The following is a 54,641-nucleotide window of genomic DNA, read 5'->3' as shown; positions in this document are numbered from 1 at the left end:
TAAGTAGAGACCTCGGAGAGGTCTCCCTCTGACAAAATAGGTGGAAAAACAGTGAAAAAGTCAAAAGGGGTTCGGAAAGTAAACATTCCGAACCCCTTTTGTCGACAATCTGAGATATCCCGTTAAAGGGATATCTTTTTTTGTGCATTTTCCAAGAGTATAATGACGAGTTTAAATGTGAATTATTTTCCGTGTTGAGCTATGGCGTGGGGAAATTAGAGATAATTTCCTACTTTTCAATGGTTAGGACAAAGGTTGTCAGCTCAAATTCCCCTTGAATAGGAAAAAGGAGAAGAATGATCATATGGCAACTTTTAGAGTTACAAATCCTGCAGACAGCGGATCAGGCACTCTTCGTGAGGCTATTGAAATTCTGGCAATCTCAGTGACACGATTGTCTTGGCTGTGTCACCCCCGATTACCTTAACAAGTCCAATAGCTATTAATAAAGACTAAACGATAAACGGCCAAGGCAGGACAATCAGCGGCAGCAATACTACGCGTATTTTTACAATTAGTAATACATCCCCCTCTGAAACTACCACATTAACATCAGCAACGTAACCTTAAAAAATGGTTTTAATACTTCCAGTACTGGCGGCGGGGCCATTCAAAATAATGGCGCCACATTGATTGTGTTAAGGTCTACTTTTTTGAACAACAGTTTTAGTATGGCACCGCAATTGCGAATAATATATCGGGTACAGTTACTATTTCAAATAGTACATTTACTGGCAACTCCGCTAACTTTAGCGGAGCGATCGCGAATTTTGGTACAATCACTACCATGAATAACACGTTCTCTAACAATAGTGAACCATAGACTATTGGTGTGTAAGGCAGCTCAGTATTAATCCAAAATTTAAAAGAAAGATTAATCAACTCCTCCTAGTAAAATATATTTTACGAGATCCTTTGGATTTTATTAAGATAAAACACTACCCAAAGTGATGAATCTTCACTTGGGTAGTGTTTTAAGTCTTATTCTTGATTTTAATGAAAAAGGTGAAATGGACCATTAGACTTTATACGAGTCTGATGGTCTATTTCATTGATTGTTCATATGTGATTGGAAACTTACTAACTTTGTACCTTCACAAATGGAGCTGTAGAGTTTCTTATGACTAAATTTGGCTCATATACAATGGATGGAGGACGATCCCCTTTTTTCTCAACAGCAGAAACAATCCATTTAGCTGCTTCAATGCCCATTTCCATTTTAGGATGGGCAATAGATGTTAGTTTCACGTCTGTTGCCACTGCCAAAGATGAATCATCAAAGCTCACGATTGATATATCCTTAGGAACACGAAGTCCAAGCCGTCTTACCAGATTTAAAACATTTAATGCAAGCTGATCGTTGTAACAAACGATTGCGGTAGGCATAGAGTTTGTTCTAAAGAAATTCTCTAATCGTTCCAACAAGTTGTTATTTTGATCTTCTGTTGTAAAGGAAATGACCATTTCTGGGAAAAATGGAAGGCGGTGTTCTCTAAAAGCACGGATAAAGCCTTGCATTCGGTTTACACCTTGAAGGTCATCGTTTTTAAAAAGTCCAATGATTTTTTCGTGTCCAAGCTTAATTAAATGTTCAGTTGCAATAAAACCGCCATGTTCATCATTCATAATCATGTGTGGAGGCATCAACTGAGAATAGAATTGGTTAATCATTAAATAAGGAATGTTGTTTTGCTCCAATTCCAGATAGTAATGTATATTCGGGTTGTACTGGTTGCTTTTTGTAGGTTCTACGATAAGTCCATCAATATTTCGGCTTACCATTGTCTGTAGACATTGTTTTTCCTTTTCCACATCGTTATCCGTACAAGCAAGGGTTAAAGTATATCCCTGAGCAGTTAAATGGGATTCAATTCCTTTTATAATGGATGGGAAAATATAATCAGAGATGTATGTCGTTATCACACCAATATTTTTCCCGTTTGTATTGGATGTATGGATGAAGGATGGAGTTTGCTCCATTGTTTGATCTTTTTTTAAGGAGCAAAAGGTTCCTGCGCCTTGTTCTCTATATAGCAAACCTTCGTGAACCAGATCCCCCACGGCTTGTCGAATGGTATGTCTGCTTACCCCGAACATTTTAACTAGCTCATTTTCAGAATAAATCTTTTCACCGGGTTTCACCTTTCCGCTCGTAATCCATTCTGTTATTTTTTCCTTGACTATAATGTATTTGGTTTTTGAAGCCACTATATCACCACTTTCAACTTTAAAGCACTATTTATAACATATACGTACAACATTTTTAATAATCATATCCTAACAAATAAATAACGAGTTGACTATGATAAATTTTTTTCTTTTAGAAAAGATCAAAGATTTATAGTTAATTAGTAAATTTAAGATAAAAATGCATTGTAAAAAATATAAAAGATGGTAAAATCTAAATTAAAGTTATACGTACAAGTTTAGGGGTTTTAATAAGTTGTAAGGATAACTTGAGTGAATTAGAGTAATAGGAGGAGCCAAAATGTTAGAACGATTGAAAAAGGATGTTTTGGAAGCGAATCTTCATCTGCCAAAACATGGTTTGGTCACTTTTACATGGGGAAATGTAAGCGGTATTGACCGTCAAACAGGCCTCGTGGTTATTAAACCAAGTGGTGTACCGTATGATGAGTTACATATAGATGATCTAGTTGTATTAGATTTGGACGGCAAAATTGTTGAAGGGACCTTAAGACCCTCTTCCGATACACCAACACACCTTGCCTTATATCGTGCCTTTCCACAAATAGGAGGAATAGTACATACTCACTCCCCATGGGCAACAAGCTGGGCTCAAGCAGGGCGGCGGATACCTGCCCTTGGTACTACGCATGCGGATTATTTTTATGGAGAAATTCCTTGTACACGTACCTTGACTGAAGAGGAAATTGAACGTGGATATGAGCTTGAGACAGGAAATGTCATCATTGAAACCTTTGAAAAGGAAGGCCTTGACCCTGTTGCAATGCCAGGAATTTTATTATCTGGTCATGCTCCATTTAGCTGGGGAAAAAATGCCAAACAAGCAGTACACAATGCTGTTGTTTTAGAAGAAGTGGCCAAAATGGCATTAAACACTTTTATGCTAAACCCGCAAATAAAGGAGATCGACCAATTCTTGCTTGATAAACATTATCTTCGAAAGCATGGTGTTAATGCCTATTACGGACAAAAGTAGTCTATGAGGAACATATTCGCCTTAAACTAAGGTAACTTGTACGTACGAATGCTTAATGAAGGCGAATTAATAATTTGATAGATAAATATCTTTTATATAGGAGGAATTACATTGTTAACAACAAAAGCCTATGAATTCTGGTTTGTAACAGGGAGTCAATTATTATACGGAGAAGATGTACTTCGTCAAGTGGAAGCAAACTCAAGAACCATTGTTAATGGTTTGGATGATGATTCTCGAGTCACCTATAAATTAATTTTTAAATCAGTAGTAAAGGATTCAGATTCAATTCGCAAATTGATGCTAGAAGCAAATGCGGACCAAAATTGTGCGGGTATCATTACATGGATGCACACATTCTCGCCTTCAAAAATGTGGATTGCAGGCCTTTCTTCGCTTCAAAAACCTTATCTTCATTTAGCTACACAATTTAACCGTGATATCCCTTGGGATTCAATCGATATGGATTTCATGAACTTGAATCAAGCAGCACACGGTGACCGTGAACATGGTTTCATTGCAGCACGTATGAATGTTAAGCGTAAAGTTGTAGTAGGGCATTGGGAAAACCCAGAAGTAAGAGAGCGTGTGGGCAGCTGGATGAGTACAGCTGTAGCGTTTGAGGAAAGCAAAAACCTTAAGATTGCGAGATTTGGTGATAATATGCGCCAAGTTGCTGTAACTGAAGGTGACAAAGTAGAAGCACAAATTAAGTTTGGCTGGACAGTTAATGGTTACGGAGTTGGTGACCTGGTTCAACGCATAAATGATGTGACTGAACAAGAAGTGGATCAGTTAATGGCTGAATATGAACAGCAATATGATATTACTCCTGAAGGACTTACTGATGGTCCGGTTCGCGATTCCATCCGTTATCAAGCGAGAATTGAGCTTGGCATGAAGGCATTCTTGACGGAAGGCGGCTACACAGCATTCACTACTACTTTCGAGGATTTGCATGGCATCCGTCAGCTTCCTGGTTTAGCGGTACAGCGTTTAATGGAACAAGGCTATGGTTTTGCTGGTGAAGGTGACTGGAAAACGGCTGCTCTTGTAAGATTGATGAAAATTATTGCAGGCAACGAAGGAACTTCCTTCATGGAAGATTATACGTATCATTTTGAGCCAGGGAATGAAATGGTTCTTGGTTCTCACATGCTTGAAGTATGCCCATCCATCTCTGCCACTCGACCTAAAATCGAGGTTCATCCACTTGGAATCGGCGGTAAAGAAGATCCTGCCCGAATTGTATTTGATGGAAGGGGCGGCTGCTCAGCATTGAATGCGACCATCGTAGACCTTGGACATCGTTTCCGTCTTCTTGTTAATGAAGTGGAAGCTGTACAGCCAGAAAAAGACATGCCAAATCTCCCTGTTGCCCGGGTATTATGGAAAACCCAACCATCCTTAAGTCAAGCCGTTGAAAATTGGATTCAGGCTGGAGGAGCCCACCATACTGGCTACTCTTACAAAGTAACAACTGAACAGTTGAGAGACTTTGCTGAATTGACTGGAATTGAGATGGTCGTAATTAACAACGATACTAAAACCGAATCTTTCAATAACGAATTACGTTGGAATGAAGTCATTTACCGTAAATAGTAAAAAAGTTAAGATGATTTAAATAAAAATAATGAACAAAACAAGGGGCTATTAGAGATAGTAGCCCTAATTTTCAGCTTTAAGGTTTGGGAGGGAAATAACATGAAGCTTGATATAAAACACACCATTCAAAGTGGAAAAACAGTTCTTGGTATTGAACTTGGTTCAACTCGAATTAAAGCAGTTCTCATTGGAGAAGATAATGTGCCGATCGCATCGGGCAGCCATGTCTGGGAAAATAGCTATGTGAATAATATATGGACCTATAATGTAGAGGATATTTGGAAGGGTGTACAAGACAGCTATCAAAAGATGGCCAACGAGGTGAAACTGCAATATGGCGTCACCTTACAATCAGTTGGAGCAATAGGTTTTAGTGCGATGATGCATGGCTATATGACATTCAACAAAGAAGGAGAGCTTCTGGTACCTTTTCGCACCTGGCGTAACAATATTACCGAACAGGCTTCAAAAGTACTAACAGAACTATTTAATTACCACATTCCTCAAAGATGGAGTATTGCCCATTTGTATCAGGCCATCTTGAATCAGGAAGAACATATTTCTGACATTAGCTTCCAAACAACTCTAGCTGGTTATATCCATTGGAAACTGACCGGACAGAAGGTTTTGGGTGTTGGTGAAGCCTCCGGTGTATTTCCAATTGACTTGAATACGAAGAACTATAATCAGAAAATGATTGATCAATTCAATGAATTGATTGCATCTAATTATCTGCCATGGAAACTTGAAGATATTCTGCCAAAGGTTTTGGTCGCGGGTGAAAACGCCGGAGTCCTTACAGTAGAAGGAGCAAAACTTTTGGATGTTACCGGAGAGCTGAGGGCTGGTATTCCACTTTGCCCGCCTGAAGGTGACGCAGGAACAGGTATGGTCGCAACAAACAGCGTAGCGAAGCGTACTGGTAATGTTTCTGCCGGAACTTCTGTTTTTGCAATGGTTGTACTGGAAAAGGAACTGTCCAACGTCTATTCCGAGATCGACCTTGTTACCACACCAACTGGTAACTTGGTAGCTATGGCTCATTCTAACAACTGTTCTTCAGACTTGAATGCATGGATTGGATTGTTTGACGAATTTTCAAAAGCAATGGGTATGGAAGTTGACATGAATAAGTTGTATGGAACTCTCTATCATTTGGCTCTTCATGGAGATTCGGATTGCGGCGGCCTGCTCGCTTATGGCTATCTTTCAGGCGAACACATTACCCACTTCGAAGAAGGTCGTCCATTGTTTGTTCGTTCAGCAGATAGCAATTTCAACCTGGCTAATTTCATGCGTGTACATTTATTTACAGCTTTGGGTGCACTGAAAATTGGTATGGATATTCTTCTCAAACAAGAAGAAGTAAAACTGGATGAAATCCTAGGTCATGGCGGCTTGTTTAAAACCAAAGGTGTTGGACAGAGTATCATGGCCGCTGCTCTCAATGTTCCAGTTTCCGTTATGGAAACGGCAGGAGAAGGTGGAGCATGGGGGATCGCCCTGCTTGCCTCTTATATGATTAACAAAGCGGATAATGAAAAGTTGGAAGAGTATTTAAGCCATAAAGTATTTGCAGAAAAAGCTGGTTTGACGATGTCTCCTGATCCTAAGGATGTAGAAGGCTTTGAGCATTTTATGAAACGTTATACTAAGGGACTGGCCATCCAAAGAGCAGCTATAAACGCTTCTTAAATGGAGATCATATATTTTGTTTAAACAACAAGAAATCTATTAAATTCTATAAATATGGAGGGTCCGCTGCAGCGGATTTTTAATAAAACTCCCTATAGAAATGATCGTGGATGAAATAAAATCTTATAATAATCCTCAAAAAGCAATGTTTTACGGCATTGCTTTTTGGTATTATACTTATAATACAAAAGTCTATATATCGACATAAAATGCGTATAACTAGTATGATAACCTAAAAATTTTATTGATAACATCTTTTTTGAAAGGGTATTCATCTTTAAAAATTAATTTTTTACTTCATAAAGAATTAACAGGAGGGATAGATCATTTATTGGTTTTTTAGAAACAAATCTTTATATTTTAAGCTTATTTGTATATTTATTACAATTATCTTACTATCTATAACCATTTCAACAGCATTGCCGGCTCATCAATATTCAAATCAGATTGAACAACAAGCGAATGATCATACGAGGAAAGATATTGAGCAGGTGAAAAAAAATATTGAGTCACATATTAAGGAATTAGAAAATATTACAGAGTATTTAAGCAGGACCGAAAATGTAAGCGATTTTTTGCTCGTACAAAAGTCCTCTGCGGGTCTGCAATCTAAAATAAAAACGCAAATGAAAATGTATACGGACACACACCCAGAGATTGCTGGGGTTTTAATAGTTAATAAGTCCGACGTGTTAATTAGTAATGAAATGTCCAGAACGACAAGGGATCCCCTAACCAATGAGAGTTGGTATAAGCAAGCAGCTAATGCTCCTTCTGTGATTCATTTGGAAAGCAGGCCAATCGGCAGGAACCTCACCACAAGTCCAAAATACAGCGCGGATGAAGTCCTTTCAGTCACCAAAGCGGTCATAAATGAAAAAACAGGTGAAGTTTTGGGAGTTATTCTGATAGATTGGAAGCTTGATACAATTAATAATGAAATCCGGAATATGGGCTTTGGTGCGCATGGATTTGTGTATGTTATAGATGAACAGTCTCGTATAGTGTATACCCCAGTTAATAAAATCGTGTATCGTATAAAGGATTCTTGGTTCAATAATAGAAAATCAGGAAGCTTTATTAAAAACATTCAAGATACTGATTTCCAGGTGATGTATGACTACTCTGAATATACCAAATGGAAGATTGTTGGAGTTTTCTCAATTAACGAAACGCTTGCTTTTATAAAGGATATGAGATGGACTGCAGGAATAATAGCAATGGTTGTGTTAATTCTGGCCATTATTGCAGCCGCTTTTTTCACATCGTCGATTACCAGGCCTCTCGGCCAACTTAGCTCGCTAATGAAAAAAGCAGCACAAGGAGATTTGGACAATAAATTTGAGAGTAAAAATGAAGACGAAATTAAACAGCTTGGAGTCAGTTTTAATAGCATGATTGAATCGATTAAAAACCTTCTCAACCTGATTAATTTGATAGAGAAACGAAAGCGTGAGGCAGAGTTAAAAGTTCTGCAAGAGCAAATTAAGCCTCATTTTCTTTACAATACATTTGATACCATTAAGTGGATGGCCATGGAATATCAAGCAAAGGACATTATGGACGTGATTGATGCGTTGACAAAACTTTTTAGGATTGGCTTGAGTAAGGGAAAAGAAAGTATAAAGGTATTAGAAGAGATCGCGCACATAGAAAGTTATCTGATTATTCAGATGACTAGATATGAAGATAAGTTTGATTATGTTATCGACGTGCAGGAGGAAGCGAGAGAACTTTTTGTTCTCAAACTCATTTTACAACCTCTCGTAGAAAACTCGATCTATCATGCAATTAAAACCAAGAGAGGTCGAGGAAAAATACTAATTCAAGTAAAGATTATTGATAACAAGCTTTTTCTAAGTGTAACGGATGATGGAAGTGGAATGAATCCAGAAATGATAACAAAATTAAATCAACGACTGCAAAAAACAGGGATGATAGGCGGTGAAGATTCGAGCGGATATGGAATGTTGAATGTAAATGAAAGAATAAAGCTCTCTTTTGGAAATGACTACGGGTTAAATGTTCATAGCATAGAAAATCAAGGTACAACAGTAGAGATTTGGCACCCAATTGTACGAGATGTGTCAAGTTGATAAGTTTTTCTTTCATTTAATAGGGGGGATGAAAGTGTTGAAATTACTTATTGCTGATGATGAACCTAAAATTATTAGGGGTCTGAAAAAATCGCTGAATTGGGATGAATGGAATATACAAATTGCAGGTGAGGCTCAAGATGGGGAGACTGCATATGAGTTGGCGCTGGAGGTCAAGCCTGATATTCTTTTTTTGGATATTAATATGCCTTTCCTTAATGGATTGCAATTGATTGGAAAACTAAAAAATGAACTGCCTTCATCCATTATTATCATAATTAGTGGACATGATGAATTTTCTTACGCACAGGAGGCCCTGCGATTAAATGTTTTTGAATACTTACTAAAACCGGTTAATCCTGATGACTTGAAAAGAACTGTTACCAAAGCGGTCAACCATCTAAATGAATCTAGAAGAAGTAATCAAAGGGTCCAATGGATGAATGAGCAATTGGAAGAGAATGTCGATTTGGTTAGAAACAGCTTTCTATGCAAGTGGGTTAAAGGGCAGTTAAATGAAGAAGAAATACATAAGCAGCTCCACTATTTTCGACTAGATTGGGGAAAAGTTGGGATCTTTGTAATGAAGCCTATCAGGCTAGCTGCTGAAGGAAATATCGGAGATGCTTGGGAAATGGACCTATTGTTTTTTAGCATGCAAAACATTATCGATGAATTACTCGAGGCTTTCGAGCCGCGTGTTGTCTTCCGGGATGAAAGCAATCATATCGTAGCAATGATTCCTTTGGAAGAGTTAGAACCAATGGATCTATTATGTGACCAATTTGAAGAGGTTATCGAAAAGTTGACAAGTAAAAAAATAATGATAGCCAAAAAAGTTATAGAAAAGCCACCAACCGAAATCCCAGATGTTTATAGTCATTTCATCAAAGAGCTTAACGAACAATCTATGATTCTGCCTGTAGTTATATTGGCTAAAAGATATATTGAGAGACACTATTACAAACAAGATTTAACCCTCCAGGAGGTAGCTCAAGAAGTTAATGTTAGTCCAAGTTATTTAAGCCGGCTTTTAAAGGAAGAATTAGGTTCTTCCTTTATCGATTACTTAACCCAAGTCAGGATTCAATATGCGATTAAATTTATGGAAAACCCATCATACAAAATTTATGAAATTGCGGATAAAGTCGGTTATAACACTCAGCATTATTTTAGTACAGCTTTTAAAAAGGTAATGGGTGTATCTCCTTCTAATTATGTTAAGGAGGCAGGGCATTAGTGAAAGCTGGGTTTCGGATTAAGAAAAGATATTGGATGACAATTTTAGTCTTAATAATCCTTGGATGGTGTGGCTATAAAGCAGCGCATGCTTCTCACCAGTCGAATGAAGGGACAAAATTTGTTATAGGTGTGTCCCAGGCAAATTTAACTGAGCCTTGGCGAGTAGCAATGAATAATGAAATTAAAAGTGAATCAGATCGATATAAAGATTTGCACGTGATTTATACTGATGCTGCTCATAGTATTGATAAACAAAAGCAAGATATTAATAAATTACTAGATTTTGGGATTGACTTATTGATTATCTCCACTAATGATTCCAAAAGTCTAACACCTATAATCGCTAAGGTACATAAAAAAATACCTGTTATCGTCTTAGGTCGAGCAATCGATGGGTATGATTATAGCTTATTTATTGGACCAGCCAATGAGGTAATTGGTAGAAACGCAGGGCAATTGATAGCGGATCTAGCTGGAGATAAGAAAGTAAATTTAGTAGAAATACAAGGGCTCTCCCAATCATCTCCAGTGATTGAAAGAAGTAAGGGCTTCAATGAAATAATCGAAAATCATCCGAATATTCACCAGGTGGATACGATAGTTGCAGATTGGAATAGAGATAAAGCCGAAGATGAAGTAATAGTGAGGCTAAAAAAGAACCGCAAAATCAATTTCGTCTTCGCACATAGTGATGCAATGGCTCTTGGGGTACATAGGGCATTAGAAAAAAAAGGGATTCAAGGAGTTAATATCATTGGCGTGGATGGACTAGAAGGTGATGATGGAGGACTTGATTTGGTTAGACGTAACATTTTGAAGGGGACCTTCGCCTATAGAACGGGTGGCAAAGAATCTATTCAGTATGCAATGGATCTATTGCAAGGCAAATCGGGTATTCCCAAAAAAATTCTTTTACGTGTGAATAAAATTACGAAAGATAATGTGGACCAATTTGTACAAACAAAGCAAAATACATTAAATATTTCTAAACAACAAAAAAATAAGATTGAACTAGGATTTGTACAAGTTGGTGAAGAAAGTAGCTGGCGAGCAGCCAATTCCAGCTCTATCAAAAAAGCCGCCCAAGACTTTGGAATTGAGCTTAAATTTAAAAATGCCAACCAAAGTATAAATAATCAAATAAAAGCTATTCGGAACTTTATTCAGGAAAGGGTAGATATTATTGCGTTTTCTCCGGTTGTGCTAACGGGGTATGAAGATGTTTTGAAAGAGGCAAAAATGGCTGGAATCCCTGTGATTCTGACGGACCGGGAATTGAGCCTAAAAGATGATACCCTTTGGCTGACCTCTCTTGGCTCTGATTTTCAGGAAGAGGGAAGGAGAGCTGCCAGATGGCTTTTAGAACAAACCAAAGGAGTAAAAAAGGACATCAATATTGTTGAATTGCAGGGGACACCGGGTGCTTCACCGACTGTTTATCGGAAAAAGGGATTTGAGGAGCTGCTAAGAAACCATTCGAACTATCAGATCATCGCTTCTCAATCAGGGGATTTTACGAAAGAGGCAGGCAAGAGTGTCATGAAAGATTACCTGGAAAAGTATGGAGAGGAAATTCAGGTAGTTTACGCCCATAATGATGACATGGCGCTGGGAGCGATTGAGGCCATCGAAGAGTATGGGAAAAGGCCTGGTAAAGACATTTTGATCATTTCAGTAGATGCTACAAAAGAAGCCTTTAATGCCCTGTTTGCAGGTAAATTGAATCTGACAGTGGAGTGTAATCCTTTGTTAGGGCCCGAATTAATGAAAGTGATAATGGACTATAAGGAAGGAAAAGAGATTCCGGTCAAAATCGTCACAGAGGAAGGGATTTTTAGTCAGGAGAACGCCAAACGGGATTTCATTAATCGCGCTTATTAATACTAGAACTACTAGGAACAGGGATAGAAGAATTGATCATGGTTATTGCTTATATGAACAATAATAAGCTTCATTTAAACATCTAGTGAATAGACCTTGAAACCACGGTAAAAGTGGTTTTAAGGTCTATATTTCTTTTTTGGATACTTAATTAAACTAGTAAGTAAAGTTTCTATTGATAAAATGTTGCTATAAAAATAATGTGTTGTATTTTATAAAATATCGTAGATTTTTATAAAGATTGTCAACAACTGATTTGATATACTCTCACATATGAAAGCGTTTAAATATGATCATTTAAGGAGGTATTACACAACCGTATGAGAAAAGTAGTATCGAAAATTATGTTATCAACACTACTATTATCATCCTTTTCAACTGCAGCCTATGCGGATAACCCTATCATTAAGGATAAGTTCACCGGAGACCCGGCTGCGCTCGTTCAGGGTGACAAGGTTTATCTCTATGCAGGACACGATGAGGCAAATGCAGGTGGAAACTTCTATTACATGCCAGAATGGGTTATTTATTCTACCACTGATATGGTGAACTGGAAACAAGAGGGGTCACTAAGCGTCAAGGATACCTTCTCATGGGCAAGGGAAGATGCCGCATGGGCGAGTCAAGTAATCGAGAGAGACGGTACCTATTATTGGTATGTTGCCACTAATAATAAGGACGGTAGTGGATATTGTATTGGTGTAGCTACCTCCAAAAGTCCAACGGAAGGGTTTAAGGACGCACTTGGAAAGCCATTGATTACCAATCAAATGACGACTTCAAATATTTCTTGGGATGATATTGATCCTACAGTAATGATAGATGATGGACAGGGTTACCTATACTGGGGAAATTCGTATCCATACTATGCAAAGCTCAAACCGAACATGATCGAGCTGGACGGGGAAATTCAAAAGGTTACCATCAATAACTTGAAAGGTGGTTTCACAGAAGCTCCGTGGATTCATAAGCGAAATGGCAAATATTATTTATCATTTGCTCATAATTGGCCAGAAGGTCTAGCTTACGCAATGAGTGAAAGCCCTACCGGTCCATGGGAATATAAGGGAATGCTTATGGATCCGTTCACCTCAGACCCTAATGATAAAAACAATAGTAATACTAGTCATCAATCCATTATTGATTTCAAAGGAAAGTCGTACATTATTTATCATACCGCTGCTTTACCAACTGGAAGTTCATACAGACGCTCAGTCTCAATCGATCGATTATACTACAATCCCGACGGCACAATAAAAAAAGTGGTCCCAACTTCCACTGGCTTGGATGGTGAAGGACAAAAGCTGCAGTCGTACAGTTTCCTAGATCGCTATATTAGGCACTATAACAATGATGCACGGATTGATCCTTTAGATGCATTAAATGTTTCAAATTTTGATTCCAGATGGCAGATAGTCCCTGGACTAGCGAATTCAGGAGAGGAGTATGTTTCCATTCAGTCTGTGAATAAGCCGGGATATTATTTAAGACATAGTAATAATGTTCTCGCTCTTGTAAAAAATGATGGTACAAATCTATTCAAAGCTGATGCCACATTTAAAAAGGTTCCAGGTTTATCGGATTCGAACTGGACTTCCTTTCAGTCATATAACTTCCCGAATTTATATATTAAGCAAAAAGATTACTTATTGAAGTTAGAGCAAGTGAATACCGAAGGGGATAAAGAGAATTCAACATTTAAAATGTCAGAAGCAGATGTAAAGGATGTCCAACTGGATATTGATAGCCTTACACTGCAAGAAAATGATGAAAGCAGTATGTCTGCTGTTGTATTACCAAATAGTGTACTTAATCAAAAAGTGACTTTTATTTCCAGCGACCCTAATGTGGTATCCATTTCTAAACCAACATATAATCCTGAAGATGGTAAGACAACCGTTACAATTACTGCAAAATCTCCTGGTAAGGCTGATATCATTGCCACAACTGACGAAGGACAATTTACTGATTCGGCTACAATTACTGTAGAAAAACAGTTGCCTACAACTATAAAGGATTTAAAAATATCTGTGAATAATAGAAAAGTAATAATTGAGGGCTATCTGACCCAGAAAAAAGGGACGGATGTGGCTGTTAGAGTTACAGCACCTAATGGCAAATTGGATTATCTTGATCAAATTACCACTGAAGATGATGGTAAATTCAGTTATAACTTTACACTTTCGAATCATGCAGCTGGCAAATATGATGTCAGTCTCGGTGCGACAGGCTTAAATGAAATTGTGAATACCAGCTTCCAATATAAGCCCGGACCACAAAATCAATAAATATCTTGGAATACTTAACTAGGTATCTAAGCACTAGTTTAGGAGAGACAATCTAGTAAACTAAAAGTCAATCTTATATAAGAATCATAAGGAGGGATTAAATTTGAAGTTGAAAAAAACAATTCATTGTGCACTGGCAGTCACACTTTTGTCGGTTCCAACAACGGTTGTTCCTTCTTGGGCTGCAACATTAACTCCAGAAACAACTAGTGCTGTTCAACAGTCAACTGGAAGTGTTTCAGTAACAGAGGAAGGCCTCACATCTTGGTATAAATTCGATAAGTTAAGCGGGACATCCATAACTGATGCCTCTGGTCATGGCAAGGATGCCACCGTTATGAACGGGGCTTCCCTAACGACGGTGGACGGTAGGACCGGTATTGATCTTGATCATACGAAAAGCCAATATGTGCAGCTACCAACAGGTATTATGAGTACTCTGGATGATTTCACCATCTCCACATGGGTATATTTGGATTCAAAAACAGGTGATTGGACTCGAATTTTTGATTTCGGAACAGGAGCTAATGCAGGTAAAATCTTCCTTACTGAAAACTTGTATTTGGATGTAGTAGGACGAGTTGCAGATGCAACTCCGAGTGCTCCGAAGGTCGGTGAATGGACACATATCTCTATCAGCAAAACCGGAACAGCTTACACAATCTATGTTAATGGCAAGGTTGGTGCCACGGGAACTTCAACCAAGAAACCGTCGGATTTCGGGGAAACTGCCTACAACTATATCGGAAAATCGAATTGGCCCGATCCTTATTTAGACGGTAAAGTGAGTGATTTCCGCATCTATAACAGAGGATTGAGTGCGGATGAAATCCAGCAGGTTGTCTCAGAATCTATGACTGACCAAGAAGCCGTTGGAAGGATTGCAGGAACACTGACTCTTGGTGATACTTCAAAAGTCATACAAGATTTAAAATTACCTGTGACTGCTGACGGTGGGGTATCGATTTCTTGGAAATCTGACTCTCCTTCAGTAATTTCCAATACAGGTGAAGTGACAAGACCTGAAAAAGACCAACAGAATGCAAATGTATCCTTAACAGCAACAATTAACCGGAATGGATACTCAGAAACGAAAAACTTTGCGGTCACTGTGCTGGCTGACAGCATCGTATCTATTGAACCGGTAGATCTAAGAACAATGGTAGATTTCCCGCCAAAGTTTCCTAAGAAGGTAACTGTACACCATTTCGATGGTCATACTGAGCAACTTGATGTAGAATGGGACCCTATTTCAAATGATGATTTCTCACAAGTTGGGAAGCTTGAAGTAAAGGGATCGGTTTATGGTGCCAAAATCCAGCCTGTTGCCAATATAAGTGTTACTAAGATTGCTAAAGTTGACGAGGTGAACGTTAAGGCAAAACAGGGCACCGCTCCACAGCTTCCATCTACTGTAGATGTACATTATAGTGACGGATCTACTGGAACACTCAATGTGGATTGGGCAGAAGTGAACAAACAAGATTATTCCAAAACCGGAACCTTTACTGTAAAAGGCGAGGCGACAACCTATGAATATACTGACCCCTTGATTGAGCAAAGAGCAGATCCTCACATTTTTAAACATACAGATGGCTATTATTATTTCACAGCATCGGTTCCTGAATATAACCGTATTGTGTTGCGGAGAGCAAAAACTCTTCAGGGCCTTGCCACTGCAGAGGAAAAAGTAATTTGGACCAAACACGCTACAGGGGATATGGGAGCGCATATTTGGGCCCCTGAAATCCATTTTATCGATGGAAAATGGTACATTTACTTTGCAGCGGGAGCAGCGGAAGATATTTGGAAAATCCGTCCATATGTTCTCGAGTGCGGAGATGCGAACCCACTCACAGGAACATGGACAGAAAAAGGCATGATGCAAAAACCAGCAGGCAGTACGGCCTTCGCCAATTTTTCTTTAGATTCCACCACATTTGAGAACAATGGCAAACGTTATTTCGCCTGGGCACAGAAGGATGGCGGAAATTCAAATCTTTATATCGCGGAAATGAGTAATCCATGGACGATTGCAGGGAAACCGGTTATGATCTCCACTCCGGATTACGCTTGGGAAAGACAGGGATTTTGGGTTAATGAGGCACCGAGTGTTTTAAAACGGAATGGGAAAATATTCATGACTTTTTCTGCAAGCGCCACCGATGCTAACTATAGTTTGGGGTTATTGACCGCTTCGGAAACTAGTGATTTATTAGATCCTAAATCATGGAAGAAATCGCCAGAACCCGTGTTGAAAAGCGATGAAACAACCGGCCTGTACGGACCGGGACATAATGCCTTTACTGTTGCGGAAGATGGGAAAACGGATATCCTTGTTTATCATGCCCGCTCCTACAAGGATATTCAAGGAGATCCCCTGTATGATCCAAACAGGCATACAAGAGTGAAGAGAATAACTTGGAATGCAGATGGTACACCGAATTTCTCAAGTATTCCAGTAAACGGAAAAGTACCAGGACCTACTATTCCGGTAGAGGCAAAAGTAACTGTTGATGACAATGCGGATTTTTCGGTCGTCACTGATTTTAGTTCATCAAAACTACAACCGAAAGAAAAGTTAAGTGCTAAAGTTCAGCTTATTAGCAATAAAAGTATTACCCAATCTATTTTAGTGACAATGGTTCTATATGACGGTGAAAATAGACTAATAGAATCCCAATCTCAGACCCAAAGCATAGCAGCAAGTTCTAAGTCATCTTTTTCTGTGAGTATGAAGCTTCCTTCCAAATTGGATGGTCACAAAGTGAAGGTATTTGTGTGGGAAGGTGAGGATATTGAATCCTCATCACTAAAGCCTGTATCGGCCCCGAAAGTCTTGGAATAGAACTAGTATATGAAAAAGGTAGTATCAAAAATATATGGGTAAAAATAGAAATACCAAATCAGCCAAGTGCTTTTTAAAAAAGCCTTGGCTTCTTCTCAATTATCCTCTCCCCAGTTCAATCATAGATGATAATACTAATCCGATTTACCTTTTAACGCTAGCTTAATCAAAAAATAGCAGATTATTATAAATAATTCTTGATTTTTATAAATACATTTATTGTTTTTTTCTTTAGAATCATTCAAAGAGAAAAGAGTGATATAGTCCTCTAAAAAAGAGATGAGGACAGTTCGAATGGTATGTACAGTGAACTTTTATTGTAATCGCTTTCTCTATGAGCTTTGGAAGGGGGTTCATAAGTGAAAAAACTATTACTAATTTATGTCTTTCTGTTAATCTCCTACTTTCTTTATATGTATGATTATCATTTTAATGAGTCACACTTATCCCATTTAGAGAAAATTCAAAGAGAAAGCCAAGAGGGAATTAGTGAGAAGTACGTAATGGTTACTTTCCAGTCAGGAATTGACTATTGGAAAGGCTCCTTAAAAGGGTTTGAGGATGCATCTCAGAAGTTGAATGTATCAGTTGAGTACCGTGGAGCAACACAGCATGATATACATGAACAAATTACGGTAATGGAGCAGGTAATAGCCAAAAAGCCAGCAGGTATTGCGATTTCAGCTATTGACCCTGACGCTTTATCTATCACTTTTGAAAAAGCAAAGGATGCGGGTATTCCTATCGTTTTATTTGACTCAGGTGCTCCCTCGGACAATGTGTCTTCTTTTTTAGGTACGGATAATTATAAAGCTGGCATAACGGCAGCGCAAAAGTTAGCTGAATTAATGGGTGCTAAAGGAAAAGTCGCTGTTATAACATCACCAAATCAATTAAATCATCAGGAAAGAACAAAGGGATTTCTAGACACAATTAAGAAAACAGCAGGAATAGAGGTGATAGCGGTAAAAGATGGAAAGGGAGATCAGATTGTTTCAAGTAAGGTCGCCATGGACCTTTTAAAGAAGCATCCAGATTTGAAAGGGATTTTTGCTACAGAAGCCAATGGAGGGGTTGGGGTCGGTGAAGCTGTTGGTATTCTAAAGAGAAATCAAAAAGTGAAAATTGTAAGTTTTGATACAGATAAACCAACTCTGGATTTGATAAAAGACGGTACTATATCTGCAACCTTGGCTCAAGGTACTTGGAGGATGGGGTTTTGGTCTTTACTGTACTTATTTGATCTCCAACATAAAAATTCTCCAATAATAAAACGTGAATTTTCAGATCAACCTCAAATGACATCATATGTAGATACAGGGATTTCTATTGTTACTAAAGAAAATGTAGAAAATTACTATGCAAAGTGAGCCACCAAGAATATGAGAGATTTAAAGAAATTGGACAAAAATAAACTTTTTATAATAAACAATCTTCCAATACGATTTAAGTTAATTATTCTATTGATGCTAATCAGTATTCTGCCTTCCATTGGTCTTGGGTTGCTGACGGGATGGACTGTAAACCACATTATCGAGAGACAAGTGAATCAAAATACACTTCAGCTAATTGGTCAGGTCAATAAAACTCTGGATTTCTACGCCGGTAACATGCAAAACATGAGTTATTTGATAGCTTTTAACCCGGAAATTAAGCAATTTTTGTACGAGAAAAAAAGTCAGCAAGGCAAACGGCTAAATGATGATTATCAGATACAAACATTTCTGCAAGGACTTACAACATTGTATCCCGAAGCAGCAGGCATTCTTGTGGTAAACAGCAATGGTCAGTACATCAGTAACGACATGTATTCCCGCTCAAAGAAAAGCCTTACGGAAGAATCATGGTACCAAGCTGCTGTAGAAAGTGAAGGGATATTCAAAATATTAGGGCACCCCTCTAACAGAAACATAACTAGCCATGTACATTACAAGGATGACGAGGTTGTGTCAGTGGTACGAGCTATTTTAGACCCTGATACCCAGCAAGTAAAGGGTGTTATATTAATTGATATGAAATTGAGAGTGATTTCGGAAGCAACAAAAGATGTTCGCTTAGGGAAAACCGGTTATTTAATGGTGATTGACGATAAAGGCGAGAATATCTACTCGCCATCCGAGCCCTTTCTAAACAAGATTCCGATTGATTGGTTCCATTCAAGTGAAGACGGCAATTTCTCTAAACAAGTCAAAGGCAATAAGCTTCAATTCATTTACAGAAAGTCTCCCTTTACCGGTTGGACAACTGTCGGTGTATTTTCTACAAAAGAATCAGTATTCGAGGTAAGGGAAATTCATTTTTATGTGATTAGTTTCGTTTTCTTCGTCTGTTTGTTTGGCCTTGGGGCCTCCTATTATTTATCCTATTCTATGTCAAGACCCATCAGGCAACTCATGTCGTTTATGCGAAAAGCGGAGTTAGGAGATTTTTCTGTCCGTTACAAAGGAGAACGAATGGATGAAATAGGGTTACTTGGACGCAGCTTTAATACGATGCTTGTTCAAATTAACAAACTGATTACACTAAATGAGCAGCAAGAGCGCCAAAAACGTGAAGCTGAACTACGGAGTCTACAGGCTCATATTAAGCCTCATTTCCTTTACAATACATTGGACACTATTCATTGGTTGGCCCGTAAAAAAGGTGCAGAAGAAGTTGCTGAATTGGTAGAGTCATTATCAAGGCTTTTCCGTATTGGGTTAAGTAAAGGTAACGATATTATTCCTCTAAAAGAAGAAATGGAGCATATTAGCAGTTATCTAAAGATCCAAAAAGCTAGATATCAAGAAAAATTACATTACACATTAGATATTGCTTCAAATGTCGAAAAGATCAATGTATTAAAACTTGTATTACAGCCAATTGTAGAAAACGCTATATATCATGGAATCAAAGAGAGGCGGGGACCTGGTCATATTATTGTAAAAGCAGAAGAACATGAAGGAAAAATAGTTTTTCATGTTAAAGATGATGGGAAGGGAATTCCCAATGAAAAGCTGGAAGCTCTAAGAAGTAAATTGGGAACGTTAATCACTCAACCTCAACACTATAAAGGAAGTGAGAATTTCGGGTACGGAATGATTAATGTCCAAGCCAGAATTAAACTGACTTTTGGTGATAAATACGGTATATCAATTGAAAGTGAAATAGGTAAGGGTACATCAGTGAAGGTTGTACTTCCTGCCATTAAAGAAAAATGAAGCGATGATAGAATTCGAAAGGGGAGAAAATTGCGTGCCAAATCATTGGAAGGTATTGATTGCTGATGATGAACCGATTATTCGGGAAGGTATTCGTGAATCGGTCAATTGGCAAGAACTTCATATGAAAGTTGTCGCAGAAGCGGAAGATGGAGAAGAAGCATTCGAACTTGCCATCGAATATTCTGTAGACATCTTGCTGGTAGATTTGAATATGCCAATTATGGATGGTTTGACCTTAATTAAACATGTACGAGCAAGTTTGCCTAACTGTAAAATTATCATTATTTCAGGTCATGACGAATTTACTTATGCCCAAGAAGCATTACGCTTAAATGTTAATGATTATATTCTCAAACCTGCAAATCCCGTTCAATTGAAAAACGTCCTTCAGAGTATTAGAAGTCAGCTGGAGGAAAGAGAGCAGCAAAGTGAGTACTTAGCACTAGCGGAAGACCAAATCATTAAAAATATCCCTCTCTTACAGAAAAACTTTTGTCAGGAGTGGTTGAAAGGGAATTTGACTGACTCTGATATTATTAAGCAACTAAAATTCTTACAATTGCCGATACAATGCCCGAATCAGATTGGTCTCATCCAATGTCATGAAATTTATATCAATAAACCTTTATTGAAAGAAAATAATGAGCAATTATTTAATTTTACTGAAGATATTGTAGCTGATGTACTTGAATCTTTCCAAAAAGTTGTTTTTCGTGATCCTTCAGGGTTCATTATAGTTTGTATTTGGGGATGTGAACAAGAAGATTTCGTATTATTGTTATCAAAGAAATTAAAAAATTTTATGAACACGATACCGAATATGCACTTTGAGAAAGTTACAGGAGAAACATTTGTGATTTCTGAAACTTATAGGCATTGCGAAACGATGATTTCTGAAAATTTAAAAATATCACCGATTGTCCGGCGAGCGAGATCCTATCTTAGCGAACATTTTTCAGAAACAGATTTAACATTGGAATCAATGGCACAGTATCTGCACGTATCTTCTGTTTATTTAAGCAGAATCATGAAAAAGGAATTAGGGACCTCTTTTGTTAGTTTGATTACAAATATGCGAATCAGCAAGGCGATTATGCTGCTAAATTCTACAGAACTTTCAATTCTTGAAATCGCCGAAAAAGTTGGTTATGAAACGCAGCATTATTTTAGTACTGCTTTTAAAAAAGTAATGGGTGTATCTCCCAATCAGTATCGAAAAAGTGCCGGTTTTTCAGTTTCGATTTCTAGTTCAGAATTGTTGTAATATAGTTTTTCTTAATCAGATTTAAATTATGGGACAGTCCAATCGAAGTAATTTGGACTGTCCTTTTTTGTATTCAGGCAATTATTGAAAGCGCTTAAAAGTAAGTTAAATTTTTATAAAAATAGTTGTTTTATTGAAAAGACCTAAAAATGAGAGGGTGATATATTCATAGCAAGGAAAAAATAAAACCTAAAAAACAAAGGGGCGATTCAGATGAAAAAGTTGTTGTCGGTATTTATGTTAATAACATTGTTATTTTCGTTGGCAGCATGTGGAAGTAAAAGTACAAGTGGTGATAGCGGGTTTGTAGGTATTGCAATGCCTACAAAGTCATCGGAAAGATGGGTAAGTGACGGACAAAATATGAAAAAAGAATTTGAAAAGTTAGGGTATAAAGTGGACTTGCAATATGCAGAAGACGTAGTAGAGAATCAGGTATCTCAAATCGAGAATATGATTACAAAAGGTGTAAACGTTTTAGTCATTGCGTCAATTGATGGTGAAGCCTTAACAGATGTTCTTGACAAAGCAAACAAGCAAGAAATTAAAGTCATTGCATATGATCGTTTAATTAAAAATAGTAAATATGTCAGCTACTATGCAACATTTGATAACTTTAAGGTAGGTGTTCAACAAGGCTCTTACATTGAAGAAAAATTAGGTTTAAAAGTAGGAAAGGGCCCATTTAATATCGAGTTATTTGCAGGCTCACCAGATGATAATAATGCTTATTTCTTCTTTGATGGCGCAATGTCAGTATTAAAGCCATACATTGAATCAGGGAAATTAGTCGTAAAAAGCGGTCAAAATTCATTTGATCAAGGTGCCACATTAAGATGGGACGGTGCAGTTGCACAAGCAAGAATGGATAATCTATTAAGTGCTCACTATACTTCTGACAAGGTGGATGCCGTTTTATCTCCATATGATGGTATTAGTATCGGTATCATTTCATCTTTAAAAGGTGTTGGGTATGGATCAGCTGCTAAACCACTTCCTATTATCACTGGACAAGATGCTGAACTAGCTTCTATTAAATCAATAATAAATGGTGAACAGACACAAACAGTATTTAAAGACACTAGGGAATTGGCCAAAAAAGCCGTTTCTATGGCTGATGCAGTGTTAAAGGGCAAAAAAGCTGAAGTGAATGATACCAAAACATACGACAATGGAAAAAAAGTCGTTCCTTCCTATCTATTAGAACCTGTTTCTGTTGATAAAACTAACTATGAGTCTGTACTAGTTGACTCGGGATATTACAAAAAGGAAGAACTGAGTAAATAATGAGTGATGGAAATGAGTTAGTGACTCTGGATTAACTGTCACTAACTCATTTTATCAAAATGTGAGGGTGTGGTGAAATATGTCAAAGATTATTTTAGAAATGAGAAATATTACAAAAGAGTTCCCAGGTGTCAAAGCTCTTCAAAATGTAAATTTAAAAATAAAAGAGGGAGAAATTCACGCTTTATGTGGAGAAAATGGGGCTGGGAAATCCACATTAATGAAGGTATTGAGTGGTGTCTACCCACATGGTTCGTACACGGGGGACATACTGTTTAATGGAAACGTTTGTAAATTCAAAGACATCAAACAAAGTGAAGAATTAGGTATTGTTATTATTCACCAAGAACTCGCATTGATTCCACACCTATCGATTGCTGAAAATATCTTCCTTGGTAACGAACAGGCGAAAAATGGAATTATCAATTGGAATAAAACTGTGTTAAGAACCAGAGAACTGCTGAAAAAGGTAGGATTAAACGAATCACCAAATACAAAAACGGCAAACTTGGGCGTTGGAAAACAACAATTAACTGAAATAGCGAAGGCACTTTCTAAAAATGTAAAATTATTAATATTGGATGAACCTACTGCTGCTTTAAATGAACACGACAGTGAAAATCTATTAAATCTGTTATTAGAATTAAAAAAACAAGGCATGTCAGCCATTATTATATCGCATAAATTGAATGAAATTTCCAAAGTGGCGGATTCAATCACCATTCTGCGTGACGGTCAAACTGTAGAAACACTAGATATGAAAAAAGATAAAATTTCAGAGGATAGAATTATCAAGGGAATGGTTGGAAGAGAATTAACGAATCGCTATCCAAAAAGGGAAGCGAAAATAGGTAATACTATTTTTGAAGTGAAAAACTGGAATGTCTTTCACCCATTGCATACGAATCAAAAATCTATTGATGATGTGAATTTTCATATTCGTAAAGGTGAGATTGTTGGTATAGCCGGCTTGATGGGTGCCGGAAGAACAGAGCTGGCAATGAGTATCTTTGGAAAATCGTACGGAAAGAAAATAACAGGACAAATATTTAAGGATAATAAAGAAATCCATTTGAATAATGTTAGTCAGGCAATTGAATATGGAATCGCTTATGTTTCTGAAGATCGAAAGGGAAACGGGCTCATTTTAATGGATGACATTAAACAAAACATTACATTAGCAAGTCTAAATAAGATTACAAATAAATTTGTTATTAATAAGAATCAAGAAATTATTGAATCTGAACAATTCCGTGAAAAATTAAAGATCAAAACTCCAAGTATTCATCAGAAAACTGGAAATCTTAGTGGTGGAAATCAACAAAAAGTTGTATTAAGTAAATGGATTTTTTCAGAGCCTGACATTTTGATTTTAGATGAACCTACCCGCGGCATAGATGTAGGCGCAAAGTATGAAATATATTCGATTATTAATCAGTTGGCTTCAGATGGAAAAGGTATTTTAGTTATTTCTTCAGAACTACCAGAAATTCTTGGAATTTGTGACCGAGTGTATGTAATGAATGAAGGCAGAATAACTGGTGAAGTTTCCAAAGAAGAAGCAACTCAGGAACGTATTATGAAATATATGACTAAAAGTAGAGTTTAGGGGGTAGGAAAACATGCAAACAATAACGCATAAAACAACGGAAAACGAGAAAGCTGCAGATTTTGAACCGAAAGGAAATTTGCTTTCTCAATTGTTCAAAAATAATATGAGACAATACAGCATGATTCTGGCACTAGTTTCAATTATGATTCTTTTCCAGGTTCTAACTGATGGAATTTTGTTAAGGCCGTTAAATATAACAAACTTAATCTTGCAAAATAGCTATATATTAGTGTTGGCAATAGGTATGATTTTAGTAATAATTACCGGCCATATTGACCTTTCGGTAGGTTCAATAGCTGCATTTATCGGGGCGATATCAGCAATTTTAATGGTAAATCATGAAGTCCCAACATCAGTTGCAATTATTATCTCGTTATTAATTGGTGCGCTTATTGGTGCCTGGCAAGGATTTTGGGTGGCCTATGTAAAAATTCCTGCCTTTATTGTTACTCTAGCAGGTATGCTTTTGTTTAGAGGATTAACTATGGTAGTGTTAGAGGGCAAATCAATCTCTCCTTTTCCTGAAACATTTCAAAAAATCAGCTCTGGTTTCATTCCGGATGTGTTTAACGGAGCCAACCTTCATATTTTAACTCTTGTAATTGGAGCGCTGCTATCAGTAATTCTGATTTTCAATGAAATGAAAACTAGAAAAACTGAAATAAAATACAATTTCGATGTTTCACCTGCAGGAATTTTCATTTTGAAGATTATTGCATTAGTTGCGTTAATCAATGTATTTGTTTATGTTCTTGCTACATACGAAGGAATTCCAAATATTTTGGTTATCTTGGCTTTATTAATCTTGGCTTATCAATTTATTACCACAAAAACAATAGCAGGGCGTCACATTTATGCGATCGGTGGAAATGAAAAAGCAGCTCAGTTATCTGGGGTAAAAACTAAGCGTGTAACATTTTGGGTCTTTGTAAATATGGGAGTGTTATCTGCACTCTCTGGGCTGCTGTTTGCAGCACGATTAAACGCTGCAACGCCTAGAGCAGGAAATCTTTTTGAGCTTGATGCAATTGCGGCATGTTTTATTGGCGGGGCTTCAGCATATGGTGGAATCGGTACAGTGCCAGGTGCTATTATTGGCGGTCTGGTTATGGGTGTCATGAATAACGGAATGTCCATCCTAGGTTTAGGTATAGATTGGCAGCAAGGTATCAAAGGGCTTGTTTTATTAGCTGCTGTAGCTTTTGATATTTATAATAAAAATAAATCTTCATAATATTAAACTATTAAATGAATGGACCCTAAAACCACTATATATTTGGTTTTAGGGTCTATTTTTCTTTATTAACAAATTTAATTAGGGCAATTACTCCTACCAGTTTATTATCCTTGCTCCGTGTTTTAGTAATACAATCCCTTTATGCTTCACAAAAAAATAGCCAATTATTATAAACAATTCATTTTTTTTATAAATACAGCTTTTGTTATTAATTTTAAAATTATCTAAAAGAGAAAGGAGTATAGCTTACTTTAAAAAGATTGTAGAAAAAATAAAGGAGGAAAGAAATGAAAGGTAGGCAGTGTTTTTCATTATTTTTATCTGTATTAATGGTATTTTCACTGATCCCAAAACCGGTAATTCAAGCGGAGGAGATTGGCAGTACAGAAAATCGCTTAATCGCTCACTATGATATGTCGAGAGCAGATGGTAAGTTGACCGATGTTACGAACAATGGATTTGACGCAGAATATGTTGGGCTTCAAGATGGAGATTTCATAGAAGAACAAGGTGATACAATTCTGAACTTCACAGGAGATAAGTCTAAATATGTAAAATTACCAAAAGGACTTATTGATGATGAAACATTTACAATTGAAACAAAATTTAGCACAACAACAAGTGCTGGACATTGGCTTTACACGCTTGGGACAAAGGAAGGTTCTTGGCCGAATGTTAACAATTATATCTTTTTAAATCCAAAACAAGGAAATGGAACGACTCGTTTTGGGATTAAAAATTCTAGCACGGAACTTCTTTTCCAAAATGCAACAATTAAGTCAGGTGAATATAATACATTCACAGCAACATTTAAAGAAGGAGAAATTTTCCTTTATTTAAATGGTCAACAAGTTGGAAGACTACCACATACGTATAAGGTAATGGATATTCTTGCAGCTGGGACAGACCCTGCAGCTAATTTTATCGGATATATTGGTAAATCCTTGTACACAGCTGATGCAGCATTTACTGGAAAATTAGCTGATTTTAAGGTATATAACTATACATTATCAGCAGAAGAGGTAAAACTGAATGCTGATTTATCAGATGAGGAAATTGTTGCATTAGCAAAAGCCAACTTAAAAATTCCGAATGCAGATGACATTCGTGGAAACATTTCATTACCTACAAGTACGGATAAAGGTGCAACAATTACTTGGGAAACGGACAATGCAGCTGTTGTCAATGTAAATGAAGGAATCAATGAAAATTACGATAAGACCCCTGCAGGTGTTGTAACAAGACAGGAATCTGATACAAAAGTAACATTAACAGCAACAATCAACTATAAGGGAATCAGCGATACAAAGCAAATACCACTTACGGTTAAGGCTAAACCGGAAAAAAAGGATTTCACATCCTATATATTTGCTCACTTTACAGGTGAAAGTGCAAATGGAGAACAGATGTATTTTGCTAGCAGTAAAGATGGATTGCACTGGAAAGATTTAAATGAGGGTGATCCAGTATTAACGTCTGATGTAGGTGAAAAGGGTGTACGTGACCCGTCTATCATACGCTCAGCCGAGGGTGATAAATTCTACATTATTGCAACAGATTTAAGAATTGCCAGCGGAAAAGGCTGGGGTGCCGCACAAACGGATGGAAGCAAATCACTGATTATATGGGAGTCTACTGATATAGTAAATTGGTCTAAACCAAGAATGGTAGAGGTAGCTCCACCGAATGCGGGCGATGCATGGGCACCGGAAGCATTTTATGATAAAAAGACAGGGGAATACGTAGTATTCTGGGCTTCAACTGTGAAGAATGATCAAGGGGTATTCGAATCACATAACATCTATTATGCAAAGACAAGAGATTTTTATACGTTCACAGAACCAAAGATGTTCATTGATCGTCCTGGTAGTCAGCATATTATTGATACAACCATTATTGAAGATGGGAATATGTATTACCGTTATTCAGGGGATGGTCAAATTACAATTGAAAAAAGTGATCAAATTCTTGGTGAATGGTCTAAAATTGGCACCATTCAATCTTCAACAGGATTAACAGGATCCGATGTTGAAGGGCCATTAATTTATAAATTCAATGATAGAAATGTATGGAATTTAATGGTCGATCAGTATGCGGCTGGAAAAGGTTATCTTCCATTAATTACATCTGATTTGGCAAGCGGCCAGTTCACTAAATTAACAGCTGCAGACTATTCTTTGGGTTCTAACCGTAAGAGACATGGATCAGTGATCAATCTTACACAAGAAGAGTACGATGCTGTAATGGCCAAATGGGATAAAGTGGTCAAAGTGCCTGATGAAGAAGAACAAGAACAGCCAATTCTTGAGTATAACTTTGATGCAGTCACTACAGACAGGACGATCCAGGATAATTCGGGAAATAACCATACAGGTACATTGAATGGAAATGCAACTTATGTGACAGATACCGAAAAGGATTCAAAGGCATTATATCTAGATGGAACTACTAATACATTTGCCGCCTTTCCGACAGGTTTCTTTGATGGAAGAAATACTGTGACTATCTCTATGGATATTAAACCGGAAACGGTATCAGGAAACTTCTTTACCTTTGCCATAGGAAAGAATGACCAAAAATATATGTTCCTAAGAACACGCGATACGGAAATAAGAAATGCGATGACGACTACTAGCTGGTCATCGGAACAGGAGGTAAAAACAAATACCACTTCTATTAAGAGCAAGTGGTTCAATATCAAACTTGTCATTACACCTACAAGTATGGCCATGTATAAGGATGGGATACTTGTAGCTGAAAATAACAATGTAACAGTGTCAATGACAGACTTAGGTGCACAATTATCAGCATTTTTAGGTAAATCCTTTTACTCAGGAGACCAATACTTCAAAGGTTATTTCGACAACGTAAAAGTGTATAATCGTGCACTTTCAGAAGCAGAAATTCTAGAAATGTCTATTCAATCAACTGGAATTGGCAATTTTGTAGTACCTGGTCAAAAAGGTCAAGCTGAAATAGATTCTAAAACACATAGAATTACAGTTCCTGTTAAAGAAGGACAAGGTTTGGATATAACTAATTTGGCTCCAACTATAACTATTAAACCCGGATCTACTGTAAGCCCAGCGTCAGGCGAAGGACAGGATTTTACTAACCCAATTACCTATACAGTGACGGACAAGGATGGAAATAAGGAGGAATGGACTGTGAGTTTAAAAGTATACCCATCAGGTACTTTGCCAGGACTTTATGCAGATCCACAGATCGCTGTTTTTGGTGATACTTATTATATTTATCCTACAACAGATGGCTTTACCGGTTGGTCAGGTTCTCAATTTAAAGCATTCTCCTCAAAAGATTTAATAAATTGGAAAGACGAGGGTGTAATCTTAGATTTAGCAACTGATGATGTTACATGGGCAGATAAGCGCGCTTGGGCACCGGCAATCGCAGAAAAGAATGGTAAATATTATTACTATTTCTGTGCAGACGCGAACATTGGTGTAGCAACAGCACCAACACCAACAGGACCATTTAGAGATGCTTTAGTCAAACCATTGGTGCCAAGTGGAAAATATTCCGGCCAAGCCATTGATCCATACGTATTTACAGATGATGATGGCCAATCATACTTTTATTGGGGTAATGGTGATCTCTATGGTGCAAAGCTAAATGATGATATGGTTTCTTTTGCAAATACTCCAGTCAAGATGACCCCGCCTAATTTTAGAGAGGGATCGGTTGTATTTAAAAGAAACGGTATTTATTACTTAATGTGGTCAGAAGATGATACAGGTAGCGAGAATTATCAGGTTGCTTATGCAACAGGCTCATCTCCAATGGGACCTTGGACAAAGAAAGGTGTCATTCTAAGTAAAGATTTAAGCCTTGGAATCAAAGGGCCAGGTCATAACTCTATCTTAAACATCCCAGGCACGGATGAATATTATATTGTTTATGCACGGCATGCAATGCCTGATGGCAACGGTTTTAACCGTGAGGTTGTCATTGATAAGATGGAGTTTAACGCTGACGGTACCATAAAACCAGTAAAGCCTACTTTAAAAGGTATCACTGAACCAGTGTATGTTGATACAAGAGGCCCTGAAGGTCACTTTACAATAAACAATGGTACAGAGTACACAAAGGATTCAACCGTTACCTTATCCCTCGAAGCCAGGGATAATAATAGCGGTGTCTATCAAACGCGATATTCAACCGACAAAAATGAATGGACAGAGTGGGAACCGTATGTGACCACTAAAGAATGGACTTTGCCGTCTGTAGATGGGGAAAAGACAGTATTCGTTGAATTTAAAGACCATGCGGGAAATGTAAGTGAAACCTATCAACAAAAGATAACCCTTGATACGACTCTTCCTGTGATTCAACTTATTGGACTACAGGATACTTATTCTGTTGATTCATTGATTAAAATTACTTGCAGTGCAAGCGATGATTTGTCCGGTATTGCTTCAAAAGAATGCCCAAGTGTCGAAGGACCTGCCTATAGCTTCGAGTTAGGGGTTAACAAAATCATTGCATCAGCCACAGATAAAGCTGGTAATACGGCGAAAGTCGAAGCACAGTTTAAGGTGACGGTAGATTTTGATAGTTTAGGCAAGTTGACTCAGTCTTTTCTAAGTAATGATGGGGTGTCACATTCACTAGTGGCGAAACTTCAATCAGCTAAAGAAGCAGCTGCCAAGGAAAATAAACAGGCCGTAGATGGTAAACTGAAGGCATTTCAAAATGAGTTATCTGCTCAAATGGGGAAAACAATCACTGATAAACAGGCAAATATTTTGATTTCGTTGTCTGGGAAGCTCTATTTAGATTAAATCCACAGATCGATAGATAAAACCAAAAACAATAACTGTTTTTTTCAACAGTTATTGTTTTTTTATGCAAGCATTGTTCCTAGTAATCTTTTATTCGTTAATTTATAAAATGAAGCAAAAAGAATGCGGAATATTATAAAAAATTGCATTTCATTGAAAATACAATACTAGAAAATATTTCTATAATTAACATAGATTCAAATATTAAAGGGGGAAGTCAAATGAAAAAATTTAAAAAATTGTTTACTGCGTTAATTTCAACAGCAGCTGCAATCTCATTATTGACAGGATGCGCTGCTGGAAACAACCAACAGGCTAGTAGTGGATCTGGCGGTGGGAAAGATGGCAAGATTGTCGTTGGTTTTTCACAAGTAGGAGCTGAAAGCGAGTGGAGAACAGCAAATACTAAGTCAGTCAAAGAAAGTGCAGAAAAAGATCCACAAATCGAGTTAAAGTTCTCAGATGCCCAGCAAAAACAAGAAAACCAAATAAAAGCAATCCGTTCTTTTATTGCTCAGAAGGTGGATGTAATCGCTTTCTCTCCTGTTGTTCAAACAGGTTTTGATACAGTTCTTCAAGAAGCGAAAACAGCAGGTATTCCTGTTATATTAACTGACCGTGCTGTAGATGCCGATCCATCCCTTTATAAAACGATGATTGGTTCAGATTTCGTTGAGGAAGGCAAGAAAGCGGCACAATGGATGTTGGACAATGTAAAGACGGATAAGCCGGTAAATATCGTTGAGCTCCAAGGAACGGTAGGTTCTGCACCAGCCATTGACCGAAAAGCTGGTTTTGAAGAAGTAATCAAAGCTCATACGAATTATAAAATTATAAAATCTCAAACAGGTGACTTTACCCGTACTAAAGGTAAAGAAGTAATGGAAGTATTCTTAAAGTCTGATGGAAAAAATATCAATGTCGTATACTCTCACAATGACGATATGGCAATTGGTGCAATTCAAGCGATTGAAGAATATGGCTTAATTCCAGGGAAAGATATCAAAATCATTTCCATGGATGGTGTAAAAGGAGCTTTTGAAGCAATGATGGCTGGTAAATTAAATGCTTCTATCGAGTGTAACCCATTATTAGGAGACCAATTAATGCAAGCAATTAAAGATGTTGTAGCAGGAAAAGAGTTACCAAAATGGATTAAGACAGAAGAAGGCATCTTTGATACTACTAATGCAGCGAAGGAATTCCCTAATCGACAATACTAAAAGCTATTTTCGATATAGGAGTTCTCTTAATAGGGAACTCCTATATTACTCATAAAATAAACAAAAGGAGCATTATACCAATGTTCATACAAGAGAAACCAATTCTATACATGGAAGGTGTTACAAAGTCCTTTCCTGGAGTAAAGGCATTGTCTGACGTTAACTTTACTCTTCGTAAAGGAGAAGTTCATGCTCTCATGGGTGAAAACGGTGCAGGTAAATCGACGTTAATTAAAGTGCTAACCGGGGTCCACCATTTAGATGGAGGAACCATCCTTTTCGACGAAAAGAACATTGAGCCGAAATCTCCGTTAGATGCCCAAAATATTGGAATCAGCACAGTTTATCAAGAAGTGAATTTATGCCCTAATTTGACAGTAGCAGAAAATATTTTTATTGGCAGACCACCAAAAAAAGGCGGTAGAATTGATTGGAAGTTAATGAATCAAAAATCACAAGAAATTCTGCAGCGAGTAAATCTCGATATTGATCCAACTAAATTACTCTCTTCATACTCTGTTGCCATTCAACAAATGATTGCGATTGCTCGCGCAGTTGATATTTCAGCAGGGGTATTAATCTTGGATGAACCGACCGCGAGTTTGGATGAAAACGAAGTAAAACAGTTGTTTAAAATCATGCGTAAGTTGCGTGATGAAGGAATGGGAATCATATTTGTCACACATTTCTTAGATCAAGTCTATGAAATAACGGATCGTATCACCGTCCTTCGGAACGGTAAACTTATTGGCGAGTACAAAACGAGTGAATTATCTAGAATAGAATTAGTAACTAAAATGGTTGGTAGAGAAATCGATGAAAAAGAACACAGCAAACAAAACAAAAGCATAGTTTCTTCTTTAAAGAAAAAGGAAGAACATTTCTTAACAGCTGTCAGTCTTGGAAAAAAAGGCACGATAGAGCCATTTGATCTGGAAATGAAAAAAGGAGAAGTACTTGGTCTTGCTGGTTTACTTGGTTCCGGCAGGTCTGAAATTGCTAGACTGATATTTGGAATTGATAAAGCGGACGATGGTGTCATTTATATAGATGAAAAGAAGATTTCGGCCATGTATCCTAAAAAAGCTATACAACAAGGGATGGGATTTTGTCCCGAAGATCGTAAAAAAGAGGGCATTATTGGAGAATTAACTATCAGGGAAAACATGATTCTTGCTCTTCAGGCTAAAAGAGGCATATTCAATTATATCTCTAGAAAAGAACAAGAAGAAATCTCTAATAAATATATTAATATGCTGCGAATAGCTACACCATCAATGGAACAACAAATTCGGAACCTTAGTGGAGGTAATCAACAAAAAGTAATTCTAGGGAGATGGCTAGCAACCAATCCAAAGTTGCTTATATTGGATGAACCGACACGTGGAATTGACGTAGGTACTCGGACGGAAATTCAAAAATTAATCAGAACACTTGCTAATGATGGTATGACGGTGTTGCTTATTTCCTCCGAATTGGAAGAATTAGTTGCTTGTTGCGATCGGGTAATTGTTATGCGTGACCGTTCTCCGATTGGACAGCTTCGCGGAGAGAATATTTCAGAAAGTATTATTATGAAAACTATAGCAGGAGCTGGCGCAAATGTTTCTTAATCAATGGAACAAACTGAGGCATTCAAAGGTATTTTGGCCTTTAATGGCCGTAATAGCATTACTTATATTTAATTATTTTTATATTCCAGGTTTTTTTACCATTGAAATCAAGAATGGTCATTTATTTGGAACCCTGATTGACATATTAAATCGGGCGGCACCGCTTATTATTGTATCTATCGGTATGACCTTAGTTATTGCCACAGCTGGCGTGGATATCTCGGTTGGAGCTGTTGTAGCAATATCAGGTGCCATGGCAGCTTACCTGATCGGAGGAACTTTGGTTGTTAACAATGGAGTTCAAGAGTATGTAAGTGATACACCTATGGCGCTAGCCATCCTTGCTGCCCTTGGTGCTTCCGTCCTTTGCGGAATGTGGAATGGCGCATTGGTATCTAAAATAGGTGTTCAGCCAATGGTAGCCACCCTTATCCTTATGACAGTTGGACGGGGAATTGCACAGCTGTTCAGTGAAGGACAAATTATCACTGTCTACTTTAAACCGTTTAGCTTTTTTGGTGGTGGATACTTTTTAGGAATACCGTTTGCTATTTTTGTTGCCGCGGTAGTGGGGTTACTAGTTTACTTGCTTATGAGAAAAACCGCAATGGGATTGTTTTTAGAATCGGTAGGAGGAAACATGGAATCCAGCCGATTTACTGGGATTAATTCAAAGAAGATCATCTTCTGGGCTTATGTAATCTGTGGTTTGTGCGCTGGAATCGCAGGAATCTTGATAAGTTCGAATGTGAAAAGTGCAGATGGAAATAATGCTGGATTATGGATGGAGTTAGATGCAATTTTAGCTGTCGTCATTGGCGGCACTTCAATGAATGGTGGTAGGTTTTACCTATCAGGTACCATAATAGGTGCTCTTTTCCTTCAAATGTTAAAAACAACTATTTATTCCACTGGAGTTCCTCCAGAAAGTATACTCGTGGTGGAAGCAATTGTAGTCATTATCGTATCGCTTGTTCAATCGGAAAAATTCAGAAGCTTATTTATCTTAAAAATGGGCAACAAGCGTAAGAAGGGAGTAATTCAATCTAATGAGAAACATGCTGCGAGTTAGTCAATTAAATATCACGTTAATTTCGACCATAATTCTATTCCTTTCCTTATTTAGTGTAGGTTCTTTTCGATATACTGGCTTCTTTTCACTACAGGTCTTTCTGAATTTATTTATCGACAATGCTTTTTTAATCATCATTGCTACAGGATTAGTATTTGTCATATTATCAGGTGGAATCGATTTGTCAGTAGGATCGGTTGTTGCGTTAACCACTATGTTGTCCGCAAGTATGCTTCAGAAAGGTGCAAACCCGATAATTGTTATGGTTGTAGTTCTTTTAATGGGAATCATATTTGGATTTGCACAAGGATACATCATTCAGCGTTTTCAATTGCATCCATGGATTGTTACATTAGCAGGTTTGTTTTTGGCCAGAGGACTTTGTTATTTTATTAGCATCGAATCTATTACTATTACTGATCCATTGTTTACCAATCTTTCTCTCTATAAGATTATGCTGGGTGGCCAATATTTTATTTCCATAAGTGTACTGATTAGTATCGTGTTTGTATTGGCTGCCATGTATGTGGCTAAATATACAGAGTTTGGCCGGACTGTTTACGCCATTGGAGGAAACGAACAATCGGCTATGCTTATGGGACTGCCTGTTGTAAGAACGAAAATTCTTATTTACGCTATCAGTGGCTTTAGTTCTGCCCTTGGAGGATTGGTCTTCACCTTTTACATGTTGTCTGGATATGGGCTTCACGCGTTAGGTCTGGAAATGGATGCTATAGCAGCATGTGTCATAGGTGGAATCCTTTTAACCGGAGGGTATGGATATGTTGTAGGTCCAATGTTTGGCGTGCTGAGTATGGGAGTAATTCAAACTATTATCATGTTTGAAGGGACACTCAGTTCATGGTGGACAAGAATTGTTATTGGAGTCTTGCTGTTTATCTTTATCGTTTTGCAACGAGTAATTGTTATTCAAAGTGAAAGAAACAAAACGATTATTAAAAGAAAAGAAAGGAAAGCACTCGCAACTTGAAATCACAAGGAAAATCCTATATTCAGGAGGGGAAATATGAAGAAGAAAAAACTGTTTTCAAATTTTTTATTAACCATGATGCTCTTCAACACAGTGTCAGGAATGGCTCCTCAAGCAACATTTGCTGATGAACCACAAGAAGTTAAGTTAATTCTTGATTATGATATGAACAATATTGAAGGTACAACAGTGAAAGATAGCATCGGGAATTTTGATGGAAAGCTGGTGAATTCCCAAAACGCCGACCTTATTAAGGGAACAGATGCAGGAGTTGTAAGCTTTAAGGGCGGTTCAACTAGTTCATATATTGAAATGCCTAAAGGTATATTAAATAATTTGGATAGTATCACCGTTTCTTCTTTGGTAAATTGGAAGGGTGCTAATGAAGCAGAATGGTTATATGCGTTAGGTCAGGACAGTAATAAATATTTGTTTACGACGCCGAAGCGTAACTCGGGTGACCGCTCTTCAAGAGCAGGTATCGGGATAACAAGCTGGATGAATGAAGCGGGTGCAAATGCGACAACTGGGCCGTTAAAGTCGAGTGAATGGAAGTTAATAACTACTGTTATGTCAGGTGTAGATAAAACGATAAAGCTGTACATTGATGGGGTTGAAGTGGGGACTGGTTCTACGAACGGTTATACTCTAGCACAAATCAACAATGTTAATGGAACAAGTGGTTTTATCGGGCGTTCCTTTTATTCTGCTGACCCATATTTTGGAGGCATGATTGCAGATTTTAAAGTGTTTAATGGAGCTTTGACAGCAACAGAAGTAAGTAAACTTAAAGTAGAGGCTGATAAAAAAATTGCTGCCATGGATGGACTGCTGCTAAATCATGCGGTAGAAAAATTAGATTACTCCATTTTTATCAATCAAAATCAAAACAAAGACGAAATTAATTCGGATTTATCATTCCCTAGAAACGGGGCATTTGGAACAACCATTACTTGGGAATCACAAAATCAAAATATTATTACAAATGATGGGAAAGTTAGTAGACCTTCTTTTGAAAATGGTGACCAATCGGTAGGAATTACAGCTAATATTACGGATGGTACAAAGACTTTAACAAAAGAATTTATTGTTACAGTATTAAAGAAACCTCAAGATTCAGTGACCGTTCGTATGGATGCAGAAGATTTGAAAGTTCATAACATTAATGATGTTCGCGGCAATCTAACTTTACCGAAAACGGGAGCTAATGGTTCTACGATCACATGGAAATCAAATGACCCATCTATCATTACACCAACTGGAGAAGTGAAACGTCCTGGAAATGGTGAAGGTGATAAAACGGTTAAATTGACGGCAACTCTCACATTACACAAGGAGTCAATCACAAAAGCGTTTTTAGCTAAAGTGAAAGAAATGCCAAAAAAGGAGAACTATGAAGGATACGTTTTCAGTTATTTTACAGGAGAAGGTTATTCGAACGGTGAACAAATTTATTTTGCCTTAAGTGCAGGAAACAATCCGCTTAAATGGCAGGAGTTAAACAATGGGGCTCCAGCAATCACTTCTAATTTGGGTGAAAAAGGACTTAGAGATCCATTTATCATTCGTTCCCCTGAAGGTGATAAGTTCTATTTAATTTCCACAGATTTAAAAATTAATGGAGATTGGAATTGGGACAGATCCCAAAGGACTGGCAGCCGCTCTATAATGGTATGGGAATCTACTGATTTAATTAATTGGTCAGAGCAAAGAATGGTAGAAGTATCTCCAAAAGAGGCTGGAAATACATGGGCTCCTGAAGTTACGTATGATGACACGACTGGTGAATATATTGTGTACTGGGCTTCCAAATTGTATGACAATGAAGCGCATAGCGGCTCTACCTACAACAAAATGATGTATAGCAAAACAAGAGATTTCTATACGTTTACGGAACCAAAAGTTTATATGGATTATGGATATTCTGTTATTGATACAACAATGATTAAACATGATGGAAAAGTGTATCGTTTTACAAAAGATGAAAGAAACAACTCAACATCTTCACCAAACGGTAAATTTGTTTTCCAAGAAGTTGGAGATTCGGTTTTTGATTCTACTTTTAATCTTATTAAAGAGGGGATTGGAAAAGGGTCAATCAGTGCTGGTGAAGGACCTACCATCTTTAAATCCAATACGGAGGATAAGTGGTACATGTTTATTGATGAATTTGGCGGCAAAGGGTATGTACCTTTTGAAACAACCGATTTACAGTCAGGTGAGTGGAAGATGTCTACAAACTATAGTTTACCTGCACGCCCTCGCCATGGGACAGTATTGCCGGTTACAAAACGAGAACATGAGGCTTTACTTGCAAATGTTCCCAAAGTTAAAAACGAAGATCTTATTCAAAAAGTAACAGGCGTTACGGTAGATAAGGAAAAATTGGAACTAGTACAAGGACAAAAAGAACGGGTGTCTGCAATTGTAACACCTAATGAGGCAGTTAATAAAGAGGTCCTGTGGTCTAGCAATAATGAAGAAGTAGCTGCTGTAGATGAAAATGGGAATGTTACCGCATTTAAGGAAGGTATAGCAAAGATCACTGCAACGACAGTTGATGGAGGCTATATGGCCATTAGTGAGGTTCATGTCAAGAAAGATATTACTCCTCCTGTGATTCAATTTATCGGTAATGATGATACCTATCCAATTGATGCCAAGATAGCGATTACCTGCAGTGCAGCTGATGATTTGTCAGGGGTTGCTTCCGTGAATTGTCCAAGCACTGAAGGATATGCTTATTATTTCGGGGTTGGTGTTCATAAACTCTTGGCCACGGCTACTGACAAAGCCGGAAATACAGCGGTAGTTGAAACCGAATTTACAGTAACTGTTGATTTTGATAGTTTAAGCCGATTGACTCAATCTTTTGTAAGTAAGGATGGGGTGTCGCAATCACTAGTTGCAAAACTTCAGTCAGCAAAAGAAGCGGCCGCTAATGGTAACAAACAGGCTGTAGAGGGTAAGCTGAAGGCGTATGTAAATGAACTCACCGCCCAAAGTGGAAAGGTGCTTACTGATCAACAGGCTAAACTTTTGATATCCTTGGCTAATAATCTTTAGTTTAAAAGACACATAATACTAGAAGTGTGAAGTTTATCCTTCTTATTATCTGGAAATCTGATCGTAATTCATCAGATTTCCTTTTTTTATAGATTTATATATATCAATTTCTTGTTATTGGTTTATAAAACAAAAAATTATAAACATTATCTGTTTTCTATAAATACAGGTAATATTTCATTTCATTATTTATAATTAAATTAATTGACTTACTGGAATACTGCAAATTCATATAGTTCCTTATTAGTCAGGCCAAAACGAACCAAATGGAGTATGGTGGCTATACGAGTGGTTTGCTGTTTTGCAAGAGGATATGGCTAAAAGTAAGTGTTGTTAAGGGGAATGCAGAGGGGGATTCTTTTGGTCCTGGACTTTATGGACTCTCTACAGTTGATGAGAGCAAGAAACAAGCCAACAAATTATTTGGTGGTACTACAGGTGAAAGTAACATTGTGTTTAAAAAATTACTGGTAACCAAAATAGTCCTAGCTTTCTAGCAAATGCTAAAAGGTGCATGAAACGGTATGGCGTGCTGGTAATACAGGACTAACTGGATTTTTAGCGGAGCCAACCCAAATAGTAGATGGTAATTTTGATGTTGAAAATGGAAATGTTACATTGCCAGTCCAAACTGACAATTTGGAAAGTTATTATGCCGTCGGAGCGTGAGGGATCGCCCTACTGGCATCTTATATGCTAAACAAAACAGATAATGAAACGTTATACTAAGGGACTTGAAATTGAAAGAGCGGCAATTGAAAATCTTAAATAACAAATTAGGAATTAAAAACACGACAGGCGATTAACCTGTCGTGATTTATCTTAAACTTAGTTTTTAAGAGTATTTTCCCAATCTGCAGCAAATTTTTCGATCCCTTGATTAGTAAGTGGATGTTTTGAAATTTGCTCAATTACTGAAAACGGAATCGTTGCAATATGTGCACCTGCCATTGCTACACGAGTAACATGATCTGGGTGACGAACAGATGCTGCAATAATTTGTGAGTCGAAATTATGAATGCGGAACAGTTCAGCTATTTTTGATACTAATTGTACGCCGTCTTCGGAAATATCGTCTAAGCGTCCTAAAAATGGAGATACATAAGTTGCACCTGCACGAGCTGCTAATAGTGCTTGGTTTACTGTGAAAATAAGTGTGACATTTGTTTTAACGCCTTTATCAGCAAGATAACGGCAAGCCTCTAAACCGTCTAAAGTCATAGGAAGCTTGATTGTAATTTTCTCATCTCCGCCGTTAATTTTAATGAGCTCCTCAGCTTGAGCAATCATTTCGTCAGCTGTAACGGCATCTGGAGTTACTTCAGCGGAAACAGATTCTACCCGTGGAACTGCTTGGCAGATTTCTTCAATGCGGTCTTCGAATTTTACGCCTTCCTTCGCAACTAGGGAAGGATTAGTTGTAACACCTGATATAACACCAATTTTATATGCCTTTTTAATATCAACAAGATTAGCAGTATCAATAAATAATTTCATCGTATATTTCCTCCATTTTAAGATTATAGTAGACTTTTTGCAGTTCGAACAACATTTTCTGTCGTAAATCCAAATAGCTCCATGACTGCAGCGCCCGTTCCAGAAGCACCGAATGTATCAATAGATAATACTTTCCCTTCTAATCCTACATAGCGTTCCCATCCAAGAGAGATACCCATTTCAAGTGCCACACGCTTTTTAATAGAAGCAGGGAGGACAAGCTCTTTATACTCTTTCGGTTGACGATCGAATAGTTCCCAGCTTGGCATAGCGACAATACGAACCGATACATTTTCTTTTTCAAGTTCAGCTTTCGCGTTAATGGCTAATGACACTTCCGAACCAGTTGCGATCAAGATAACCTCTGGCTGGTCATTTGTTTGCGTTAATACGTAAGCTCCCTTTGAAAGGTTGTCTAAATTGGCTTGTGTTTCTTGGAACACAGGCAGGTTTTGACGGCTCAGAACCAGGGCAACAGGACCGTCTGTTTGGTTTAGTGCATAAGCCCAAGCACTTGCAGATTCGTTTGCATCTGATGGACGAATTACAGTTAACCCTGGGATTGCACGAAGAGAAGCTAGCTGCTCAATTGGTTCATGAGTTGGACCATCTTCACCAACCGCAATCGAGTCATGAGTAAATACATAAGTGATTGGAAGCTTTTGCAAGGCTGCCAGACGAATGGATGGTCTGAGATAATCATTGAAAACAAAGAATGTGCTTACAAATGGCTTTACCCCGCCATGTAGAGCCAAACCATTGCCAGCCGCTCCCATCGCGTGTTCGCGGACACCAAAATAAATATTTCTTCCGCTAAATGATTCTACCGCGAATGCTGCGTCTTCCTTTATATCTGTCATTGTGGAATGAGAAAGATCCGCACTTCCTCCAAAAATAGAAGGTACTGATTTTACAAAATGGTTAATGGCTTCTCCACTGGCTACACGGGTTGAGATGGTTTTACCTGTTTCAAATGTCAGGATGTCTTCCGCATTAATTAAAACTTCTCCCGTGATGGCTTGTTGCAGTTCTTTTGCTAATTCAGGATATGTCTCTTGATAAGACTGGAATAGTGCGTTCCATTGTTGTTCTTGGCTAATTCCTCTTTGTTTTAGCTCTTCAAAATGGGCTTTAACTTCTTCCGGTACAAAGAAATCCTCTTCATAGTTCCAGCCATATACCTGTTTTGTTGCACGAGCTTCTTCTGCTCCAAGTGGATTTCCATGTGCCTTGTTTGTTCCTGCAACTTTGGGACTTCCATAACCGATAGTGGTTCTAATTTCGATCAAGGTTGGTTGGTTTGTATTTTGTTTAGCTAGTGTAATAGCTTTTGAGATTTCTGCTACATCATTGCCATCTTCTACTCGTAAATATTGCCAATGAGCAGATTCTGTTCGTTTTTGAATGTCCTCTGAAAATGATAGGTTTAATTCTCCGTCTAAAGAAATATCATTTGAGTCATATAATGCAATTAATTTTCCTAGTTTCATATGGCCGGCCATAGACATGGCCTCATAAGAGACGCCTTCCATTAAATCTCCATCGCCCACTAAAGTATATGTATAATGGTCAATTACGGGGTAGCCATCCTGATTGAATTTTGCAGCTAAATGCGCTTCAGCCATCGCCATTCCTACTGCATTAGCAATCCCTTGCCCTAAAGGCCCAGTTGTTGCTTCTACACCATCTGTGTGACCAAATTCGGGATGACCAGGTGTTTTGCTATTTAGCTTTCTAAAACTTTTTAAATCTTCTAAAGATACATTGTACCCAGCTAAATGAAGCAAACTATATAACAAGCTAGATCCGTGTCCGGCAGAAAGAATAAAACGATCTCGATTAAACCATTTTGCATTTGCAGAATTATGATTTAGATGATTTGCCCAAAGTGCATAGGCCATTGGAGCTGCCCCCATAGGCAGGCCTGGATGACCGGAATTAGCACTATTAATCGCGTCAATGGATAAGGTACGAATCGTATTTACAGCTAGTGTTTCAATACTATTATTCATCTTTTTTTCCTCCTTTTATTTCGAATGAATTTTAAATTGGCACAAAATGAGAGTATAGGTTTCTTACCTTAAATGATTTCTTGTTTTTGCATTTTAACGCAAGTTTTTTCTTATTCAAGTATATTTTATCTTTATAAACAAGAAAAAACAAGAATAATTTTGCCGATTTTAAAAAAAATTGGTGAATTCAAGAAAAAATAATATAATGTAAGAAAAAACATGCAAAAACACGGAGGCTGATCATTGTTATGCTAAGAAAAGAACGACAAAGCAAAATTTTACAAATACTTGAAAAAGAAGGGAAAGTCGTTGCTAAAGAATTAAGCATGAAATGGGATGTTTCTGAGGACACAATTAGACGAGATTTAAGGGAAATGGATTCATTAGGTCTGCTCAAAAGAGTACACGGCGGGGCATTTCCTGCATCTGCGAGCGCTTTAACATTTTCTGAAAGAACGGAAGAAAATATAGATGCAAAAAAAGAATTAGCCTTAAAAGCAGTGAAGATTATTAAAGATGGACAAGTTCTTTTAATAGATGGAAGTACAACAAATCTTTTTCTGGCTCAAGAAATTCCAATAGAGTTTAAAGGGACCGTTATTACCAATAGTCCCTCTATTAGTTTGGCGTTATCAAAACATCCAAATACAGATATCATCCTTTTGGGCGGAACTTTTTTTAAGGAATCTTTTGTGACAGTAGGATTGGATGTAATTGATGTGCTTAAAAATATTAGAGCCGATCTCTGTTTTTTAGGAGTGTATTCCCTGCACCCTGACTTTGGAATCAGCATCCCTCATATAGAAGAGTCTTATGCTAAACGGCAGATGATTAAAAGTTCAAATAAGATCGCAACCCTGGTTACAAGAAGTAAACTTAATACGATTTCCAATTACTTGGTTGGTCCCGTTTCAGAACTTGATTACTTAATTACGGAAGACGGGCCACTAAGTCATAATTTAAACAAGTACATGGAATTCGATATTGAAATCATTTGACTATATCCGGTGTACTGACTGTTAATAACTTGGATGATGTATTCAAAAAACAATACAACGTATCCTTTCCGGTTATATCCTCGTAACGTTTACTTGAAAAAGCACTATATTTTCTTTCCTAAGAAGGCATCCAATATTTAACTTTGCGTAGGTAGTCATTATTCATTATCCTATAGATGAAACCTTGCTTTGTATATTGGGTTTAGCTACCTGTATTTTACCAAAGTATTAGGTGTTTTTTTTATGATTTCAATGAAAAATCAAGTAGATATTTCATTGAGGTTATGCATGAATAAAAATTTCCGTTGACTAGCGGAATTTTTTTGTATGGAAGTGAAAGCGCTTAATTGTATACTTAATCTGATGAACTAATTTTCAATCATAGCAGTCTGGAACTACATGCCAGAAAGTCTTAAACAATTGCCAATGGCGGGTATTCATTAATGATTAAATTCGATAGATTAATAGGTTAGGATACTGCCAATTATCTATTCAGTGTAAGGGGGGAGGGAAATTATGCTAAATGCCCGAATGACGTCTATACTGCGCCAGTTGATGAAAGCGGAAACACCACTGACAAGTGAGTATTTGGCTAAAGTTCTCGCGGTAACCTCGAGAACGGTCAGGAATGATATAAGGGAGTTGGAGGAAATTCTAAAAGATTTCGGTGCCTCAATTAAATCCATTAGAGGGACCGGATACGAACTAGTGATTCAGGAGGACCAATCTTTTCGCCAGCTTTTGCACGGGATTGTCGATCAGGAAAAAGAAAAATACGTTGATATTCCAACCTTCCCGGAAGATCGAGTACATTATATTATGAAACGGCTTTTGCTTGCAGAAGAATACTGCAAGCTGGACGATATTGCCGATGAATTATTTATCAGCCGATCCACCTTACAGAATGACTTAAAGGATGTTAAGCGGATTTTTGGCCGCTATGGAATTACCCTTGATAAACGCCCGAATTTTGGCTTGAAAGTCAATGGCGAGGAGTTTAAGCTGCGTTTGTGCATGGCTGATTTTCTCTTTCAAAAAATGAAACATGACGTTTGTTTAGGGGATAACGATTTGCCCATATTCACAAACGAAGATATGGTGTATATCCGCCAGGTAATTTTGGAGCGAATTAACGATCACAATATCAGCCTCTCTGATATTGGATTATGTAACCTGGTTATACATCTCGCTATTGCTTACCACCGAATAAAAAGTAAAAAATATGTAACGATGTATTCTAAGGATTTAATTGAACTGCAACATGAAAAACAATACGAGGTTGCGAAGGAAATTGTCAACGAACTTGAAAAAGGATTAGCTGTTACGTTTCCTGGCCAGGAAGTGGCCTATATCACCATCCATTTATTGGGGACAAAAATGGTGACAGAGCTTCATCTGGATGATAATACAATTCATGAAATGATCGGTAAACAGATTGATGACATTGTGAATGAAATCCTCGAAACCATTGACCGGGAACTTAGCTTGGGCATCAAAAATGACCAGGAATTGTATATGGCAATCTGCCTTCATTTGAAACCTGCGATTCACCGCTTTCATTATGGGATTCATTTACCCAATCCCTTGCTTGATGAAATTAAATCGAATTATCCAGCTGCTTTCCAAGCTGCAGTGATTGCAAGCATGGTGCTAAGAGAGAAATTGGAAGTTGACATTAATGAGAGTGAAATTGGTTATTTAGCCCTGCACCTCGGTGCGGCAATCGAAAATGCCAAGAGTGGAAGAAAGGTCAAAAGATGCTTGATCGTTTGTGCCTCAGGGCTTGGCAGTGCCCGGCTGTTAGCTTCTAAAATTAATACAAAGTTCGGTGACAAGCTTGAAATTGTTGGAACCACTGATTATTACAAACTTAATCAAATCACCATGCATGCCCTTGATTTCATCATTAGTACCATTCCTATTTTAACAGGTCTTCCCGTACCCGTTATTCAAGTTCATACGATTTTAGGCGGTGAGGACTTTAAAAAAATCGAAACAGTTTTAACCGGACAAGCAGTACAAAAACTGCCCTATACAAAAGAGGAATTAGTTTTTTTCCAAAAGGATTTTGAGACAAGGGATGAAGTACTGAACTTTTTATGCAGCCAGTTGCAGTCTTTAGGACTCGTTAATGAGCACTTTTTGGAAAGTGTCCTGGCAAGAGAAAAACTTTCACCGACGAGTTATGGAAATTTAGTCGCGATTCCTCACTCTGTGACACCACAGACAGACTCAACCTTTTGGACGATTTGTACGTTAAAGAAGCCGATTGAATGGGGCGGGAAAAGGGTTCAATTTGTTTGTCTGCTCAGTGTTGAGAAGAATAGCGGAAGTGAGTTGCAAAATATGTATGATTATCTGTTAGAACTGATTGATGATAGTCAGGTTGTACAGCAGTTAATTAAATGTAAAAACTACAAAGAGTTTGCGGCTGTTTTTTCCAGAAAGCACTAACAGCTTTAGAAAATGGACATACGGGTTAAATAGATAGAGCCGCAGGTCGAAAGCAGGCCAGCGCCTAGTCCATGGAGGGGAAGAAATGAATATTTTATTATGTTGTTCCGCTGGCATGTCGACCAGCCTTTTGGTTTCCAAAATGAAAAAGACCGCAATCGCGGAAAATCTCTCCTATAACATTTGGGCTGTACCCTTTGACGTGGTCAGCAGAGAAATTAACCAGGCTGATGTCCTCTTGCTCGGGCCGCAAGTCCGCTATTTGTATGCACAGTTTAAAGAGTTAGGTGATAAGAAGGGAATACCTGTAGGAATCATTGATATGGTGCATTATGGAACCTTTAATGGTCAAGCGGTCTTGCGGGCGGCCGAACAGCTTTATAAAGAAAAATGACAGGATCAGCAAATCGCTGGTCCTTTTTGTTTTTTATATGAAGGCTGTGTTAAAGATTAATGTTGATTTTGACACTCTGTTGATTGGAGTGGAAGGCACGAAGACTCCTGCGGGAGTACGGGGCAGGGGAGACCCCGCAGGAGCAAAGCGACGAGGAGGCTCTCCGGCACGCCCGCGGAAAGCGAAGTGCCTGGAACGGAAATCAACAGACAAGTTTAACACAGCCAATATGAAAGAAAGTGTTTTCGAAACAATCAGATTTTTCCGTTAAGCAACGGAAAAAGGATAGATGTAAATGTAAACGTTTTTAAAATACAATAAAGACATCAAGGGAGGACAGCAAAAAGTCCTACAGTGAGTTAGGAGAAGAAGTTTTCGTGAGTAGGATTAATATCCTTTAAATTCTTCTCTTGAAAAATTTTAAAAACGATTAGGGGGATGAAAAAATGAACATTTTATTATGTTGTTCAGCAGGAATGTCTACAAGCTTATTAGTAACAAAAATGGAAACTGCCGCTAAGGAGCAGGGACTTGAATGTAGAATTTGGGCAGAGGGTGTCGACGCAGTTAAAAACCATATTGTTCAAGCGGATGTTCTATTGCTTGGGCCTCAAGTACGCTATATGCTGCCAACGATGAAAAAGTTGGGAGAAGAAAATAATGTCCCTGTGGATGCGATTAACCCGGTTCACTACGGAATGGTTAATGGGACAGAGGTATTAAAAGCGGCAATCCAATTAGTTAATAAATAGGTTGTGTTATATAAATAAAGAAATATGGGGGAATAGCGGATGAATAAACTAACAGCTTTTTTAGAAGAAAAAGTTATGCCGACTGCCGGCCGGATTGCTGGTCAAAGACACCTGCAAGCGTTGAGAGACGGACTAATTGCCACGATGCCATTGATGATCATTGGGTCAATATTTTTAATCTTAGGCTTTATTCCAATTGATGGCTACGCTGATTTCATGGCAGGTATATTCGGAGATGAATGGTTAGGGAAATTGTTATATCCAGTGGGAGCAACGTTTGATATTATGGCTCTAGTGGCAGTATTTGCCATTGCCTATCGCTTAGCTGAAAAGTATAACGTTGATGCATTGTCAGCAGGGGTTATTTCGCTAGTTGCATTCTTGCTAGCTACTCCATACCAAGTTTCTTTTACACCTGAGGGTGCAACAGAGGCGATCATGGTTGGAGGGGCGATTCCTGCAGCATTAACTGGAAGTAAAGGTCTTTTCATTGCAATGATTTTATCTATTATCTCTACGGAAATATATCGCTTCATTATTCAAAAGAAAATTGTGATCAGAATGCCTGACGGTGTTCCGCCGGCAGTAAGTAAATCATTTGTTGCCTTAATTCCTGGTTTTATTGTTGTTATTATTGTTTGGTTGTTACGCTTATTAGTGGAACAAACAAGTTTTGAAAGTCTTCACAATGTTGTCACTCAATTATTACAAGATCCGCTTAGTGCTTTAGGTGGTACATTATGGGGAACAATTTTAGCTTTAATTCTAGTCCAAATGCTATGGTCCACAGGTTTACACGGTCAAACGATCGTAGGTGGAGTGATGGGACCAATCTGGCTGGCAGCAATGGATGCGAACCGTGTTGCTTTCCAAGCAGGGGATGCAGTACCAAATATCGTTACGCAGCAGTTTATTGATATCTTCGTCTTAATTGGTGGTGGAGGGACAACTCTGGCGCTCGTTTTAGCCATGTTATTCACGGCAAAAAGTAATCAAATGAAATCATTAGGCAGATTAGGTATTGCACCAGGATTATTTAATATCAATGAACCGATAATCTTCGGGATGCCAATTGTTATGAATCCAATCATGATTATTCCGTTTATCCTAGTTCCAGTCCTAATCACTACTATCAGCTTCCTTGCGATGCAAATGGGGTTAGTAGCAAAGCCTGTAGGAATATCGCTTCCTTGGACAACTCCTCCTATAGTTGGTGGATTCTTAGCTACTGGTGGTAAATTCTCTGGAGCTGTTTTACAAATCGTTAACATGGCCATTGCTTTTGCGATCTATCTGCCATTCTTTAAACTATGGGATAAGCAAAAATTAGCAGAAGAAAGTCGATTTGGTACGAAAAAAGCATCTTAACAATTTTGGATATCCCCTATTTAGGCATTCACTGGGGGATATCTTTTCAAATCACTACTTGGAGGGAAACATGATGGAAAACTTAGAAACGGTTATATTTCAAATTATTCTTCACGGAGGAAATGGAAAAAGTTCAGCAATGGAAGCTATTGCTGCAGCAAAAACCGGAGATTTTGAAGGGGCAAGACAGAAGCTACAGGAATCAAGTAATGCGCTGAATGAAGCCCATAAAATTCAAACAAACCTTGTTCAGGGAGAAGTACGTGGCGAAAAAACAGAAATTTCTCTATTAATGGTTCATGCCCAGGATCATTTGATGAATGCGATTACGATTAAAGATTTAGCTGCTGAGTTTGTGGATTTGTACGAGATGGTAAAATTGCAAAACGTAAAATAATGAACGCTTCTGTCGAAAGATTATGGCTCGCCAGTCTGGTGAGTTTCTTTATTATTTTAATGAAAAGGAGTGATGATGGTGAGACATAAAACGTTAATGCCATTTCCTGATGGTTTTCTTCGGGGTGCTGCTTCTGCTGCATATCAGGTCGAAGGTGCATGGGATAAAGATGGAAAAGGTGTTTCCAATTGGGATAAGTTCGTCCGAATTCCCGGAAAAACATTTAAAGGAACAACAGGGGATGTTGCAGTAGACCATTACCACCGCTATAAAGAGGATGTCCAATTAATGGCTGAGATGGGAATGAAGGCTTACCGTTTTTCAGTTGCATGGACACGGATATTTCCAAGCGGAAAAGGTCAGTTAAATGAAAAAGGTTTAGAATTTTATGATCGTTTAATTAATGAACTAAAGGCAAATAACATTGAGCCAGTTTTGACGTTATATCACTGGGATTTACCGCAGGCGCTTCAAGATGAGTATGGCGGCTGGGAATCGCGGCAAATTGTCGAAGATTTCACGAACTATAGTGTTGAACTTTTTAAACGTTTTGGCGATCGGGTAAAATACTGGGTTAGCTTGAACGAGCAAAATATTTTTACCATGTTTGGCTACCGGATGGAAGCCCATCCTCCAGGAGTAAAGGATGACAAGTTATTTTATCAAGTCAATCACCATGCAAATCTGGCAAATGCTAGTGTCATTAAGGAATTCCGTAAGTATGTTCCAGATGGGAAGATTGGTCCTAGCTTTGCCTATAGTCCAGCATATGCATTAACCTCGAAACCAAGAGACATCCTTGCTGCTGAGATTGCCGAGGAGCTAAACAACCATTGGTGGATGGATATTTATGCTTGGGGGAAATATCCAGTGGCTGCTTGGAATTATCTCGAACAAAATGGCCTAGCACCAACGATTGAAGATGGTGACTTTGAATTGTTATGTGCTGGAACTCCTGATTTTATGGGATTAAATTACTATCAGACTACCACCTATGAAGAAAACCCATTAGTGGGCGGAGTTGGTGCCGGTGAGATGAATACCACTGGGAAAAAAGGGACTTCCAAGGATACAGGAATTCCTGGCATGTTTAAAACCGTCGAGAATCCAAATCTTGAAAGAACGGATTGGGATTGGAATATTGACCCACAAGGATTAAGAATTGCGCTTCGCAGAATCACTAATCGTTATCACCTGCCAATCTTAATAAGTGAAAATGGTTTAGGTGCCTACGATAAAGTCGAAGAAGGCGATATCGTCAATGATGATTATCGGATTGATTTTATCCGGGCTCATATAAAGGCGATTCAGGAGGCGATAACAGACGGTGTGGAAATGTTAGGTTATTGTGTTTGGTCTTTTACGGATTTATTGAGCTGGTTAAACGGTTTCCAAAAACGCTATGGATTTGTTTATGTGAACCAGCACGAAGAAGGGGAACATGACCTTCGTCGGATTAAAAAGAAAAGTTTTTATTGGTATAAAGAAGTCATTGAAACCAATGGTGAGAAATTATCATAAATATTAATTTAAAAAGAAGGGGTATCGGTTTGTAACCAAAAGAGATTGTTTTTAAGCTAGAAAAACATTGTAATATCCTGATGTGGGATCAAACCGATATTCCTGTTCCACGTGCAAATCTATAATTTGTATAGGCAAATAATATAAAACGGAAAAGTATAAAGGGAGGCAATAACATGGCAGAAAAAACTTTCACAGTAGTCGACAAAACCGGTATTCATGCCCGCCCGGCAACAGTGTTAGTCAGCACGGCAGCGAAATTTAAGTCAGCCGTGACATTAGTATACAAGGAAAAACAAGTTAACCTGAAATCGATTATGGGCGTCATGTCACTTGGAATTCCATGCGGCGCGGAAATCAAGGTTAAGGCAGAAGGGGAAGATGCAGAGCAAATGGTCCAAGTGCTCGAAGAAGTGATGAAAAAAGAAGGATTAGCTAATTAAACATCTTGATAGACAGGTCTGGCGGGTTCAATTCCTATGCAGCCATCCAACAATTACTTCTCACGACTACAGTCTTTTGCTCTTTTAGAACGAATCTGTGTGAAACAGAAAACATGATATTGTGTGTGTTAAGAGCCTTCAAATTACAAATTTGGAGGTTTTTTGTTTGAGAAAAGGTTTTCGAATACATGGAAGTGTCTACCTTATTCAGCTAAAAAAGTCGGAAATTTGATAAAAGAAGTCGTTTTTATAGTAGGAAAGGGCTTTCAATTATTTTATAGTAATTAAACAGGTGTTTAGATAACTTTAAAGGAAAGGGAAAAGTACAGAAAAAAGTTAAGAATTTATATTTTTAACTATTCTGATAATTCCTTTACTAAGATAGAAAGTTTTATTATATTTTAATATCTTCACTAACACTTTCATGAATCTCTCTTTATTAAAATGCCTTCCAATTATTGTTGTTTCATTTATTTAATATTTTCGCAATCTTTTTACAACGATAATGTATAATAAAAAATATTATATTAATAAAGTTGTATATCAGGAGGAACACATATGAAACCGCTTAAACCAATTTTTAATTCATTAATGTTTAAGCTCTTTTTGACTATTTTCCTCATAATCGGTCCATTAATCATCTTTCATATTATTAATAATTATTATGCTAATGATGTAATTCGAAATCAAGTGGCTCAATCTAACAAAAATATGCTGAATATTTATATGGATCAAATCGATAAGAGTTTGGAAGGTGTTGGAAATTATATATTTCAACTTTCCGCGAATACTGATTTATATTTCCTTCAATATCATGAAAACTTTGATCTGAACGACTACGAAGAGGCAAAAATTCGATTGTTTAATTCTATCAATAATCAATCTTATTTTTATACAGCAATTGACTCTATTTTTCTTTATTCATCATCCTATAAAGATTTCCTATATACTCAGAAAAATGATGAAGATTTTACAGACCGTATGAATGCAACGGATGAGGTTCATGATTTGCTGGAGAAAAAGCCGGAAAATCTACTTGAAGGCAAATGGAACTTATGGAAGGGAAAGAAAAATTATTATTTTCTATACTATTTAAATATAGATGGAGTCTACGTAGGGGCTTGGGTAAATGTGAACAATTTGATTAAGCCTTTTAAGTATATTGATTTTGGAGAAACAGGCAGAGCTCTGCTTGCAACTTCCGAGTTGCAGCCGATCACCAATAAAAAATTTATAGAAGATGAAAAAATAGACTTAACTATGAAGGGAAATAAGTTCGCAGTGTCTGGGGAAAATGACCGCTTTATGGTCATGAAGGAAAAATCATCAAGTGGTGATTTTTATCTTTTAGCATTGATACCGGAAAGTGAGATTTTAGAGAAACTTCCTTTTTTACAAAGAATTTCATCGGTTATTTCTATTGGAGCTGTTTTGTTCTTATTTCTATTTTTCTTTATCATGAGAAAGGTTTTTCTTCAACCAATAAATCGAATTGTTTCAGCCATGAAAAAGCTTCGTGAGGGTGATATGGAAGTACGGCTTCCTATGACCCATAATTCTACGGAGTTTGAAGTGATGAATGGGTCCTTCAACCATATGATATCGGAGATAAAAGACTTAAAAATCAATGTTTACGAAGAAAAGTTAAATTTACAAAGGGCGGAACTAAAGCATTTACAATTACAAATTAACCCGCACTTTTTCCTTAACTCATTAAACATTATTTATAATCTTGCAACAGTTAAGGATTTCGCCATCATTCAAGAAATGTCTAAATGCCTGGCCAATTACTTTCGGTTTATGTTTCGTAGTAATTCGTATTTCGTTAGCTTAGAAGAAGAATTAAAACATACGGAGAATTATTTAAAGATTCAACAACTTAGATTTCCAGAAGCTATTAATTATGATGTGGAGGTATCTACGGAATTGATGAAATGTAATATACCGCCTTTGGTCATTCAAACGATTGCCGAAAATTCTATTAAACATGCTTTTGATATGGATGAACCAATAGAAATTAAAATAACTGTTAAAAAAGACAATGAAGACCCCGGTTTTATGGAAATTAAAATCCAGGATACGGGTGAAGGATTCCCTGAAGAGGTTTTATGGAGTTTAGAAAATGACGAATCACTTACAAACCAGAACGGGGAACGAATTGGACTTTGGAATGTTAAGCGAAGGTTCAATTTGTTGTATGAGGGGTATGCCCATATACACTTTTCAAACGAACAAGGAAAAGGTGCAACAGTCCGCATGAAGGTACCAATATAAAAATTTCCAATAAAGGAAAGGGGTATGATGATGAATCAATTTCATGTACTTATAGTTGATGATGAAATTCACTCAATTAGAGGCGTTCAGGCGGGTGTTGATTGGGAAAAGCACCATATCTCTACTGTTTATACAGCCAATAACATGAGGCAGGCACAAGAGGTGTTTTTAAATAATAGGGTGGATCTTTTGCTTTGTGATATTGAAATGCCTAAAGGATCGGGAATTGACCTTTTAAAATGGGTCAGGGAACATTACCCAAGTACGGAAGCGATTTTTTTAACGTGCCATTCAGACTTCGGATATGCAAAGCAAGCATTGCAGTTAAAAAGTTTCAACTATTTACTCAAACCAGTCGATTATCAAGAGCTGGAAGGTGTTATTCACAATGCATTGGAAAAAATTAAAAAGGATCTGGATACAAAACTGGTGGAGGAGTCTTACCATCAATTGAAAAAATCGCACCAATCGGTCATGAAGGAACGATTCTGGTTTGATCTCATTCACCAAGTTGTCCCTTCTACCATTGACAAGATTAATGAGCATAAGAAGTACCATCATTTATCATATACGGAGTACACAACTTTTCTACCCATTTTATTTCATGTTCAACGTTGGAAAAAGGAGCTTTCGGTACATGAAGAAAAATTAAGGGAGAATGCCCTTCAAAATGCAGTAAATGAAGAGATCGCCAAATCCAATATGAATGCCCATGTGGTAAATTTGGGAACTGGTTATATTTTGGTCGTTTTGCCCTTAGTAAAAGCAGCAAACATTGAGGAGCTTACATGTAATATTAATGATTTTATTTCTCGGTTTGCTTTATATTTCTCATGCGAACTTTGCTGTTATATTGGCAATCAAGTTCCTATCGAGGAGGTAGTAAGCATGGTTCACTTGTTGCAGGAACTTGATCGTAACAATGTAACCAAGAGTAACCAGACCATTGTGTATAAAAATGAAAAAAAGGATTCATGCTCGATTCCGCTGTTGCCTGATTATTGGTCGAGTTTAATGAAAAGTGGTCCAAAGGATAAATTGTTGGATGCAATTAATCTATATTTTAAGGATTGGAAAAAATCAGATGATGATATAACCGCACAATCACTTCATTTATTTTATCAGGATTTTTTGCAATTGGTTTTTTATGTACTCCAAGTAAAAGGGATTCAGGCCAATCAGGTTTTTTCACAAAACTTGCTGACTGAAAAGCCTGTAAAAGTGTTGAAATCGTTGGATTTTCTAAAAGATTGGGTTATTTATATTTCGGATGTAGCCATGAATCAGCTTCATGTTCCTCAAGAAAAAGGTTCTGTAGTTAACATTGTTAAACAATATATTCGAAACCATCTTGGTGAACAGCGGTTAACAAGAGAAGAAATTGCAAATTATGTGTATCTCAATCCTGACTACTTAACAAGACTTTTTAAAAAACAAACCGGGGTATCTATATCCGAATACTTGCAACAGCAGCGTATTGAATATGCAAAAGAACTATTGGCTGGAACAAATTTACCTGTAAGTGAAGTGGCTTTATCTGTTGGATATTCGAATTTTTCCTATTTCTCTACTATTTTCAAAAAGGCAACTGAATTCAATCCAATGGAATACCGAAAAATAGCACTCTCTTCAGATAAGTCGTAATAACAAAAATAAAATGTCGTTTTTTTAGTAAGTGTATTTCTACCCATCCTCTATACTAAAACTAGATAGTTGACAACGCTTTCAAAAAAGAGTTTTCAACAGATCAAAAAGAATAAGGGGGAAAGAAAGTTGAAGAGTATTAAGTCATTTACAAAGTTATTAATGATTATTATGTCTGTGCTTTTGGTTTTGGCTGGGTGCAGTTCCAAGGAAAGCAGTACAAGTAATAAGGACGGAACTGGCTCCAATAATAAGCCATATGAAATTACAATGGCTTATTTAACATTAAATACAAAAATAGATGAACTTCCATTGGTTCAAGAAGAAATTAATAAAATTACTAAAAAGAAGATTAATGCTAAGGTTAAATTAGTCCCAATAAGTGGCGCTGCATGGCAACAGCAACAAAATTTAATGTTAACAAGCAACGAAAAGCTGGATTTAATCATGTCTTCATCATTCTATGGCTACAATACACAAGCAGCAAAAGGTCAATACCTTCCATTAGATGATTTGCTCCAATCACATGGGCAAGGAATTTCTAATATGGTTCCCAAACGTCTTTTAGAAGGTAATAAAGTTAACGGGAAAATCTACGGTATTCCAAGTATAAGAGACTGGGGTTCATATTATGGCTTTGCTATGAGAAAGGATTTAGTCGACAAATATAAGATCGAT

39 protein-coding genes (1 of these 39 cut by a window edge) are annotated in these 54,641 nt (G+C 37.5%); 35 read left to right on the top strand and 4 right to left on the bottom strand.

The genetic code is table 11. From position 1 onward, the window contains the following. Nucleotides 1-304: 304 nt before the first annotated feature. Nucleotides 305-427 carry a hypothetical protein gene (locus FS608_RS31315; protein WP_260871700.1) on the top strand — a complete coding sequence of 41 codons (123 nt, stop codon included), beginning with the start codon at nucleotides 305-307 and terminating at the stop codon, nucleotides 425-427. A gap of 239 nt (nucleotides 428-666) precedes the next feature. On the opposite strand, the gene FS608_RS15740 is transcribed toward FS608_RS31315, so the two are convergent. Further along, the gene (locus tag FS608_RS15740; protein WP_144552605.1) at nucleotides 667-882 is read right to left on the bottom strand and encodes a hypothetical protein; all 216 of its coding nucleotides are present in this window, start codon (nucleotides 880-882) and stop codon (nucleotides 667-669) included. A 198-nt stretch (nucleotides 883-1,080) separates the two neighbouring features. Continuing rightward, a complete protein-coding gene (locus FS608_RS15735) occupies nucleotides 1,081-2,208 on the bottom strand; it encodes a GntR family transcriptional regulator (protein WP_144552603.1) in 1,128 nt (375 codons plus the stop codon). A 280-nt stretch (nucleotides 2,209-2,488) separates the two neighbouring features. On the opposite strand from FS608_RS15735, the gene araD reads away from it, so the two are divergent. From araD to FS608_RS30335, 22 genes are all read left to right on the top strand, one after another. Further along, a complete protein-coding gene (gene araD / locus FS608_RS15730; protein WP_144552601.1) occupies nucleotides 2,489-3,184 on the top strand; it encodes an L-ribulose-5-phosphate 4-epimerase in 696 nt (231 codons plus the stop codon). 111 nt (nucleotides 3,185-3,295) lie between these two features. Continuing rightward, on the top strand, nucleotides 3,296-4,786 hold the full coding sequence (gene araA / locus FS608_RS15725; RefSeq protein WP_144552599.1) for an L-arabinose isomerase: 1,491 nt from the start codon (nucleotides 3,296-3,298) through the stop codon (nucleotides 4,784-4,786). A 102-nt stretch (nucleotides 4,787-4,888) separates the two neighbouring features. Continuing rightward, on the top strand, nucleotides 4,889-6,484 hold the full coding sequence (locus FS608_RS15720) for a xylulokinase (RefSeq protein ID WP_144552597.1): 1,596 nt from the start codon (nucleotides 4,889-4,891) through the stop codon (nucleotides 6,482-6,484). A gap of 419 nt (nucleotides 6,485-6,903) precedes the next feature. Next, nucleotides 6,904-8,580 carry a cache domain-containing sensor histidine kinase gene (locus FS608_RS15715; protein WP_222127361.1) on the top strand — a complete coding sequence of 559 codons (1,677 nt, stop codon included), beginning with the start codon at nucleotides 6,904-6,906 and terminating at the stop codon, nucleotides 8,578-8,580. Nucleotides 8,581-8,614: 34 nt separating this feature from the next. Further along, a complete protein-coding gene (locus FS608_RS15710; protein ID WP_186328757.1) occupies nucleotides 8,615-9,820 on the top strand; it encodes a response regulator transcription factor in 1,206 nt (401 codons plus the stop codon). After that, entirely contained in the window at nucleotides 9,820-11,703 is a 1,884-nt protein-coding gene (locus FS608_RS31310) for a substrate-binding domain-containing protein (RefSeq protein WP_260871699.1), read from the top strand. The genes FS608_RS15710 and FS608_RS31310 overlap by 1 nt, the downstream gene beginning before the upstream one ends. Nucleotides 11,704-12,023: 320 nt before the next feature. Beyond that, nucleotides 12,024-13,991: a family 43 glycosylhydrolase gene (locus FS608_RS15700; RefSeq protein WP_144552591.1), complete on the top strand. Its 1,968-nt coding sequence runs from the start codon at nucleotides 12,024-12,026 to the stop codon at nucleotides 13,989-13,991. Between the two features lie 103 nt (nucleotides 13,992-14,094). Beyond that, nucleotides 14,095-16,839: a family 43 glycosylhydrolase gene (locus tag FS608_RS31650; RefSeq protein ID WP_313958720.1), complete on the top strand. Its 2,745-nt coding sequence runs from the start codon at nucleotides 14,095-14,097 to the stop codon at nucleotides 16,837-16,839. 359 nt (nucleotides 16,840-17,198) lie between these two features. Then, nucleotides 17,199-18,209 (top strand): substrate-binding domain-containing protein, encoded by a 1,011-nt coding sequence (locus tag FS608_RS15690; RefSeq protein WP_186328756.1) that lies wholly within the window; start codon nucleotides 17,199-17,201, stop codon nucleotides 18,207-18,209. Between the two features lie 96 nt (nucleotides 18,210-18,305). Beyond that, nucleotides 18,306-20,039, top strand: a complete 1,734-nt coding sequence (locus tag FS608_RS15685; protein ID WP_260871698.1) for a cache domain-containing sensor histidine kinase — start codon at nucleotides 18,306-18,308, stop codon at nucleotides 20,037-20,039. Nucleotides 20,040-20,073: 34 nt separating this feature from the next. After that, nucleotides 20,074-21,306, top strand: a complete 1,233-nt coding sequence (locus FS608_RS15680; protein WP_144552587.1) for a response regulator transcription factor — start codon at nucleotides 20,074-20,076, stop codon at nucleotides 21,304-21,306. 213 nt (nucleotides 21,307-21,519) lie between these two features. Further along, complete coding sequence (gene chvE, locus FS608_RS15675) at nucleotides 21,520-22,593, top strand: multiple monosaccharide ABC transporter substrate-binding protein (RefSeq protein WP_144552585.1); 1,074 nt, start codon at nucleotides 21,520-21,522, stop codon at nucleotides 22,591-22,593. Between the two features lie 79 nt (nucleotides 22,594-22,672). Next, nucleotides 22,673-24,202 (top strand): multiple monosaccharide ABC transporter ATP-binding protein, encoded by a 1,530-nt coding sequence (gene mmsA, locus FS608_RS15670; protein WP_144552583.1) that lies wholly within the window; start codon nucleotides 22,673-22,675, stop codon nucleotides 24,200-24,202. Between the two features lie 106 nt (nucleotides 24,203-24,308). Continuing rightward, nucleotides 24,309-25,439, top strand: coding sequence for a multiple monosaccharide ABC transporter permease (gene mmsB / locus FS608_RS15665; protein ID WP_260871706.1), 1,131 nt, complete (start codon nucleotides 24,309-24,311; stop codon nucleotides 25,437-25,439). A 290-nt stretch (nucleotides 25,440-25,729) separates the two neighbouring features. Then, nucleotides 25,730-30,244, top strand: coding sequence for a family 43 glycosylhydrolase (locus FS608_RS15660; protein ID WP_144552579.1), 4,515 nt, complete (start codon nucleotides 25,730-25,732; stop codon nucleotides 30,242-30,244). 221 nt (nucleotides 30,245-30,465) lie between these two features. Beyond that, nucleotides 30,466-31,467, top strand: a complete 1,002-nt coding sequence (locus tag FS608_RS15655) for an ABC transporter substrate-binding protein (protein ID WP_144552577.1) — start codon at nucleotides 30,466-30,468, stop codon at nucleotides 31,465-31,467. 80 nt (nucleotides 31,468-31,547) lie between these two features. Further along, entirely contained in the window at nucleotides 31,548-33,080 is a 1,533-nt protein-coding gene (locus tag FS608_RS15650; RefSeq protein ID WP_144552575.1) for a sugar ABC transporter ATP-binding protein, read from the top strand. Further along, nucleotides 33,070-34,152 (top strand): ABC transporter permease, encoded by a 1,083-nt coding sequence (locus tag FS608_RS15645; RefSeq protein ID WP_144552573.1) that lies wholly within the window; start codon nucleotides 33,070-33,072, stop codon nucleotides 34,150-34,152. The genes FS608_RS15650 and FS608_RS15645 overlap by 11 nt, the downstream gene beginning before the upstream one ends. Then, nucleotides 34,130-35,143: a galactofuranose ABC transporter, permease protein YjfF gene (gene yjfF / locus FS608_RS15640; protein WP_144552571.1), complete on the top strand. Its 1,014-nt coding sequence runs from the start codon at nucleotides 34,130-34,132 to the stop codon at nucleotides 35,141-35,143. Before FS608_RS15645 ends, yjfF begins: the two co-directional genes overlap by 23 nt. Nucleotides 35,144-35,179: 36 nt before the next feature. After that, nucleotides 35,180-38,209: an immunoglobulin-like domain-containing protein gene (locus tag FS608_RS15635; RefSeq protein WP_144552568.1), complete on the top strand. Its 3,030-nt coding sequence runs from the start codon at nucleotides 35,180-35,182 to the stop codon at nucleotides 38,207-38,209. Nucleotides 38,210-38,475: 266 nt separating this feature from the next. After that, entirely contained in the window at nucleotides 38,476-38,706 is a 231-nt protein-coding gene (locus FS608_RS30815) for a hypothetical protein (RefSeq protein ID WP_144552566.1), read from the top strand. A 13-nt stretch (nucleotides 38,707-38,719) separates the two neighbouring features. After that, nucleotides 38,720-38,878: a hypothetical protein gene (locus FS608_RS30335; RefSeq protein ID WP_186328761.1), complete on the top strand. Its 159-nt coding sequence runs from the start codon at nucleotides 38,720-38,722 to the stop codon at nucleotides 38,876-38,878. A gap of 159 nt (nucleotides 38,879-39,037) precedes the next feature. Here the strand turns inward: FS608_RS30335 and fsa are convergent, their stop codons facing one another. Beyond that, entirely contained in the window at nucleotides 39,038-39,706 is a 669-nt protein-coding gene (gene fsa / locus FS608_RS15625; protein ID WP_144552564.1) for a fructose-6-phosphate aldolase, read from the bottom strand. Between the two features lie 23 nt (nucleotides 39,707-39,729). After that, nucleotides 39,730-41,718: a transketolase gene (tkt, locus tag FS608_RS15620; RefSeq protein ID WP_144552562.1), complete on the bottom strand. Its 1,989-nt coding sequence runs from the start codon at nucleotides 41,716-41,718 to the stop codon at nucleotides 39,730-39,732. 248 nt (nucleotides 41,719-41,966) lie between these two features. Here tkt and FS608_RS15615 point away from each other — a divergent pair, with 248 nt between their 5' ends. The 12 genes from FS608_RS15615 to FS608_RS15565 all read left to right on the top strand — a co-directional run. Continuing rightward, nucleotides 41,967-42,716, top strand: coding sequence for a DeoR/GlpR family DNA-binding transcription regulator (locus FS608_RS15615; RefSeq protein WP_144552560.1), 750 nt, complete (start codon nucleotides 41,967-41,969; stop codon nucleotides 42,714-42,716). A 516-nt stretch (nucleotides 42,717-43,232) separates the two neighbouring features. Beyond that, nucleotides 43,233-45,170 carry a BglG family transcription antiterminator gene (locus FS608_RS15610; RefSeq protein WP_144552558.1) on the top strand — a complete coding sequence of 646 codons (1,938 nt, stop codon included), beginning with the start codon at nucleotides 43,233-43,235 and terminating at the stop codon, nucleotides 45,168-45,170. Between the two features lie 85 nt (nucleotides 45,171-45,255). Beyond that, nucleotides 45,256-45,564, top strand: coding sequence for a PTS sugar transporter subunit IIB (locus tag FS608_RS15605; protein ID WP_144552556.1), 309 nt, complete (start codon nucleotides 45,256-45,258; stop codon nucleotides 45,562-45,564). Between the two features lie 37 nt (nucleotides 45,565-45,601). Beyond that, nucleotides 45,602-45,835, top strand: a complete 234-nt coding sequence (locus FS608_RS30330) for a hypothetical protein (protein ID WP_222127360.1) — start codon at nucleotides 45,602-45,604, stop codon at nucleotides 45,833-45,835. A 175-nt stretch (nucleotides 45,836-46,010) separates the two neighbouring features. After that, nucleotides 46,011-46,316 (top strand): PTS sugar transporter subunit IIB, encoded by a 306-nt coding sequence (locus FS608_RS15600; protein ID WP_144552553.1) that lies wholly within the window; start codon nucleotides 46,011-46,013, stop codon nucleotides 46,314-46,316. Nucleotides 46,317-46,355: 39 nt separating this feature from the next. Further along, on the top strand, nucleotides 46,356-47,684 hold the full coding sequence (gene celB, locus FS608_RS15595) for a PTS cellobiose transporter subunit IIC (RefSeq protein ID WP_144552551.1): 1,329 nt from the start codon (nucleotides 46,356-46,358) through the stop codon (nucleotides 47,682-47,684). Nucleotides 47,685-47,754: 70 nt separating this feature from the next. After that, a complete protein-coding gene (locus FS608_RS15590; RefSeq protein WP_144552549.1) occupies nucleotides 47,755-48,081 on the top strand; it encodes a PTS sugar transporter subunit IIA in 327 nt (108 codons plus the stop codon). Between the two features lie 78 nt (nucleotides 48,082-48,159). After that, nucleotides 48,160-49,602, top strand: coding sequence for a glycoside hydrolase family 1 protein (locus FS608_RS15585; RefSeq protein WP_144552547.1), 1,443 nt, complete (start codon nucleotides 48,160-48,162; stop codon nucleotides 49,600-49,602). 176 nt (nucleotides 49,603-49,778) lie between these two features. Then, complete coding sequence (locus FS608_RS15580; RefSeq protein ID WP_144552545.1) at nucleotides 49,779-50,045, top strand: phosphocarrier protein HPr; 267 nt, start codon at nucleotides 49,779-49,781, stop codon at nucleotides 50,043-50,045. 558 nt (nucleotides 50,046-50,603) lie between these two features. Next, nucleotides 50,604-52,319: a sensor histidine kinase gene (locus FS608_RS15575; RefSeq protein WP_144552543.1), complete on the top strand. Its 1,716-nt coding sequence runs from the start codon at nucleotides 50,604-50,606 to the stop codon at nucleotides 52,317-52,319. A gap of 30 nt (nucleotides 52,320-52,349) precedes the next feature. Continuing rightward, entirely contained in the window at nucleotides 52,350-53,963 is a 1,614-nt protein-coding gene (locus FS608_RS15570; RefSeq protein WP_186328752.1) for a response regulator transcription factor, read from the top strand. 129 nt (nucleotides 53,964-54,092) lie between these two features. Beyond that, nucleotides 54,093-54,641, top strand: partial view of an ABC transporter substrate-binding protein gene (locus tag FS608_RS15565; RefSeq protein WP_144552539.1) — the start only. Its footprint extends 945 nt past the window's final position; only the first 549 of its 1,494 coding nucleotides appear in the window; its start codon is at nucleotides 54,093-54,095; the stop codon falls past the right edge of the window.

This window comes from Bacillus sp. X1(2014), assembly GCF_007678255.1.
Note: the sequence above shows the minus strand (reverse complement) of the source record. Positions and strands in the feature narration are given on the sequence as shown.

What these genes read in the sequence shown, in the direction of transcription:
- FS608_RS31315 (WP_260871700.1), top strand. Translation starts at nt 305, where the DNA reads ATGGCAACTTTTAGAGTTACAAATCCTGCAGACAGCGGATCAGGCACT.
- araD (WP_144552601.1), top strand. Translation starts at nt 2,489, where the DNA reads ATGTTAGAACGATTGAAAAAGGATGTTTTGGAAGCGAATCTTCATCTG.
- FS608_RS15720 (WP_144552597.1), top strand. Translation starts at nt 4,889, where the DNA reads ATGAAGCTTGATATAAAACACACCATTCAAAGTGGAAAAACAGTTCTT.
- FS608_RS15700 (WP_144552591.1), top strand. Translation starts at nt 12,024, where the DNA reads ATGAGAAAAGTAGTATCGAAAATTATGTTATCAACACTACTATTATCA.
- FS608_RS15685 (WP_260871698.1), top strand. Translation starts at nt 18,306, where the DNA reads ATGCTAATCAGTATTCTGCCTTCCATTGGTCTTGGGTTGCTGACGGGA.
- chvE (WP_144552585.1), top strand. Translation starts at nt 21,520, where the DNA reads ATGAAAAAGTTGTTGTCGGTATTTATGTTAATAACATTGTTATTTTCG.
- mmsA (WP_144552583.1), top strand. Translation starts at nt 22,673, where the DNA reads ATGTCAAAGATTATTTTAGAAATGAGAAATATTACAAAAGAGTTCCCA.
- mmsB (WP_260871706.1), top strand. Translation starts at nt 24,309, where the DNA reads ATGAGACAATACAGCATGATTCTGGCACTAGTTTCAATTATGATTCTT.
- FS608_RS15660 (WP_144552579.1), top strand. Translation starts at nt 25,730, where the DNA reads ATGAAAGGTAGGCAGTGTTTTTCATTATTTTTATCTGTATTAATGGTA.
- FS608_RS15655 (WP_144552577.1), top strand. Translation starts at nt 30,466, where the DNA reads ATGAAAAAATTTAAAAAATTGTTTACTGCGTTAATTTCAACAGCAGCT.
- FS608_RS15650 (WP_144552575.1), top strand. Translation starts at nt 31,548, where the DNA reads ATGTTCATACAAGAGAAACCAATTCTATACATGGAAGGTGTTACAAAG.
- FS608_RS15645 (WP_144552573.1), top strand. Translation starts at nt 33,070, where the DNA reads ATGTTTCTTAATCAATGGAACAAACTGAGGCATTCAAAGGTATTTTGG.
- yjfF (WP_144552571.1), top strand. Translation starts at nt 34,130, where the DNA reads ATGAGAAACATGCTGCGAGTTAGTCAATTAAATATCACGTTAATTTCG.
- FS608_RS15635 (WP_144552568.1), top strand. Translation starts at nt 35,180, where the DNA reads ATGAAGAAGAAAAAACTGTTTTCAAATTTTTTATTAACCATGATGCTC.
- FS608_RS30815 (WP_144552566.1), top strand. Translation starts at nt 38,476, where the DNA reads ATGGAGTATGGTGGCTATACGAGTGGTTTGCTGTTTTGCAAGAGGATA.
- fsa (WP_144552564.1), bottom strand. Translation starts at nt 39,706, where the DNA reads ATGAAATTATTTATTGATACTGCTAATCTTGTTGATATTAAAAAGGCA.
- tkt (WP_144552562.1), bottom strand. Translation starts at nt 41,718, where the DNA reads ATGAATAATAGTATTGAAACACTAGCTGTAAATACGATTCGTACCTTA.
- FS608_RS15615 (WP_144552560.1), top strand. Translation starts at nt 41,967, where the DNA reads ATGCTAAGAAAAGAACGACAAAGCAAAATTTTACAAATACTTGAAAAA.
- FS608_RS15610 (WP_144552558.1), top strand. Translation starts at nt 43,233, where the DNA reads ATGCTAAATGCCCGAATGACGTCTATACTGCGCCAGTTGATGAAAGCG.
- FS608_RS15605 (WP_144552556.1), top strand. Translation starts at nt 45,256, where the DNA reads ATGAATATTTTATTATGTTGTTCCGCTGGCATGTCGACCAGCCTTTTG.
- FS608_RS30330 (WP_222127360.1), top strand. Translation starts at nt 45,602, where the DNA reads ATGAAGGCTGTGTTAAAGATTAATGTTGATTTTGACACTCTGTTGATT.
- FS608_RS15600 (WP_144552553.1), top strand. Translation starts at nt 46,011, where the DNA reads ATGAACATTTTATTATGTTGTTCAGCAGGAATGTCTACAAGCTTATTA.
- celB (WP_144552551.1), top strand. Translation starts at nt 46,356, where the DNA reads ATGAATAAACTAACAGCTTTTTTAGAAGAAAAAGTTATGCCGACTGCC.
- FS608_RS15590 (WP_144552549.1), top strand. Translation starts at nt 47,755, where the DNA reads ATGATGGAAAACTTAGAAACGGTTATATTTCAAATTATTCTTCACGGA.
- FS608_RS15580 (WP_144552545.1), top strand. Translation starts at nt 49,779, where the DNA reads ATGGCAGAAAAAACTTTCACAGTAGTCGACAAAACCGGTATTCATGCC.
- FS608_RS15575 (WP_144552543.1), top strand. Translation starts at nt 50,604, where the DNA reads ATGAAACCGCTTAAACCAATTTTTAATTCATTAATGTTTAAGCTCTTT.
- FS608_RS15570 (WP_186328752.1), top strand. Translation starts at nt 52,350, where the DNA reads ATGAATCAATTTCATGTACTTATAGTTGATGATGAAATTCACTCAATT.